Below are 57,671 nucleotides of genomic sequence, written 5' to 3'. Positions count from 1 at the left end.
TTAAGCCAATACAGATAATACTTAACCAAAGGTGTAGTGCTAAGTTTGCTCCCAATAAAAAACCCGGCAATGAAATTACCGGGTTTTTTAAGACCTTATCGAGTCGAGAACATCACCTGCTATAGCCTAGCGCTGGTCTCGGCTTCGACAGCCTTCTTCTTCTCTCGCTTGCTGAACATACGCTCGACAACCACGAAGAAGATTGGGATGAAGAATATTCCCATAAAGGTCGCACTCATCATGCCGCCAAGTACACCTGTACCTATGGCGTTCTGACTACCTGAGCCTACACCAGTACTGATGGCTAGAGGCACTACACCCAGACCGAAGGCCAGAGAGGTCATCAAGATCGGACGCAGACGCACGCGCACCGCATGTAGCGTAGCATCCACTAAGTTAGCACCGTTCTCGTAATATTCCTTGGCAAATTCAACAATCAGAATGGCGTTCTTCGTCGCCAGCCCCACTGTCGTTAACAGTGCCACCTGGAAGAATACGTCATTAGGTAAGCCGCGAGCATTCATGGCGATAAGCGAGCCAATAATACCCAAAGGCACCACTAATATGACCGAGAAAGGCACAGACCAACTCTCATAGAGGGCTGCTAAGACTAGGAATACCACAATAATAGACAGGGCATATAGAGCCGGTGCCTGGTTGCCCGAGAGACGTTCCTCATAGGATAAACCGTTCCACTCAACACCGAATCCTGATGGCAATTTTTTCACCATCTCTTCGATATCGACCATGGCAGCACCAGTACTATAGCCAGGTGCTGTTCCGCCCTGGATATTCATCGCAGGCAGACCGTTAAATCGCTCCAAACGAGGCGATGCATATTCCCAGCTACCGGTTGCGAAGGCCGAGAAAGCCACCATCTCCCCTTTGGTATTACGTACATACCAGGAATCGAGATCTTCCGGCTGCATTCGGTATTTGGCTTCACCTTGTACATAGACCTTCTTAACCCGACCACGATCGATGAAGTCATTCACGTATGAACCACCCCAAGCCGTACCCAGCACGCTATTCACCGAGTTGATATCTACACCTAAGGCTCTGATCTTAGCCTGATCTATATGTATCTGATACATAGGTGCATCTTCCTGACCATTGGGGCGGACGCCCACCAGATTAGGATTTTCTCTCGCCATGCCCAGTAACATGTTTCTCGCTTCTACAAGTTTTTCATGACCTTGGCCATTCCTGTCCTGTAGATAGAAGTCGAAACCGTTCGCCGTACCCAGCTCAATCACAGCAGGAGGCACGAAGGCAAACACGAAGGCCTCCTTCATCTGCATAAACTTACCCATGGCACGAGCCGCAACCGACTTAACATCCTGTCCAGCGCCTTTACGCTCGGTCCAATCTTTCAGGCTGACGAAAGCGATACCCATATTCTGACCACTACCCGCGAAGCTGAAACCTGAGACGCTGAATACTGATTCAACGTTTTCACTTTCCTCATTGAGATAGAAGTCGGTGACTTTCTCCATCACCTTCTGGGTGCTTTCCTGAGTCGAGTTCACCGGCAAGATAGCCTGAGTAAACATGATGCCCTGATCTTCATCGGGCAGGAAGGCGGTAGGCATACGCATAAAGATCCAACCCACAGCGACGACTAATGCCAGATAGATCAACATCACACGGCCGGTGCGTTTAATCATGGCAGCAACACTGTCTGTGTAACGAGATGTCAGTTTGTCGAAGCTACGGTTAAACCAACCGAAGAAGCCAGTATTAATATGTGTCTGGCCCTTCTTCATCGGCTTAAGCATAGTTGCACATAGAGCCGGTGTCAGAATCAAGGCTACCATCACCGAGAGTCCCATAGCCGCTACAATCGTGACCGAGAATTGGCGATAGATCACGCCGGTCGAACCCGACATAAATGCCATGGGCACGAATACCGCCGACAGAGTCAGGCCGATTCCCACTAAGGCTCCGGTAATCTGATCCATGGATTTCTTGGTGGCCTCGACTGGGCTAAGCCCCTCCTCCTGCATCACACGTTCAACATTTTCCACCACCACAATGGCGTCATCCACCAGCAGACCTATGGCCAGTACCATGGCAAACATGGTCAAGGTGTTGATGGAGAAACCCACCGCCGACAGAATGGCGAAGGTACCCAATAACACCACAGGCACAGCTATGGTCGGAATTAATGTCGCGCGTAAGTTCTGCAGGAACAGATACATGATCAAGAAAACTAAGATCACCGCCTCAAACAAGGTATGCACCACGCCTTCGATAGATTGCTCTACGAATGGCGTAGTATCATAGGGATAAACCACTTCTATTCCTTGGGGAAAGAAAGGTTTCATCTCTTCAATCTTGGCTCGAACCGCGTTAGCCGTCGCCAGAGCATTAGCCCCAGTTGCCAGCTTAACCGCCAATCCTGCCGCGGGCTTACCATTGTAGAAAGACTCTACCGCATAGCTTTCTGCACCAAGCTCAATCTTAGCCACATCCTTAAGATAGACATTCGCACCGCTAGAATCCGACTTGATGATGATCTGCTCGAACTGTTCTGGTGTCTGCAATCGACTCTGGGCCGATACAGTTGCGTTAAGCTCTTGGCCACCGACTGATGGAGACCCTCCCAACTGACCCGCTGATATTTGCGCATTTTGCTCACGTATAGATGCCATGATATCTATGCTGGTCAGCTTATACTGAGTCAACTTGAGGGGATCTAGCCAGATACGCATAGCGTACTGAGCACCAAACAGTTGAATCTCACCTATACCTGTCACCCGGCTCATGGGGTCCTGTATGTTAGAAGCTACATAATCCGCGATATCATTCTTATCTAAGGAGCCATCTTTAGATACGAAACCTAGGACCATCAAGAAGCCAGAACTCGACTTGTTAACCTTGACGCCCTGAGCCTGAACTTCCTGGGGCAGCAGCGGCATTGCCAGCTGTAACTTATTCTGCACCTGTACCTGGGCGATATCTGGATCCGCCTCAGCGTTAAAGGTTAAGGTGATCTGTGCATTACCGAAACTATCACTGGTGGAAGAGATGTAACGCAGGTTATCGATACCTGTCATACGCTGCTCAATGACCTGGGTCACCGAATCTTCCATGGTTTTAGCTGAAGCACCTGGATAACTAGCACTGATCACTACGGTTGGTGGTGCGATACTCGGATACTGAGATACGGGCAATCCAAAGATCGACAAGACCCCGGCCAGCATCACAATAATGGCGATCACCCAAGCAAAAATAGGGCGATCGATAAAGAAACGTGCCATAACTCTACCTTAACCTTATTTTTGGTTAGCCGACTGACTGGCTGATGTACTTGAGGCGGCAGCTACGGGTTTAACTGCAGCGCCAGGACGAATTTTCTGTAATCCTTCGACAATGAGAGTATCGCCGACAGCCAGACCATCTATGATCCGCCATTGGTGATCGATCACCTCGGCAGTAGTCACGACACGAGATTCAACCTTGTTATCGCTATTGACTAACATAGCTACGGCTTGGCCCTTACTATTACGGGTGATCGCTTTCTGAGGCACTAGAATCGCTTGCGGATCTGTACCTGCATTAAGCACAGCACGGACATACATGCCAGGCAATAACAAACCTTCAGGATTAGGGAACTCGGCTCTCAAGGTTACCGAACCAGTATTCTCATCGACACTCACCTCGGCAAAGCGCAATACACCCGCATGGGCATAAGTAGTGCCGTCTTCGAGAATAAGCTGCACATCTGCGTTATCTGTTGCCTGTAATTTACCTTGTCTCAGCTTAGCCTTTAGGCGCAATAGCTGTGCACTGGACTGAGCGATATCCACATTGATAGGATCAAGTTGCTGAATCTTTGCCAAGATTTGTGTCTGGTTAGCTGTCACCAGCGCACCAGCCGTAACACTAGACTTACCAATCCTGCCCGAGATAGGCGCCTTAACTTCCGTATAGACCAAGTTGATTTTGGCGGTATTTATGGCAGCGTTAGCCACAGCTACCTTAGCTAGCGCTTCTTTATACTGAGCATCCGCTTCTTCAAAATCTTGCTGACTGATGGCATTTATCTTGATCAACTCGTTAAAACGCAATGCTTTCGCTTTGGCCGACACTAAACCAGCCTTAGCACTAGCCAGATCGGCTTCTGTGCTGAGCAGTCTTGCTTTATAGGTGGCTGAATCAATCAAATACAGAGACTGACCCTTGTGAACATCACTGCCTTCGACAAAACTACGTTCGGTGATAATACCCGATGCCTGAGGCCTGACTTCAGCTTCGAGAAAGGCCTTACTCCTTCCCGGCAATTCAATACGAATATCCTGAGACAGGGTTGTAACTTTAATGACGCCAACTTCCGTGCTTCCTGGCTTGTGGCCTGGCTTAACATCGCCATTTTGTCCACAAGCAGTAATCCATAACGCCACACTTAAAAAAGAGGCAATTTTCACTATTTGCCGCATGAGAACTCCTATCAAAGCAACCGACCCAGATATGCTATCCCGAACAATAGAAACGACTATTACAGGTATATTTGGACACATAAATTATTGTATAAGATTCGAACGTGCCTTTTATCTCATAATGGAACAAGGTCAACAAGTAGAACCGACAGTAAAATTGTAAGTTAATGCAAATTTAAGCTGAGAATCATACGCTTATGTTACGAGTAGGTTAATGAGAATCCAGTTTTATGGCCTTAGTAGCTATCTCAATTCAAGCAAAAATAATAATCTAGGAGGTCAGAGTTATTACAGACTAGCTAAGTCGGCTAACTCATTCATATATCTTCATATCTTTTCGCTTTTGATTCATCCCAGCAAGCAATTCTATTCACATATCCCCCTTATGATGCAACTGCGCTAACAAATTCTATCTATGTGAGATTACGAACATGACAGTCAAGATGAAACTACACTACAGCTTACTGCTAAGTGGATTATTACTTTCAGCCTCTTCCTTTGCTCAGGCAGCAGAATCAAACTCAAGCTCAGAAGTGCTAGGCGGCACCATCACAGGTAACCTGACCTTTGCCTCGGACTACGTATTTCGCGGCGAATCTGAAACCATGGACGGTGACGTTCCTGTGGTACAGGGCACCTTAGGCTGGGGCAATAATGATGGTTGGTATGCCGGTGTATTCGCATCAAACATCAAGTTTGCCGATCCAAATCTGGAAATAGTCACCGCCCCTTTCATCGGCAAGGCTGGCGAGTTCGGTGACAGCGGCTTCACCTACGATGTCATGGTGTTCTCTTATCTGTATCCAGGTGCTTCATATTCGAACTACACAGAATTATGGCTTAAAGTCGGCAAACAATTCGGCCGAGCTAACATTCAACTTGAAGTCACCCCAACAATCGATGATTGGTTTGGTGTCAACGGCTGGCAAGGGGTTAACTACGCCATTCACCCGAGTTATGCATTCAGCAACGGCGTGAACGTTTCCGGTTCTGTGGGTTATCAAGACTTAGACGGTGAAGGTGCTGAAGGTTGGGGACACTGGAATCTAGGCCTAAGTAAGGTCTATTTAGGGCTTAAGTTCGACTTGAGATACCACGGCAGCACAGTCGATGAGACCCACAAGGTCTATGGCACACAAACTGAAATTTTTGATGACCGATTAGTTATTGGTATCAATAAAAGTTTCTAAGTTAGAAGTTAGAAGTTAGAAACAGTTTTACCCAGCTAGATAGCCCAATACATATCACTACTTATTGCTCAGTCTTTGGCAAACTTTCGCCAGCCCATTCCAGGCTGGCTTTTTTTATGGGGTAAGCTTAAACCCTATTATCCCCTACGCCATAAGCTAGAATACGGCTGATATCGGCAAAGCTGCGACCCGACTCTTGTTGCCAGCCATTGAATACGGCTTGTACTTGCTTGAGCCCACTCTTAGAGCTGAAACCAAAGTCCACCAGCTTGTGTGCTTTCATATAAGCTTGCACATCGCCGGTTAGCAGGAAGGTATCTTTGCCCATGGCCCGCAGAAAGTAGGGGCCAGTGTTACCGCCGAGTCGAGTGCCTCTGCGCTTAAGCTGGGCCCATAAACCGGTAATATCCTCACCTGGCCAGTTGGCAATAAATTCGGCTAAGCTGCCATGCTCTCTGGCAATGTCCTGAATCATCAGCGCATTATCATAGATGGCCATGGTCTTTTTCATATGCCTGATAAGCGTCGCGTCGCTAGCTCGATCATGTAACTGCTCGGGCGATAGCATTAGCACCTTCATAGGCTCAAAATTGAAGAAAGCTTTCTCGTAGGCTGGCCATTTGTTCTCGACAATGCGCCAGACAAACCCTGACTGGAATACCTTCTTACTCATCTCAGACAGTAGCTGAGCATCGCTATACTGACCTATATCATCGAGACTTAAATTAGAATTACTATTAGGTAGCAGGCTCTCTAGACCTTCATCGCCGCCTTTACGGTCACTGGCTCTTTGATAAACGGCAGAGAAAGATTCTTGTCGACTCATATTGGAATATCGATTCCTAACTAAATAATCTGTACATAGTAAGAAATCTAATACAGAAAGCAACAAGATAGTCCGAGACTAGTGGACAAAAACCAAACAAACATCTAGCTTTAATAGCCTGTCACTCAGTAAACAATCAATATTTATATCAGAGTTTGGTTAGTATTATTTAAGTATCGCTTGTTTAGTTACGGGGATAATTTATGGACGCAGGGCAACTGTACCGAATGCTAGTCTTTGCAAACGTCGTCGAGCAGGGCTCACTCACTGCTGCGGCTGAAGAGCTTGGCATCAGCCGCTCTATGGTCAGTCAACACCTGAAAAAGTTAGAGCTTAGATGTGAGACACAACTGATCCAAAGAACCACAAGAAAAATGGGACTCACCCAAGATGGTCAGAATTTCTATTATTATTGTGCCGAACTGCTGCAGCTAGCCAAGCAAGCCGAAAACTCGACTCGTCCTGATAATATTGAACTCCATGGCAACATTAGAATTTTAGCTCCGGTTTGCTTCGGCGAACACGATCTCCTCCAACATATGGGAGAATTCCATCGCCTGTATCCTAAGATCCGTATTTCGATACAGCTGGAAGATAGCCCCATGGACCTGAAAGATAATAAGATCGATATCGCCATTCAGACTGGTGCCCGTATGGATCCGCGAATAGATGCCATCAAACTGGCCCAATTCGATGAATACCTTGTCGCCAGCCCCGAATACTTAGAACAACATGGCTCGCCACTGCATCCGGATATGTTACAGATGCATCTATGGGTGTTGCAGGCATCTAATCAGTTGCCGAAGCGATATCAAATCCAAAATAGTTATGGTGATAACTTCAAACTCAATATCAATCCATCTACCACCTGTAATAGTAACTTAGGAGTCATGAGCTTAGTTAAACAGGGACTCGGTATCGGCATTTTACCAAGCTATTTAGCTCAGCCTCAGATAGCCAGTAAACACTTGGTGCATATCTTGTCCGATTATCATCTACAAGAAGGACTCATCTACGCGACTCACCCTTTCAATGATGTGATACCACCTAAAGTGCAGGCTTTTATCGACTTTATTAAAGAGCGCCTAATGGCTTAACTAAAGAATGGCTCAAAGCTTAATTCAACTAGGTGTCTAGTCAGGGACTCGTCACATATTTTAGCCTGAGACTCCATAGGTTATGGGTTTGCGCTCTAACCTAGAGCGACTAAAATTATCTATAGGACTTACATTGATCTTTGAGGGCGAACACTGATGGAGCTGTTTTATCATCCACTTTCCCGCTACTCACAGAAAGTCCTCATAGCCCTTTACGAAAAACAAGCCAACTTCTACCCAAGAATCATAGAACTTAGCGATCCCTTCTCCCGTAAAGAGTTCTGTCAGGTTTATCCTCCCGGCAAGGTACCACTCCTCAAGACTCGGTCTGGAGACTTGATTCCTGAGTCGAGCATTATCATTGAATATATCGATCATGAGTTCTCCACAGGCACTCGATTACTACCTAGAGAACATAAAATTGCTCTAGATACACGCCTACAAGATCGTCTAATCGATAACGATTTCAGTAATATATTATTTGAACTCGAACATCAAAAAATTGAATCAAAAGAGAAAAACCAAATTAGGATTAAGCATTTAGAAAATAATATTACTCGCTTCCTGCAATACTTAAATACTCAGTTAGAAGATAAGCACTGGTTGTGTGGCGATAGCTTAACCTTGGCAGACTGTGCGCTTTTCCCATGCCTGTACTGCGCACAAGACCACTTTAAGTTATTTGAATTTGATAATTTGGACAGATACTGGCATCAAGCTCAATTAAGAGGCGCATTCCAACAGGTGAAGGAAGAGGTCGAACTAGTAAAAATAGAAGTCCTCTCGGGCAGGAGGCCGATACCTTAGAAGAAGTTCCTAGATTCAGAAACTAGGAACTAGGCACCAAGAACTTTATATATTGCGCTCTTTCTTCAGTTGCAGAAACTGCTTCCACTTAATCACTTCGGGGGTAAGTTCAGGGACCGGACCTTCGAAGTTAACCTCCTTGATCATAGTTTCTATAGGGACTTGCTTACCTCCGCACACAAAAACACAGCGTACATGTACTATGCAATGTAGGGTCGATTCACTAACAAACCTCTGTTCTATATAGACGTATTTTTCATCCCAGCCTACAATCTTGGTCTCTATCTCAAACTTAGTGAAGGGCTTGATATCTCTGATATAGGTGAATTCGGCGGCATTAACGATTGGCATCCACTTCAACTTGATGAATTTTTTCAGGAAGCCCATTTCGGCCATCATATAGGTACGAGCCAGGTCCAGAAATGCCGGATATCTTGAGTTGGTCACATGAAAATTAATATCACAATCAAGAGGCCAAACACGATAGGAGATACGACTGGTGTCGAGGAAACCGATAGAATTACAATGGCGAATTCGCCAGATAAAGAGCCAAATTAGCCTAAAATAGAGATTCATTAACTGTCCTTACAACTAATACTTAAAAAGCGATTCTTAAAACGCGGCCATTAAAAGACGATACTAGAATACAGTCCTTTAAAAAGAGCCCGAAGGCTAACAGAGGTCATACCAGATAACAAGTTGCTGTTCTAGGGAACTAGATAAGCTCGAAGCCAGCCAATAAAAATGCCAATCGGCAAACCGATTGGCATTTTAGTTTTATGCTTACGGCTTACTACTCGCCGCCTATACCACTGTGACGCAGTAGAGCATCTATCTTAGGCTCGCGGCCACGAAAGCGTTTGAACAAGACCATAGGCTCCTCGCTCCCCCCCATCTGCAGGATATTTTCAAGGAAACTACGGCCTGTGCCTAAGTTAAATATCCCCTCCTCTTCGAAGCGTGAGAAAGCATCGGCAGAAAGCACTTCGGCCCACTTGTAGCTGTAATATCCAGCGGCATAACCACCGGCAAAGATATGAGCGAAGCTGTGCTGAAAGCGATTGAAGTCGGCGGCTTTGACCACGGCAACCTGTCTACGCACTTCATCTAACTTGGCTTGAATATGAGCACCCTGCTCAGGGCTATATTCCAGGTGCAGCCTGAAATCGAATAGTGAGAACTCAAGTTGACGCAGCATCACCATGCCTGACTGGAAGTTTTTCGCCGCCAGCATCTTGTCTAACATGGCTTTCGGCAACGGCTCACCAGTTTCATGATGTCCAGAGATCTCGGCTAACGCCTCCTCCTCAAAGCACCAGTTTTCCATAAACTGACTCGGCAGCTCAACCGCATCCCAAGGCACACCATTGATACCTGAAACCCCGGCAACATCTATCTTAGTCAGCATATGATGGATACCATGACCAAACTCATGGAACAGGGTTGTCACTTCATCGTGAGTAAACAAGGCTGGCTTACCGTCCACTGGACCGCTGAAATTACAGGTCAAATAAGCCACTGGATCTTGCAAGCCATTTGGCGTCTGACGACGGCCACGACAATCATCCATCCAGGCACCACCACGCTTACCTTCACGGGCATAGAGGTCTAGATAGAAACTGCCTCTATGTACACCATCACTATCGCTAATGTGGAAGAAGCGCACATCTTTATGCCAAGTATCAAACTCTTTTTGCTCTGTGATACTCAGGCCAAACAGGCGAGAAACCGTATAGAACAAACCCGAGAGCACCTTGTCTTCGGGGAAGTATGGGCGCAGTAACTCTTGAGAAATTTCGTATCTATGGTGCTTGAGCTTCTCGGCATAGAAGCTTAGATCCCAGGGCTGAAGATCACTTGCATCGAACTCTTGCTTGGCAAATTCAGTCAACTCCGCCAGCTCGGTGGCTCCCTGTTCTTGAGAGCGGCTCGCAAGTTCACTAAGAAATTCTAGCACTTGCTTGGGACTTTCGGCCATCTTAGTAGCCAGTGACTTATGGGCGAAGCTTTCAAAACCTAGCAGTTGAGCTAGCTCATGGCGCAGAGCAAGAATCTCATCCATCAAGGGACCATTGTCATACTTACCGGCGAAGGGTCCTTGATCTGAGGCTCGAGTCACGAAAGCGCGGTAGCACTCTTCACGTAAGTCACGATTGTCACTGTAAGTCATTACTGGCAGATAGGATGGAATATCTAAGGTAAATAACCAGCCTTCTTGCTCTTTGGCCTTAGCCATGGCTTTCGCTGCGGCTATTGCAGACTCAGGAAGACCCGCTAGCTCACCTTCATCGGTAATCAGTTTACTCCAGGCCTGTGTGGCATCCAGTAGTTGGTTGGAGAAGCTGCTCGTCAGCTCAGACATACGCTTTACCAGCTCACCATATCTTAGTTTATCTTGATCACTAAGACCGATACCAGATAGCTCGAAGTCTCGTAGACTGTGTTCGATAACTTGTTTCTTGGCCTGGCTCATCTGCTCAAATTCACTGGAAGCCCGCAATGATTTGTAGGCTTGATAAAGTGGCTGATGCTGACCGACAAAGGTGCCGTACTCAGACAACAGAGGCAAACAGGCATCATGGGCCTCGCGCCACTCTTCACTACTAACAACAGAATTCATGTGAGAAACCGGTGACCAGATCTTGCCGAGTTCATCATCCACCTCTTCGAGAGGGGCAACTAAATTATCCCAGCTAAAGGAAACCGACTGGGCTAGCACTTGATCTATTTTACTGCGGCAGTTAGCGATACCTTGCTCTACAGCCAGCTGAATATGTTCAGGTTTGATCTTGGAAAATTGGGGTAACTTGGTGCTGGTAAGCAAAGGGTTGCTCATATTGATTCCTCAGCAAATTAACGAGTCTAGCTATGAGATATGGGCGAAGTGAGTCATATTCAAGAAAAATTGCTAAATCTCTATATAAAATACTTACCTAGCAGTCAAATCCATAGCAAACATTGACCTAGTTCAAAATATTGGCCCGCTCATAAAGCACACTTTAACTATTGATAACTAGCTCTCAAATGAAACACGTTATCATTTACATAGCCATAGTGAGGAATATTATCGGCGCCATAGACATCCTTAGGCCTGAATCAGTTTAATTATGCACAAATCCATTAAGTATATGCTAGTTGCCAGTCTCGTCATTGCAAGTATCTCAGTACAAGCCAATAAGGATTTTTATCTAGATGACTCTCATAACATCAATAATTTGCCAGCAAACCAACCTAATGAAACTCAGTTAATTGTAGACCTAGGCTGGGACTCTAAATACGTATCTGAAGGCCGTAATAATCTCGATCTAGGTGGTATAACTTGGGGAACTCTTGCCGTTCAACAGGGCAATCTCAATATGTATGCAACTGGCGGCCGCGCCGATAGCCAGGACTACACAGAGTGGAACTTAGGTGTGGAATACAGCATCTCACTTTCAGACACAGTCGAAGCCAATTTAGGTTACCAGAGACTCGAATTTTATGGTGATGAGCGCTGCAGTGATAATGAGTTGTTTGGCGACCTAGCTTACCAGGCGCAAACCTGGTTAATCCCTACTCTTAGCTACACCTACTCAACCCAAGCAGGCGGCTATTTCCTTGAGGTCAGCATACATAGCCCTTGGCAATTGAGCCAAGGACTCACAGTTACTCCCTATGTTAGTCAGGCATTTGACTTCCAATATGCCTCCGAAGAACATAATGGGGTTAACCATTTTCAGCTGGGGATAGAAGCCGAATGCCTCATTAGTGACCGACTCGCCCTATCGGGACATTTTAGTCGTACCTTAGCCCAGGAGGATATCAAACTAGAGGCCAGAGCCGATGGCAATGAGGCGAGTCTGGATCAGACCTATGCAGGCATTCATCTGATCTGGAGCTTATAAAATAGCAATAACTAAGCCCTAGGGAGTAAAGAGAGAATTGGTTAAACCTCTCTTTGTCGTCTAAATTTAGCCTTAGCATATTATTAGTAAGTTAAGCCTTGATAGGCTATCACTAGCATAAGCACTAGCATCTGTACTAATGCCGGAGAAGACCTGAAAAATCTATATTTGAAGCATCAGCCCAACATAGATCCAAAATAGACCCTAAATAAAAGTACAGCATAAAGAGGAACAAGGAATGTCACTCTTCAATATAAATAGCCATGTTACGCATAACAATTTTCTAATTAAGCCTATATGGCTACTGCTTATCTTGCTGCTTAACTCCCCTTGCCAAGCTAACGATAAAACCTTACTCACCAATGCCGATGCGCCCCATCCAGGAATAGGTGTAGCCTTAGACAGTGAAGGTAAGCCGATTGCTATTCCCACCAAGGGCAGTGCCATGGAGTACCAGCCGCCACAGGCTTATCCATCTAAAAAAAACAAGAGCAAAAAAACCAAGAGTAAAAAACGTAAAACCACTAAAGGGTCCAAGAGAAAAAGCACTAAAACCCTGTCGAGAAAGCAGACATTGGCCAGTAGAATCCAGGTCGCCAACGACCCTGGGTGTCGCTGGCTCGACAAGCGTATGGATAAATTAGAGAAGAGCCTGTCTTATGCAGGCAACCAAACCAGCTATGGCTTTCATCGAGACGAATTAAAAATAAGGCATAAGGAGTGGCTGTGCATGAAGTGTGGTGCTGAAGGGCCAAAGCAGAGAGATCACGACGCTTGCCAGTATCGGCGTTAATCACAACGTTCAAACTCAGGCATAGCATTGCTATTTGTCTCTGTATTTCGCCTCAGAAGATAGAGCACTGGTTCAAGGCATAAATACCCTCTACAATGAGGCATGCTTTTTTCGAGCAACCTTTTAAAGACTTTTTGGAGATAAAGATGGCCCAACATTTTGACTATATCTGTCTTGGTGCAGGTAGTGGTGGTATTGCATCGGCAAACCGTGCAGCTATGCGCGGCGCTAAAGTACTTCTAATCGAGGCCAAGGCTCTCGGCGGAACCTGTGTCAATGTGGGCTGTGTACCTAAGAAGGTCATGTGGTATGGCGCACAAGTCGCCGAAGCACTGCATCTATACGCTAAAGATTATGGCTTCGATGTCACGGTCAATAAGTTTGACTGGAGTACCTTAGTCGACAGCCGTGAGGCCTATATCGACCGCATTCACGGCGCCTATGACCGTGGTCTGGAAAACAACAAGGTTACTTTAGTCCGCGGCTATGGTCGCTTCGTCGACCAGGGCACTATCGAAGTCGATGGCGAGCATTACACTGCCGATAATATTCTTATCGCAACCGGTGGCTCACCAACAATCCCCAATATTCCTGGCGCAGAACACGGTATAGATTCCGATGGTTTCTTCGCACTAAGAGAGCAGCCTAAGCGTGTCGCCGTTATCGGTGCCGGTTATATCGCCGTCGAGCTAGCCGGTGTATTGCACTCTTTAGGTAGTGAAACCCATCTATTCGTGCGTAAACACGCACCACTGCGTAGCTTCGACCCTATGTTAAGTGAAGCCTTGATGGAGTCTATGGCTACTGATGGCCCTAGCTTGCACATCAACAGCACACCTCAAGCGGTAGAGAAGAATGCCGATGGCAGCCTGACCCTTAAGCTTGAAAATGGTGAAAGCTATGAAGTCGATACCCTCATCTGGGCTATCGGCCGCAAGCCTTCTACCGGCAATATTGGCCTAGAGAACACTCAGGTTAAGCTTAACGATAAAGGCTATGTCATAGTCGACGAGCAGCAAAACACTACCAATCCTGGTATTTACTGTGTCGGTGATATCATTCAAGGCGGCGTCGAACTAACACCAGTCGCAGTTAAGGCTGGCCGTCTATTATCTGAGCGTCTGTTCAACGGCATGACCGATGCAAAGATGGATTACAAACTTATTCCAACAGTAGTATTCAGTCATCCTGCGATTGGCACCATGGGGCTCAGCGAGCCTGACGCCATTGCCGAATATGGCAAAGACAATGTTACCGTCTATGTGTCAGGCTTTACCTCCATGTACACGGCAATCACGGCTCATCGTCAAGCCTGTAAGATGAAGCTAGTCTGTGCTGGCCCAGAGGAAACAGTTGTGGGTATACATGGCCTAGGCTACGGCATGGATGAGATCCTACAGGGCTTCGGCGTAGCCATGAAGATGGGCGCGACCAAGAAAGACTTCGATTCAGTTGTGGCTATCCACCCCACTGGCGCGGAAGAATTCGTTACCATGAGATAATCCTCAAGCAAAGCCATTCTGATACCTAGTTAATTCTAGAAAATATCAATTATCGGTCATATTTTATATGGCCGAATTTTTATCCGGTATCAGAAATATTGCCACATTAAATTTACTACCCTAGATCACCCATAAAGAATCGGCCTCATTTGTCGATTTCTCACTATTTAGTCGATAAAACTCCATGATGAACTCGCCTGGGTTCGAACTAATAGGCTTGATTTAAATAGCCCCAGACTCTGAAACCACAATAAGTAGCCTTCACCAGATCCTTCCCAGCTAACCCTGCCAGTATTTTCACACCTAGAGTAAAAACAAAATACCAAGAATAGATAACTGATTTTGGCTGATTGACGGGGATATTTCGAATCACAAAATCTAGAGTAGAGCCTTTATATTGCTAGCAACTAGCTTGCTAATAGAAAATTAATATTTGAGGAAACACTTAAATCACTCATGGGGGGAGCAGGTGACCCACTCCCCTTTTAAGCTTAATCCGTCGGGTATTCACTCCATGTACTGCCATCGAGTGAAATATAGTGTTTATCTTTCACCTCCATCACAGTAGTGCCGGAGTTTTGTGCCACCATTTTTGTCTTGGGTAAATTAGTGGTTAATACTTTCGGATCGAATGTATTGGTCTTATAAATATTGCTATCTAAGATATTAGACACTAGCTGAGATACGGCCAGATAACTTGATGGGTCTGTGATATGCACCGTATCACCGACACGTTTCATATTGTCACCAAACACCTTTAGCCCTACGTGAGTATGTACAATTGATGCCGCTGGGATCTCACGCATACCGGGAATTTGCATGCGGTCGCCACGCATGCCTGCACCGTGTTCAGGTACTAACATGACGACAATATTGCGTTTTGAGGCTTTTAATTCCTGGAAAAATCCATATAGATCATCTAATAGATTCTTGAGTCGACGCTTATAGCTAATCAAATTCGTAGGAGATTCGCCCCCGATCACTCGATTACCGTCGTGGAGGGAAATGGTATTATATAGGGCAACAACTTGATTATTATCATTGCGAATTCGTTGCTGCCACCAATGATCGAGTACATCTTTATCGCGATAGATATCATCACCATCGAAGGCTTTTTCATAAGGTTTAAAACCATCTAATGGCATCAAAGCAGCATTCAGCTTGCCCTTCTGTTGCAGCAATTCCAAGAAATTGTCGAAGACTCCATCATGGTTCATCAATAAATTTTCTTTGAAGCCTAATTTTGCCAAATTCTCGAACAAGTAACACTTATTCGAAGCCGGAGCATCGAAGAGTTCACCATGGGTTTCTTGACCACAGTTGGCACGCAGTAATCGAACCAAGGCTGGACCACTATAAGAGGTTGCAGCATTGAAACGGTCAAACATGATATCGAACTCTTTAAATATAGGATGATCACTCAGACCCGAAATTTCAATGTCATCCCATGCCACGGAGCAGATACTCAAAAACAACAAGTCAAAAGGAACATCGTCCTTGGCGGTAGGATTAAAGCTGACAGAGCGTTTGAGTTCATTAGTAAAAAAGTCGTTCTTCAAATTGTTTAGCACATCATCATTAATTACTGTGACTTCCCTGGCCTTAGGCACAGTCTCAGATACTGAGGTCACATTCGCTGTATTTGCCACAGCGGCTCCGGGCTGTGGCGCAATCACAGTCGCTGGTTCAGGCAAACTTATATACACGAGTAGACCCACAACCAAGACGGAAATACGCAGGTATTTACTCAAGATGAAATAGCCGATACACAGGGTGAAAATAGCCAGAAGTGCGCTAGGAGAAACGAAACGGCCAAGTAATTCGATCAAGTAACTGGTTTCGAATTGCATTAACTGACCCATTTGCGACCACAATCGGTTCAAAGGAGGCAGGTAAGAATCGAAGTGCATTAACCATAAGCCGATAGGGACAGCAATCAGGGTTCTAGCTATTGCCAGACGCTTCGATGCTAAAGGAAACAATAAAAGTGCCAAAAAAGCAAAGTTTTCAACAGGATGAAAATCAATACTCCCCTTCAGGTATAGGGCAATTTTAATGATGAAATAAACATTCCACCAACCTAGTCCAGAGAGCATAAATACGTTTGGGGTTATATTTTTATTGGTCATAAAGATTATGTCTTGTTTAAGAGTTTTTTGTTTTTACTTCGACTAAGTGACTAGGCTTCTTCACATAGCGACGATATATACGCTGAGCAACTTGAGCCATATCACGAATGAAATAACCTGTGGCTAGTCCTAGGAGTAGACAGATGATAACGGTGAGCGAAAAATCATTAATATTCATGCAGTAAAGTATCTGTATTGTTTTCTTTTGGCTAAAGAAGGTGAGACTTGATTAACGTTAGCTATATTTGGCTCAAAAATGGCGGTTACCCTGGATAGCTTCTCAACCTCTGTTGAAACCGACATGGCTTGCCCCACAATAGTGGAGAGTTCCTGTTCAATATCATGTAGATTATTTAAGACATCCACAGTACGAAACAGATCCCTGACTGGATATTCGAAGATATTATTTAAGGCCACATCGACATCGCTAATACGAACGGCACTAAATAGCACGTAGATAGCCGTTCTACATACGGTAACAAGATCACCATCACGTCGAATATGACACAGCCTTAAACACTCTTCAGCTTGCATACCGGGCAAAATAGTCAGCTTGATAACGGCAAAACGAATACGAGTTTGTTCGAAGGACTGCATTAAACTGCTGCAATAATCGACAAATATTGTATTGGTTATGTATCCCTTGTACTCGTATATCTGATTATATTTTAATAATCCTTCCAGAGTATTGGGGATAACTCGCGTAAAAACCTGCCCTTGTAACGCTTCCATCTGACTAATGCAGCGGGGGTACGACACGGTAAAAGGCAAGATCAAATTTACCCCGGCCCGCAGTAAAAACTGCTCATCTAGGTAACGTAAACACTGATTCACTTCACGAATTAGTATTTTTAATCGCGAACCAGCTGACTTTCTAAGTTGGTAACAAGCCAGCGCTAAATTTTTAATCTCTTCTTGAGATGCGCAACTAAAAATGACCGTTGATGCACTAGGGCGATCTAATTGCTCAATCAGTGCATGGTTACTATCGGCCACTATGACGTTTGCCGGTAGCTGAATGTTCTCGTCAAGTACAGTTCGGCTGATATAAATACAGTCACTGTCAGCTGAATCTCGAGTCATGACTTGCATCAGGTCATCATATTCTTGCTTTACATAAAATTGGCCACTGGCATTTAATCCCAGTATAAAATTTGCATCTGATTTTACACCATGTGCATTAGACCAAAAATCCACATGATAGTGATAAGTCTCGCCATCGGCCTTCTGTAAGCTTGCCATACCCGAAAGTTTTGTATTATTCGTTAATAACATAGGCTTAATAACCGAAGTGGCTAACGAACCATAAATAAGTAATTTAATAACTAGCTGGCGCTTAGAAGCGTAACATTTAATAGCATTTAAAAAAGCATCCCAGCTCTCACTATTGTAACTAACAAGTAATCGATCTGGAGAGAATATGACTAATGTTGATTTAGGTTTAATATTCAATGACGACAAGTCATTAATTATATCCATTACCGTGCTTTTATTGTTACCACTTACACCTGATGAGAAAAATAGTTTTATAGATTTCTCTACCAGGAGTGAACCTAGGCCAACATGATTATTAGCATCTACTCCTGAATTAAATCTTTCTAGATCAACACATGAAACAAATGAAAACTCATCGTTACTTAAACATAGACTATTTACATAGTGGAGCGCCGAATCATTACTAGTGAACAAGTAAGTGTAAATACAAGAATGCACTGTTTCCTGAGTAATGGGCGTTAACATATTAATCGTTGGCATAGGCACCACGATTATATGACAACCTACTGTCCCCCAAATAAAATACCACTTTGCAAAAACGCATTTTCAGTTCCAAAACATAGAGTTAACTTGAGATACACAGAAGATAAGTAGGTATAACTTTAGCCTGCCGATATTATAAATATACTTAATATTCTTTGGAATATGATTAACCCAAATACTTAAATATGGGTAAACCTAGTTACATATAATAAGCTAATTTGCTCAACCAATAAAGTTTATATAAAATACGACCAAATTGAACAAGTGAGAATTAGTGAAATTGGCGACATCATCTAAGGATATCGAGACGATATATTCATCTTTTAACATTAAAAAACATCACTACATTGAAATAAGTGAGAATGAAAATTATCAAGATGTAAAACAAAAATGGCTATCGTTAAGCACCATGAAAAATACATACACCAGTAACAAAATAGACACCCAAGAACAAGACATAAACAAAACACAAGACAACCACCAGCAACACGCAATTAACAACCCTATACAGGCTTGATATATTAAAACCTGTATTAGGTTAGAATGATATATTACATGTGATAAATGATACATAATGCTTTAAGGAATTAATTAGCCATAGGAAGGTTACCTTGTTCAACGAATCTCAGTCCTCAAACCCAAAGTGTACAAGTCAAAGAAATATTAATAATACGCCTTGGCACATTATGATGTTAAAACTGGGATTCCAAATAAACAAAACCAGATTTAATAATCAATAGTATGGTCATTTCATCATGAAACGATTGATTATTATCAGTCTAAAAAGTGGCACTGGTTCAACCACAGTAACGGCTAATTTGGCACAAATGTTACACCAACTAGGTAAAAATACCTTAGTGGTAGATTGTGTAGCAAGCAATGTGTTGAAACTACATCTGGGATTGCCTTTTAAGGTAGACGATGGCTGGGTAAAACGTTTACTCCAAGCTAGCCCATGGCAAGAAGCCAACTTCGAAAGTCCACTAGGGGTAGATTTTATCCCTTTCGGCCAGATAAATAACCAAGAAGCTTTGGCTTTTCGAGCCAATAAGCCGGACCTCTTCGCCCACTTATTCCAAGAACTCAATAGGGCAACTAGCACATCATCCCAAAATGATTGGCAACTTATCCACTTGTCTATTGATGATCTGACTGACCCCTCAGTGGCCAGATTTTGTGATGCTGCGGATCTTATTTTATGTGTTGTAAGCCCTGAACCGTCCAGTTATTACGTTATGCAAAACACCATAAAACACCATAGGTTTATCCAGCATCACTTGGAGAGATCCAAAAAACTTAAGTTCTTAATCAATCAATTTCAGGCTGAAACTCAGGTGGGACGAGATTTTTTATTGGTGTTTAAAAAAGAATTAGATACTCAACTTATACCAGTCGTCTTACACAAGGATACAGCTCTGGTAGAAAGTATCGCTAACTTAACCACAGTCCAGCACCATGCACCACATAGTCAGGCAGCTAAAGACTACCAGTTACTGGCCTTCTGGTGTATTTCACACTTAGCCGCCCTAGGCACTGATTCGGGTAAGGAGAGCTAGTCCATGTTTTCTTGCCTTAATCTAATTTTTAAAACCTGGATAGTCAGCCAATTCGCAGCACAGAAGACGTTTATTGAAGAAGCCGAAGGCGCTCCTGCATCTTGGCTAGGGGAGCTGGTACTGGCCATATGGTTTACCACAGCCTTTCTATTCTTGAAGCCCACCATTGCCGGCGTACCATCGTGGAAATTACTGTTTATTGGTTATCCGCAAATTAATTTTGCCCGTCCGGTTTTATTCGATCTTATACGTTTTGTCATTCAAACCTCTTGGTTATTATTATTTCAACAACAAACTAAACATGTATTGTCGACACGCATACATCAAGTATTTAATATCACGGTCAAACGTATCAAGAGTGCATTCTACCTACCCTTGAATACCTTATCTTTAGGCGTACAGTGGCTGGAAGCCTGGGCGACGAAACCATCGCGACTGAAATCAAGCACTCAGGCTATGCCATCCAAACCTCAAGTTAAGCGCCCTCATAATCTACTTAATTACACCTTGTTTTTCTTGGTCGCCGTACTAGCCTTCCTGTGTTTCACCGTTCCTTTTAACTTTAATGCACAAATTATTTTTGTCTGTTTATTGTGGGCGTTGGCCATGATGTTTCGGCGTATGCCCGGACGCTTTCCCACCGTGCTCCTGATCATTCTTTCGGTCACAGCATCGTGCCGATATATTTGGTGGCGGTACACATCAACACTAAATTGGGATGATCCTCTCGCCTTATTTCTTGGTGGGATTTTACTGATGGCTGAAACATATGCCTGGATTGTGCTGTTATTGGGGTACTTCCAAAATATATGGCCATTGAATCGTAAACCCGTTGCCTTACCCGTAGATCAGACCACATGGCCTGAAATCGACATTATGATCCCTAGCTACAACGAAGGTTTAGATGTGGTGCGTGCCACAGTATATGCGTCGTTGGGAGTCGATTGGCCAAAAGACAAACTCAATATCTATATTCTTGATGATGGTAAACGTGATGACTTCCGGGATTTCGCCAAAGAAGCTGGGGTTAATTATATTCGTCGTCCCACCAATGAACATGCTAAAGCCGGTAATATCAATTATGCATTAGCCCAAACCAAGAGCGAGTTTGTGGCCATATTTGACTGTGACCATATACCAACACGCGCTTTCTTCCAGCTCGCGATGGGATTTTTCTTAAAAGATCCAAAAATGTCATTAGTGCAAACTCCCCACCATTTCTTTTCTCCGGATCCTTTTGAACGTAACCTTGCCAGCTTCAGGGATATCCCCAACGAAGGCAACCTCTTCTATGGTTTGATTCAAGACGGCAATGATATGTGGGATGCGACTTTCTTCTGTGGTTCTTGTGCCATATTACGCCGTGCACCACTGGAAGAGGTAGGTGGGATCGCGGTTGAAACAGTGACTGAAGATGCCCATACTTCATTGAGATTACACCGCTTGGGTTATCACTCTGCTTATTTAAAACAACCCTTATCGGCAGGCTTAGCCACAGAAACCTTATCGGCCCACATTGGCCAGCGAATCCGTTGGGCCAGGGGCATGGCGCAAATATTTCGACTGGATAACCCTTTGACAGGATCTGGCCTGAAATGGCAACAACGCCTCTGTTATGTTAATGCCATGCTGCACTTTTTATCCGGGATCCCGCGGATTATTTTTTTAATCGCGCCACTCACATTTCTCTTGCTGCATTCCTACGTGATCTCGGCTCCCGCATTTGCAATTATTCTCTACGCTCTGCCACATATGGTCCATGCAAGCGTGACAAACTCTCGGATACAAGGAAAGTACCGTTACTCATTCTGGGGGGAAGTCTATGAAACCGTTTTAGCTTGGTACATAGCAAAACCTACCACAGTGGCATTATTTGCCCCCCACAAGGGTAACTTCAACGTTACCGCAAAAGGAGGCTTAATCGATAAATCTTATTTTGATTGGGTGTTCTCGCTCCCTTACCTCACCTTAGTGATCATGAACATTATTGGACTAGGTTTCGGTGTTTACCGTATAGGCTGGGGGCCCGATGACGAAATTGGTACAGTTATCGTCAATATTCTCTGGACCATTTATAACCTTTTGATCTTAGGCGGTGCTGTTGCTGTCGCAGCCGAGGAAAAGCAGGTTCGTAAAGATCACCGTGTCGCCGTCGCCCTCCCTATGAGCGTACGTTTACATTCAGGTCATTTACTTCGCGCCGTGATGCAAGATTTTTCACTGGGGGGTATTCGAGTAAAACTGGAAGGCTATGATGAACAAAATCATCTATTTTTACCCAATCAAGAGCTAGAGATCATCCTGCATCGTTCGGATCAACAATTTGTTTTCCCAACTATTGTTACCTATGCCCAAGATGGCATCTTAGGCTTACAACTCGCGCCTTTATCGAACCAGCAACAGGTTGATTATGTACAGTGCACCTTTGCCCGTGCAGATACCTGGACAAAGTGGCAACAAAGCTATGAGGCCGATAAACCCTTAGCGAGTCTGAGCAGGGTGTTACGGGTCGGAGCTAGCGGTTATCAGCAATTATTAAGGCACAGTCCAACACCGGTAAAGGCCTGCGTTCGCCCCATTCTGTTTTTTTGTGAGTTTACTTGGTCACTGCGACCCCGTCATATTTCTACTCGAGTCTCTAACCATGCTAATTTCTAGATTAACAATGATTGCAGCTCTAGGGCTTGCGATCTCAGCCAGCGCTTTTGCGCAACAGCCTATAATACCAGTAACAGCGCCAGCGCTATCGGCGCAAGCGTCTAATACTTCCATCCCTATAGTGTCTCAACGGGTGATCTCCTTCTCCCAACTTGGCTATACAGGTTCAATCAAAATACTGGGCAGTGAGAATAGTATTTATGTGGGCTTTGGCTCTCGTCTTGATGAGGTGGTTTCAAAGGCTACGTTACATTTTGATCTCACTCCATCTCCGGCATTATTGGCCTTGGTATCGCATATTAAGGTCTACTTTAATAATGAATTGATGGGCGTTGTATCGATAAGTGACGGGCAACAAGGTAAAAAAAATAGCGTATCTATGCCTCTCGATACGCGATTTTTCAGTAACTTTAATCAGTTACGTTTTGAGTTAATTGGTAATACAAACACAAGCTGTGCGAATCCTAATGACTCCAGCATATGGGCCGAAATTGGTCTGAGCAGCCATATCGATCTTCAAGTTCAAAAAACACTACTGAAGAGCGAACTCAGCCTATTACCGGCGCCATTTTTTGATGAGCGCGACTTTAACAAACTCAAGCTGCCAGTGGTGATGGGAAGCGACTATGATCTTGACGAGATAAAAGCCGCAGGAATTGCTGCTTCATATTTTGGCACCTTGTCCGAATGGCGTAGTACTAGCTTTCCTCTGTCTTTCGATAAGATGCCAGACGAAAACGCCATAGTCTTCATTACAAATAACAATAAACCCGAGTTCCTTAAAGACTTTCCCGATGCGGACGGCCCTTACTTACAAGTAATTAGCCACCCAAGAGATCCTTATGTGAAACTGTTATTGGTCATTGGACGAGATAGCGAAGATCTCAACACTGCCATTAAAGGTCTGGCACTGGGAACCTCATTATTAACCGGTCCAATAGCAAAAATTAATTCGGTTAATCAAATCGTCCCCCGCCAAGCCTATGATGCACCGAATTGGATCAGCACAACACGCCCAACCTCCTTGTCTGAGCTGGTAAAACAGAAATCCGCTTTACAAGTAGAAGGTCGAACACCACCACCTATTCGTGTTGACTTACGTTTACCGCCGGATCTGTTTACATGGCAAAGTCGTGGTATCCCTATGGATCTGAATTATCATTATTCGCCGCCAACGAAAAATGACTCAGGCTCTCGCCTAAGTTTAAGCATCAATAACCAATTTATCGAAGCCTTTAACCTAACCACGGATGGGCAAAGCGGTGAATCTAGCCAATTACGCATACCGCTGATCGATGATAATTTTTTAAGTTCAAGCGACAATATCCCGATTCCAGCCTTTAAGGTGGGAAGTAACAACCATATTAAGTTTGAATTTAGCTTTGCCTCCGTCACAGAAGGCATGTGTCAGGTAACACAACCTAGTAAGCAATATGCGGTTATCGATGGTAATTCCACAATAGATTTCAGTGGGTTTCCACATTATATCGAAATGCCGAATATGCATGCTTTCTCTAATTCCGGTTTCCCATTCTCACGCATGGCGGACTTATCTGAAACCGTCGTTGTGGTGGCAGAAAAACCATCCGCTGCAGCACTACAGAGCTTCTTAAATATAATGGGCGTCATAGGTGCAGATACAGGCTATCCAGGCATCAATGTCCAACTAATCGACCGATGGGACAAACAACTACTGCAAGATAAGGATATCTTGAGTATTGGTGTCGCCCCTTCACTCAATACCGCTGAATACGATACAGATCAAGTGAACCTGACGCTAAATGCAGGCAAGCGACTGATGAAATTTCCAAATAAAAACGAAGAGCTATTGGACCTTAAGCCCAGCAGTTCTAAACAAGACCCGACAGAGATGATATCGGTACAAGCACAGGGGGCCTTTGCCGCAATAACCGGTATAGAATCACCGTTTTCAGCCAAGCGCAGTTTAATCACCATAATGGCCGCTAACCCACAAGATCTATCTCTGGTGGATGAAGCATTAAGCGATAGCGGTAAAGTGGAGCACATGTTTGGCTCTGTTGTGACTATCCGTAACAATGAAGTCGCCAGCTATAATGTCGGTGAGCACTACTACTCAGGTAAGCTGCCTATATGGCAACTTGTGTGGTACCACTTCTCCAATCATCCTATTTTATTAGCCTTTATCGTAGTATTTCTGATGCTTATCGTCACTATCGTGCTCTGGCGTATTCTTCGTCCAATTGCAGCAAAACGCCTTCAAGATAATGAGGATGAATCATGAAAAAATTAGTCTGGCTCACTTGTTTGTCCCTGATGCTTACATCCTTGTCATCTCAGGTTTTTGCGCTTGAGTGTCAATGGCCAGAATGGAATACATTCAAAACAAATTACCTCCAAGATGGCAGAGTGGTGGATGCCAGCGATCCGCGCTTAATTACCACATCGGAAGGACAATCTTATGGGTTGTTTTTCGCCTTAGTAGCCAACGATAAGCAGGCATTTCAACAAATATTAACATGGACAGAGACACATCTTGCCGAAGGTGATCTGACCGCACATTTACCCGCATGGCTATGGGGACAGAAGACGACTGGAACGTACGGGGTACTAGATAATAATTCAGCATCTGATTCTGATTTATGGATAGCATATAGCTTGGCTGAAGCCGGACGACTCTGGGATAACTACTACTATAAATCCCTTAGTCATCTAGTTGCCAGTCGCATACTTAGGGAAGAAACCCTAGAGGTCCCAGGTATTGGTAACGTGCTCCTACCCGGGCCCCAGGGCTTCGATAAACCCGATGGGAGCTACCGCTTAAATCCCAGCTACGTGCCCTTGCAGTTGCTGTCACGAATGGCGACACTCTACCCCAAGTACACATGGCAATCCTTATATAAGACCAGTGCTACTATGTTAACCGACACTGCACAACACGGCTTTAGCCCAGATTGGGTAACACTAAAGTCCGGGGTGTACACCGCCGATGACATCACAGGAAATCTAGGTAGCTATAACGCGATTCGCAGCTATTTATGGATAGGTATGCTTAACGATGCCGATAAAGAAAAATCCACATTATTGCAAACCATGCAAGCTATGGTGGCCGCGACACAGCAACTCTCAGCGCCACCACGGGAAGTGGATACCCTAAACGGCCAATATACAGAGGCGGGCAGCCCAGGTTTCTCTGCCGCATTATTGCCATTTCTTTCAGCTTCGAATCAAGCTGCATTAGTGGAACAACAAGCTGAGCGGGCTCACTCATTATTGCAGCGCAATGATGGCAAACATTACTACGATAATGTTTTGGGTCTGTTTGGTGAAGCTTGGTATCAAGAGAGATTCCGTTTTGGTGAGCACGGAGAGTTACAAACCCAATGTCAAAAGTAACGTCATCAACAAGCTTGAAAGCCATATTGGGTCTCCTTATAACCATGCTCTTATATACATCCCCTGTGATGGCGGTGAAGAGCATTACTGAGTACACACCAGCCCATGGTCCATTAACCCAGCAACAGAAGAAACGCATCTATCAATTAGATCAGCCACTTGAGTTATTTGAGACTCAATTAGCACAAGTGGACTCTGTCGATTGGTTACTGGGCCAATTGAAATTAGCCCAGGCGATGAAGCGTGATGACATAGTCCTCAGCACCCTGGAACGATTATTCGCCATCGAAGGTAACAATGTCAGCGGCTTGTATTATCAAGCCAATATGTACTTGCAAACCAAGCAGCTGGATAAAGCCACCGCAGCGTGGAAAAAGTTGCAGCAATTAGCCCCAAAAAGCCAAAAAACCTTGGCATTAAATAGCATTTTTTCAATTCGCAATGAGAAAAAAAGTGAGTTTCAACGAGCAAGACTACTTGCTCATTCAGGACGTTACCTAGAGTCGTTACTCGCCTATGATTCGGTGTTTCCAAATGGTATACCGACACCAAGTCTTCAGTTGGAATACCTCCAAGTTGAAGGCCATATTGCTTCACGGTGGCAAAGCGTCAAGACTAGCTTAGAAAAACTCAATGCTAACAACCCGGATGTACCCATTTTTCAGCTCGCCTTAACCAAGCATATTGGTAAACGCCATCCAGCGGATCCTTGGGTCTTAGCCAGTTACCGTCGTTTAGCACTAAGGCCGGACATTGGCGAGCAGGCAGCCTTATCTTGGTTGTACGCCTTAGACTCACTGCCAATTTCGACATCGGTAACCGAACAATATGCTATTTTAAGCAGTTATTATCCGTCCAACCGTACGATTCAGCGCGCCAACCAAGAAGGAAAAAAGCGGCTAGCTCGTGAATTAATACTGCAGAAAGATCCAACCTATCGCGCTAAGCGTAAAGGCTTGGCGCTATTGGATGAAGGCAAGAATAACCAGGCTGCCAAACAACTGCGTTATGCCTTAACCACTCGCCCCGATGATCCAGAACTACTTGGTGCCATAGGTACTATCTATCTTCGTGGCGGGAATCAAACCCAAGCTTTGGCCTACTTTAAGAAAGCGCAGGAACTCGATAAAGATCCGGATGCAGCATCAAAATGGCGCTCACTGATTAAAGTGTCGTCATATTGGGCCTACCTGAAACAAGGCGATACTGCATTAAAAGAGAATCGCTATACAGATGCCAAACATCTATATGAAAAATCGATAAAAATCACACCTGCAGCTCCTGATGCATACAACGGCTTGGCTGAATTAGCCCTGATGCAAAAGCAGTATAAACAAGCTGAACGTTATTATCAGCTGGCACTCAATCGTGATCAGAACAATAACTCAGCCCTGAGAGGACGTTTGAATGTAGCACTGGCACAAGGAGAGCTAGGTACCGCTATTAAGTTGGCTGAACATTACACTCCTCAGCAGCAACTCGCCATTAATGGCAAGATACAGTCCCTCAGATCCGATCAGGCTTCACAGGCAATTGAACTGGCATTATCAGCAGGTGATATGGATCAGGCCAAGCGCTCTGTGTCCAGATTACTGGCTTTAAAGCCATCATCACCATGGCTGCGTGCCGACATTGCCGACACACTGAGGATCTTGGGTAACCCCAAGCAAGCCGACGACCTGATGCTAGCTTGGGATCAGGCATCCTCAGATCCTCAAATGCACTTCGCTTACAGCTTATATTTATCACGTAACGACCAAGCTAGAGCCGCAGTGGATGCATTAGCTGCGGTGCCGAAAACACGGCTCACGCCGGCAATGAAGCGAAACTTAGTTCGATTAAGCCTCAACTTGGATTTAGACAATATTCAAGCACGATATCTCTATGCTCATGAGGCGAGTGTAAAGGCCATTTCGAAATTGGCACAAGAGTATCGACACGACCCTCAAGCCATGATGCGTATTACTGAGACTTGGTACAAGCTAGGCGAAGCCACACGAGCGCAAACAAGTTATGCCGCTATCACGCCACAAAAAGACTGGTCATTTTCCACCCAACTAGCCTATGCCAAGTTGATGCTCACTATGCATGCCTTCGAGGACTTTAATGACTGGCAAGCACGTAGCGAGCATCTAAGTAACTTAACATTACTCAGCATATCTGAACGCCAGTCCCTGCATCAATTGGCTACACAGGCTAATATTGCCGAGGCGGAACAAGACTATCAGCAAGAGCTTTACGCTTCTGCATTAGCACGTTATCTTAAGGTGAGTAAACAAGCTGAACCCTATAAAACTCAAGGGCTAATTGGTGTACTGCAATCCAGTATTCCACTAGAGCAGCAAACTCAATATGAATATATCGCGGCAGCCCTCTATAGCAAGCGTGGCCAGCTAACGGCCAGTCAGTTAATGTCGGTCGCCAGAGTCTTCAATCGGCTCGGTCGTCATACTCAAGCAAACCACCTGAATGAATTGCTGCCAGACTCAGCCAGTGCTATGGAATTTCGCGATAGTATGGCCATTGCCATGACGAATAAGCAATGGCATACCGCCGGCATAAGTGGATATAAGGCCCTAAATTCCGATCGTATCGCAAAAAACCGCAACCAAGACAAAGCCAGCCCAGAGAAGCCAAGTTTACACCTGCTTTATGATCAAGCCGATGATTATTGGTTAACCCGCAATGTGAAAAAAGACATAGACACCTTGCATGATCGTCTGGATGGACATGTCATGATTGGCTATGACTTTGGCGCCAGAGATGGCGAAAATAAGATGTCTCAGGTACCTATTGAGGCAAGGATCCCTATACCTTCATTGGATGGGCATCTGATATTAAGGGCTGAGCATGTCAATATAGCATCCGGTGATATCGACTATTTGAATCAACACCAAGATCACCATGAGATTCCCATTGACCAGCAAGCTTCAGGCACAGCCTTAGGTGTTGGCTGGGAGGCTGACAACTGGTCGGCAGATATAGGCACAACACCCCTTGGCTTTACTCATTCTACTTGGGTTGGAGGGATCACAGTCAAAGGCGACCTCGCCGATCTTGGCTGGCGGATTAACGCCTCTAAGCGCCCGGAAACCAGCAGTATCTTGTCCTATGCAGGTTTAAGTGTGCCCCAGGGAAGCATAGATCCACAAGGCACGGAATGGGGCGGTGTGGTTCGTACGGGATTAAAAATCGGCACCAGCTACGATCAGGGAGGGCCTTATGGTATCTGGACGAGTATCCAGTATCATAAACTCACCGGCGATAATGTTGCAGATAATACCCGCTTAGGCCTTCTGGCTGGTAGCTATTACAAACTGATTGCAGATGAGGATCAAGGTTTGAGTGTTGGGACTAACTTTATGTACCTCAACTACAATAAAAACCTTAGTGAATACACATTAGGTCATGGCGGTTATTATAGTCCACAGAGCTATTTTTCGGTCTCTATACCTGTTAATTACTATAAACGTTACCATGATACTTGGTCGTACTTACTCAGTGGTTCAATCTCAAACTCGTGGACACAAGAGGATGGCCCCTACTTAACCGGTGAGGCATCGAGTTCGGGAGGGGGATTTGGGTATACGTTTCAGGCTGCAATTGAAAATCGTATAAGTAAACATTGGTATTTAGGCATGTCCTTAGATTTACAACGTTCTGATTTCTACGAACCTAATCACTTTATACTTTATGCCAAGTATACATTCAGTGATCGTTGGCAATCGATCACTATGCCAGCCAATACCCCAATTCTATACTCTAGTTTCGATTAGATTCATTCATATCGGCAAGTAGAACTAGGCGAGAATAAATAAAATTTAACTCGTAACTAAAATAAATTGAATTTATTGAAGCCTAGTTCATGGATATAATTATGACTCTCGATGACATCTGGTATAACTAAATGCAAATGAAGCTACTGATATTAAAGAAATACCTACCATTTTATGCATTAGCTACTCTCTGCTTATTCCCCTTTATATCATCACCCATAGCCTTAGTTCTCGGATTTACCTTAGCCAGCTTAGGCCTGATCCCCTCTAATCTAGATCTCGCCGCCCTCACTAAGCGTCTATTGTCATATTCGATCATAGGTCTTGGTTTTGGCATTAATCTGAATACGGCTATATCAATCAGCAGAGATAACCTGCCATTGATATTAGGCTCTATTATTTTTACCTTGGTATTAGGCTATCTGCTTACCAGAGCACTCAAGTTCGACTCGAAAACAGGCCAGCTTATATCCGCAGGTACCGCTATCTGTGGCGGTAGCGCCATAGCTGCAGTCTCGCCAGCCATTAATGCCAACAGCGAACAAACGGCTATCGCACTGTCTACAGTATTTATCCTTAACTCAATTGCCCTGTTCCTCTTTCCCGCGCTAGGTCATCTATTTGCCATGAGCCAATATGACTTTGGTGTATGGTGTGCCATCGCGATACACGATACTTCATCGGTCGTCGGTGCGGCCTCGGCCTATGGCGAAGAGGCCCTCACAACAGCAACCACCATCAAACTAGCCCGTGCATTGTGGATCATCCCTATCGCACTCCTCAGTGCCTTGATGTTTGGCGGTGACAAGAAGAAGATAACTATCCCCTATTTTATCGGCTTCTATTGCCTTGCTATCGCTATCGCCCATTGGTTTCCCCAGGGGCAAATCGCCTATCAGGCCATTTTCGAATTATCCAAACGAATATTGGTTCTGTGTCTGTTCTTGATAGGGGGTGGGATCACTGTGGCTAAGATGCGGGCCGCCGGAGCGAAACCCTTGATACTCGGGCTAACACTCTGGTTATCTATCGGCACTGGCTCACTGGTGTACATCTTGTATGTTTAAAAGAAGCCTCTAGCTTTAAGACTCAGGACAGAGCTAAGAAAGCAGGAAGACAATGAAGCAAGCTATAGGGCTATTTATTCTCCCTTAGATTCCTTCACGGGAGCGGGTTTATAACCCAGTACGATCCATAACAAGCACGCGAAGGCACCGAGATCTATTAGGGTCCTAGTCAGCCCGCTGGTGAGTATTGAGGCAATAACAAAGACTGCACAGCATAAGATAATTAACCAGTGTTTCATTTTTCCCCTTGATTGCTCAGTTAATGGAAAGGAAGAAGCTAGACTGGTTATTATTTATCGAATCACTATTTAATCCAAAATACCCGTTTTTACTAACAAATAGCTAGATCGGCTAAGGCACAAGTAAACCAGATATGACCTCAATCCTGCAGGGGTCATTATTGGCATCATATATCGTCTGTAAGTCTAAGATTGAAGATTGAGAATTAGGAATTGAGAGTTGAGAGTTGAGAGTTGAGAGTTGAGAATTTAAGCCATAGCCAAGCGGGCCCACAAGATAAGACGGCATAGAAAGAGAATATGGAGCCAGCGAGACCGCTAACTCCATCACATCTAGACTAGAGAGGCTATTACCTAAGCTCTTGCCTCTATACCTGGCTCGTCAGTGATATGAACTTCACTGGGACGGCCCATCAAATAACCACTGAAAATAGAAAAAACACAATATGCGGCGAAGTAGTAGAAGCCCACATCGAAGCTCGCTGTAGTTTTTAACAGGTCTCCCATTCCTGCGGAGGCATTACCCGCCATATAGCTCACGATCACTGCCACCACGAATACATCGGCCATGGACCATTTAGCTATGATGCCGGTAAACTGGCTGAGTTTTAATTTCGCCTTAAGTGAGATGGGACCTTGCAGTATCAACATACAAATCAGTTTCAATGCAGGAATCACCACACTGAATAGCCCCACCAGCAGAGCCACTAAGATATTGCCAGACTGATATAGCTCCTCGACGGTGCCCCAGATACTACGCGTTTTCTGAAAAACCTCGACCTCACCTTGGAGCGTGTCGAAGCCTAACATGCTCGACATCATAGTTAACATGTCTCTTGCGCTACCACTGCCATCAGCCAGATGGGCAATTCCCGCCTGAGCTAACTCAGATTTCTCTATGCTGCCACTGATACTTAGAATTGGCTGAGTCACGCCTGGGATCAGTAAAGCCAGAGAGAGTAAAATAACGATTACAGGTAATACACGCTTCATGTTGCACTCAAATCAGATAAATCGAATGGCGGATTATACCTGTTATCTAATCGCCAGATCAAAAAGAGCCTAATGTGGAAGGAGAACAGAGACTAATAAAATGGCGCCGGATCGACATCCAGAGCCCTTGGGGAAACACCACGCTCGATATGTAGATCTGACTTAAGTAGATCTACCATGGTCACATTCGTATAGCGTTTATGTTTGATTGAATAGAAACATTTGAGTATGGGATGCAGCGCATCCCTGTCCTTTGCTTCCCAGACTATGCCTATTCGACCGTCCGATAGCTCCACCAATGAACCCACAGGATAGACACCCACACAGCGGATAAATTCATAAACTAATTTATCATCCAGATGAAACGGCGTCAGGCTGAGGAGGATTTTGAAAGCTGCCGCAGGGCTCATAGCCTCTTTATAACAACGCGTGGCTGTAAGGGCGTCGAATATATCCACGATACAACTCATGCGGCCATGAAGGGGTATCTCATCGCCCTTAAGGCCTCTTGGATAACCATTACCATCCAATTTTTCATGATGCATCAGACAGATATCTTTACTGAGGTCCGATAGTCCCTTGGTCTCAGCCATAATCTCGATGGCAAAAACTTGATGTAACTTTATGTGCTCAAACTCTTGGGGGGTTAATTTTCCCGGCTTGTGCAGCACCTTATTATCGACCTTAATTTTGCCGATATCATGTAAGATCCCCCCCACGGCCATCTGCCTAAGGATATCTTTATCCAGCTTGAGGTATTTACCGAAGGTTACCAGCAGAAATGCGACGTTGATTGAGTGTTCTAACAGATAGGCATCTTTAGTTCTCAGGGCCGATACACACTTGAGTGCGTCATCGTCGAGCATGACTGATTCGATCATATTGTCGGCTAAAACTTCGAAAGGTGCGACCTCGATGGCTTTTCCCTCGAAGACCTCTGACAGCACTTTCTGTACCAGATCTTTAGCCTCGAGCAGTAATTTCTTGGCTACTAGTTGCGACTTATCTCTACTTGGCTTGATTTTCTTGACTATAGGTTTAGGTGAAATGGCGCGTTTGAGTCCACAGCTATCGGCCGAACGTTCGATATCAATCCACACATAATTGATACCATTCTTCTTCAGTTTAATAATCGCATTTTGACTACGTATCTGTCCCGCGTTGGCTATGGCAACCTGACCTTGCTGATCTATGGCCGACACAAACATGCCTATGGCCAATTTGGACACAGGATATTTAACCAGTGTCTTAGAATTCATTGTCCCCCCCCATGTACTAGCTCCCAGAAAATGACCTACGGACGTAGATTCAAGATCTCTTATGCGTCTTATTATATGCTTTTATAATTATTCTTGTACGCCGAGTGTTGAATACACATTTTGTTTATAGAATAGCGTTCTAAGCCGCTCATTCTATGCCTTGGGAAGGTAAATCACCACTATAAAACATCTATAACGCACTCGCTCCATTTAGAAATATACAAGTCAGTCAGCAACTAGTTTAGTAACTGCTTAATTTTAATCGGTTAGCCTTATCCTCTTAAGTAACAAATTGACACTTAATAGCTTCTCGATCTTAGATTAGCCAGTCGAACTTCATGTAACTAGGCAGGTATTGATATACCTTAGAGTCGAATTTAAGTTAAAGCTCACAGCTTGAAAGCCTATGACTTGACAGTTTTAAGCTCGCACTTTAGCTTGTGCTAAAGGTTCTTATTAACAATTGCTTTAATAAATTTTACGATGCCTCAACGGCTCTGCCTATTGGTTCATTGTCCTGACCCATTTGGAGTGTGTATTGGCTGTTCTAATGCTGCCACAGGCTATCGAGTACCTTACCGATAAGCTGCAACAATTAAATTTTCAGTCTCACTGCGATCCCATCATTCAAGTGTCTGTCAATATCAAAGCCGTACCCGTTATCGCCTGGCTGGCAGCTCAGCCGATCTACCCAAGGATCTATTGGAAAGGTAGAGATACCGAAGAAGAGGTCGCCGCCATTGGCTGCTGTAAAGACTTCTTCTATGACGAAACCACAGACGATAATCAGCTCGCCATGGAATATCAGGCCCAACGGGCATTAACCAAGAATCAAGACATTCGCTACTATGGCGGTGTCGCCTTCGACAGAAGCACTGAAGCTTGGCCCGAATTTGGTCGAGCCCGTTTCGTGCTTCCCCGAGTAGAGTTAAGACGCAGTGGCACTGAATTTAAGCTAGTGGTTAATTTGAATTGTGACAAGCAAGATACCCAGTCTGAGCGTCGGCATGCAATGGAAAGCTTAGGCAGTTTAGCCCCAGCTAAACCCCTGCCACCGCCAAACAAGGTCAGTCTGTTAGGGCGTAGTGACAGACCGGATCGCCACCATTGGACTGAATTGGTTAATAGGGTCACAGACCCCAAATTTATCCACGAAACCCCTAAGGTAGTGCTATCTCGTTTGACTCAATTGGAAGTCAATGAAGAGATTAATCCTTGGATGTTACTTGCCTGCTGGCAAGGTCGTAACCCAAGTAGTTTTCAATTCGGTTTTCAATTTAGCCCAAATCGTACATTTATCTCTTGTACACCTGAGCGCCTATACAGACGCCGTCACAGAGAGCTATTTACTGAGGCATTGGCAGGCACGACGACACGAGGGTTAAATCAAGAAGAAGATGCCTTACTGGCGACACAACTCCAGGAAGATAGCAAAAATAGCCATGAGAACCAGTTGGTAAGTCAGCATATTGTCGATGTTCTCAGCCCATTAAGTCGCTATGTAGGCGCTGAAGAGTCACCTAAGGTATTCAAGTTAAGCCATATTCAGCACCTTCATCGCTCGATTAGGGCCGAATTAAAACCTGAGGTTGATGATTTTCAGTTATTACTGGCTATGCATCCAACCCCAGCGGTCGGTGGACTGCCTAGAGAGGCGGCTATGGATTTTATTCGTCAGCAAGAAGGTTATGCCAGAGGTTGGTATGCCGGCGCCTGTGGATATTTTAATCACTATGAAAGTGAATTTGCCGTGGCTATTCGCAGCGCCCTCATTGAACCAGGACGAATTAATTTATTTGCCGGGGCTGGCATAGTATCAGGCTCCGAGGCCGATGCTGAATGGGCAGAGCTAGAGAATAAGCTAACCACTATCCTGTCAATTCTCACTGAAGTTTAACCCGGTATTACACGTCTTTCTAACCTTAGCCGATGAAGGTCACTCACTTTAGGCTGAGTCTTGTCGCATCTTCTCCCACATAGTCACGAAACAGCCTATCTAGCTCACCGCTGTCTATGAGTTTTTTTAGCTCTTTATCGAAGTGAATTTTCAGCTGAGATCCCTTGTCCGTATTACTGAATACGAAGTAGACCTCTAATCGGAATACATTATCTATGATAACGAACTGCCTGGGTTGATCTAGCTCTGCCACCTTAGACAAGATGTCAGGCTTATAATCGAGCACCGCGTCTATTTTCCCCTGATTCACCCGGTTGAGCAGATCCAATAAATTAACACTCTCTTCATAGTACATAGGCACAGGGATCAGCTCATCAAAACGATACTCTAACAAGGCTTGGACTTTTTTTTGCGCTAAGCTGTCGACCCCTTGCCACATGGCAGCCAACTCGGGCGTTACGGCGATATCTACCGTATCAATTTCGACTGGAATATCACTGTAAATGGAATTTACTTTATCGTCAGGATAAAATCCCAAAGCCATGTCCACTTTCTGCTGATGGAGCAAGTAGCGAACCCGAGAGAAAGGCACAATTTCAATATCGACTTGCCAATCACCCTGGGGGAAAACGCGTTTTAGAATATCGAAATAATAACCGCTACCGTCTAGATTGGTATAACCGATCCAATTGTCTGTGGCGACACGGATGATAGGAGTCTCGGCTAATGCCTGAACAGGCAAGGTAATCAGTATCATCAGCAAAAACTTATAGATCAAAATTCTCATCGGCTTAATCATATTGGCAACATAATGAATCACATAAATAGCGACAGTTACAGACGTAATAATGACTCACTAGGACCAAAAGTCTTCTGGGAAGATCCCGATAAATCTGACTTAAGTTTAGATGCTAATAGCATTATGTGAATAATACCTCAGATAGGCTTGCTAGGAATTTCTACACCTATATACTGTGCCGCCCCCATAGGGGGAAACAAACTATAAAAGACACACAGAGCCACTATTCATTTAGTCATAGTCACTCATTAAAGTGTTATACACAAACGACGGGTTCCCTCACCCCGTGCCAATGCTTAAACTTAAAAAGGCCACAGATGCTATCTTTATCAGCTAGTCAAACTCGCCGAGCGCTGCTCTTACTCGTCGGCTTCCATATATTGATCATATGCGCCAGTAACTATTTGGTGCAGTTACCTTTTCAATTCTTTGGTTATCATACAACCTGGGGAGCTTTTAGCTTTCCATTCGTCTATCTTGCCACGGATCTCACCGTAAGAATTTTTGGCCAGGACTCGGCAAGACGGATCATCTTTAAGGCTATGCTGCCCGCTCTGATTATCTCTTACTTGATGGGTGTGGTATTTCATCAAGCCAGCTTTCAGGGATTTACCGCCCTGACAGAGTTCAATAGCTTAGTATTTCGAATCGCCTTCGCGAGTTTTGCCGCCTATCTGATCGGTCAACTGATGGACATCAAGGTTTTTGCTAAGTTAAGAGACACTAAATCTTGGTGGGTCGCCCCTGCAGCTTCGACCCTAATTGGTAATTTAGTGGATACTCTAGTCTTCTTTGGCCTGGCGTTTTATGCTTCCAGTGACAGTTTCATGGCTGAGCACTGGCCCGAGATAGCTAGCGTCGATTATGGCTTTAAACTTATCGTTAGCTTATGTCTATTCTTACCCGCCTACGGCCTCTTGTTAAGAGTCCTAGAGCAGAAGATAGTCAACTCGGAACAGGAATCTCGCTGTTAACCCTTGATTGATATCAAGCGCACTACCGAGTGATCTAATTTGAGTCTTCACGCCTAGATCAAGCTATGTGGCCAAGGCTCTCTATGCCTTGGCCCTTTATACAAGCCGATTACCGCGAAAGATTATTGAGCTGAAATAGCTGGATGAGAAGGAAAAAGCCCACCGTGAAAGATTAATTTCACTATCTGTGCAAATAAGACTTGCAGACCTTAATGATAATGATTACTATTTGCATGCGTTCCAAGGACTCACTCTACAACTGCTAAAATAAACACTTCATCTCTGTTTATTTAGCTCACTATTTAATTATCTCTGCTCAAGGGTTAACTAGATAGCAAAGTTAAGCGAGTTTCGCAAAGCACGACATTGCTCACACACTCTTATAGCCGGGATATTTTTTATCCCGGTATTTTTTTGCCTGATATTCTCTAACTTAGCCAAAAAGTATCTAGCAACAAATCCACCAGCAGCTTAACGTTATTCTTCCTGGCCTAATATCGAGCGGCATCAATCGACTAAAGCCATAGCGCACCACTCCAGATAATCATTTAGAAAATAAGTCCTTATTTACAATCTATAAATTCATTTAATTACATATGCTTATACTTACGAATCGAAGTAAAACAATATAAATTCAATAATTATACAAATAATACTTGCAGACCTTAATGATAATGATTACTATTTGCATGCGTTCCAAGAACTCACTCTACAACTGCTAATCTAAACACTTCATCTCTGTTTATTTAGCTCACTATTTAATTATCTCTGCTCAGGGCTAGCTAGATAGGAAAGTTAAGCGAGTTTCGCAAAGCACGACATTGCTCACACACTCTTATAGCCGGGATATTATTTATCCCGGTATTTTTTTGCCTCAGATCCCGTGCACTAAAACCTAGCAACACTATTCGACAGACTTATCCAATCGACAAATCTTATCAGCACAGTCTTATCAGCATCATCTTCTTATCACAGTCCAATGCAGCATTTTCCTGTCCGTGAGTTATCCCTATTATCTACTCACGAAACATCGAGCAGAACGAAAGCCAACACAGGCAGATATAAGCCATATACAGCTAAAGCATGCTGATTTGTGAAATAGCACAGGGAACACGGAGTAGTAGTTTGTAAATAGCAAGTCAGACAACATACTTTAAGCGGTTGATTTTAAGGCTTAATAAACTAACTCCAGCTCTTTTTATTACAAAGTAGGAACAAAACACTTGCACAACCAAATGATAATGATTATTATTTGCATGCGTTCCAAGGACCCACACTTACTTATGTGATTCAGCCTATGATTCACGTCATAGGTCATGATTAGGCGGGGTTATCAAGCACGACATTGCTCACACACTCTTTATAACCTGGATTATATTTTCCAGGTTTTTTTTTGCCTGTTTTACACTTATACCGATTGGTATAACACCTTATCTATAGCCTCTGCCCCAGCATGATCACCGAGTTCAAGCTCCTCCATAACCTAAGATAATCAATGGCGGAATGCTACTCTTCTATGGGGATCCGGAGGTCTGCTTGCTACATGACTCAGCTCCACCGCCCAAGCTTACTCGCGGTAAGACACTTGCACAGGCATTTGCTAAAATAGCCAGATCGGCTAACGGCTTTATCTCTGGTGGTTTATGCAAGCGCTAACACAGATAATGGCTCACTATGCTCAGTAAACGGCATAAAGCTGCTATAGGCGTGTCGATAAACTTAGATAGACTAATTGCATAGAAAAAAGCTCCAATACACATACAGGATTTTAATATGTCATTGCAAATTGATGCCGTGATCTTAGCCGGCGGGATGGCTAGGCGCATGGGTGGAAACGATAAAGGCTTAGTAGAGCTAAATTCTCAACCCATGATAAAACATACGATCGATCGGATTAAACCTCAAGTTAAGCAGATCCTGATCAACGCAAATCGTAATCAAACCCGTTATGCTGAGTTTGGCTTTCCAGTCATCAGTGATGAAGACACTGGCTACTTAGGCCCTCTGGCTGGGATGATCACCGCCATGGCAAATACCCAGGCAGATTACTTGCTGGTAGTGCCTTGTGACTGCCCCTTACTACCAAGTGACCTTGTGCCGCGCATGTTGGCCCAAGTTGAGCACCAAGGGGCCGATCTTGCGGTCGCCAGTGACGGAAAAAGAGAGCAGCCCGTGGTCTTGTTGCTCAAGCCAAGCCTAAGAGATTCGATGAAAGCCTTCTTAGATGCTGGCGAACGAAAAGTAGAACTTTGGTACACCAAACATGACCGTGTTGTCACTGATTTTTCAGATCAAGCCAATGCCTTCGTTAACGTAAACACGCCAGAACAAAAACAACAAGTTGCTAAGGCTATTGCCAAGTAAATTTCGAGGTATAAATGAGCATTCCTTTTACCAATCCGCTGTCTATCCCAATACTCGGATTTTGTGCCTATAGTGGCACAGGAAAAACCACCCTACTCAAGAAGCTGATACCTGAGTTAAATAGTCGCTCAGTTCGCTTGGCGGTGATTAAACACGCCCACCATAACTTCGATGTGGATGTTCCGGGAAAGGACAGCTTCGAAATGCGCAAAGCCGGTGCCCGTCAGGTCTTGGTTGCCTCCCATGTACGCTGGGCCTTAATGACCGAACATGCAGTCGAAGGAGATCCACAACTGCCACATCTGCTGCAACAGATAGAGCAAGACAAGGTGGATATTGTTTTAGTCGAAGGCTTCAAGAAACTTGAGCTGCCAAAAATCGAGCTACACAGGGCCGCCCATGGCAAACCCTTACTTCACACTCAGGATGAGAATATCCAAGCTATTGCCTGTTGTGATGACACTCAAGTTCCAAATGGATTACATCGCCTGGATATCAACGATGTCTCGCAGATAGCCGACTTTGTCATCAAATATATCGATAAGTGGCAAGTATCCCCAGCCACCTTGCCCCTAGCACCTTCTACAGGCTGTGAATTCGGTAGCAGTAAAACGCTTTCAGTCACACAGGGCGTAGATCATATTTTATCCTTGGTAGATCCAATCACAGCCAGCGAACATTTACTACTGGATGAACTGAGCGGGCGAGTGCTAGCCGAAGATGCAATTTCTCCCCTAAATGTACCGCAAAATACCAATTCGGCTATGGATGGCTATGCATTCAAGTTCTCCGAGCCTAGGCTAAATCGCTACACCATAGTCGCCGACGTGATGGCCGGGCATCAATATGAAGGTAGATTACAAGACAATGAGGCCGTGCGCATCATGACTGGCGCTCCGATCCCCCCCGGTGCCGACACAGTACAGATGAAGGAACTTGCTATTGAACAAGGGTCAGCTGTCAGCTTCCAGGGTGACATAGTCTTAGGCCAACATGTGCGTTTAGCCGGAGAAGATATTGCTAAAGGCAAGACTGCACTGGCCGCCCATAAGCGTATGCAGGCTCCGGAGCAAGGGATGCTGGCGTCCTTAGGTTTCGGCCAGCTGCCGGTATTTAGACGTCCTAAGGTGGCCGTATTTTCCACCGGTGATGAAGTTTGCCAACCAGGCGAGCCATTAAAACCTAACTGTATCTACGACTCGAACCGTTTCACCATCAAGTCTATGGTACGTAAACTAGGCTGTGAGGTGATCGATTTAGGCATAATTCATGACTCTGAAGATGCCCTCGCCGAGGCCTTGCAACAGGCCGCCATAGATGCAGATGTGGTTATAAGCTCAGGTGGCGTATCGGTCGGCGATGCCGACTTCATCAAGCTTGCCTTGGAACGAGTAGGTAAGATTAACTTTTGGCGTATCAATATGCGTCCGGGTCGACCGCTGGCCTTCGGTCAGATAGGCGATAGTTTATTCTTCGGTTTACCGGGTAATCCAGTTGCTGTCATGGTCTCCTTTATTCAATTCGTTCAACCGGCACTGCGTAAGCTCGCCGGTGAGAAAGACTGGCAAGCTAGCCTAGTTCCCGCTATTGCCGATTGTACAATGCGCAGCCGCGAGGGACGCACTGAATTTACCCGGGGTATCTACCGCTTAGCTCAGGATGGCAAGCTACACGTAACCACAACAGGCGCACAGGGCTCCGGGATGTTGACCTCTATGGTTAAAGCCAACTGTCTTATCATCATAGGCGAGCCGGATGAGCAGTTAAATTCTGGTGATATTGTTTATATTCAACCTTTTGCCGATCTACTGTAGGGATTAGTATCTATGCCTTCATAGCAGATATATTTACTGTGAAGGCGAAGTTCAAAGAACTGAATATCATGGACTGGGTAGCATGAATATACCGAGGGATAAGCGGTATTAGCCGCTGGTTTTATGCCATGCTAAACTGCGCTTATCTCTTATGGTCACCTTAAGACTGAAACAGGACATCATGGCGCTATCACGGAAAAAGTGGAACAATATCATTATTATCGCATCGATCATGATGATATCAATCCTCACACTATTAAATACTAAAACCGCTAAACTCCCCGATGATGCTCTACCACTGTTCGACGACAAGTCTCCCTTAGTCCAACTACAACTCGATGATCTCTGGCTCAACAAGGGCAGTACAGACTGGCAATGCCACTCTGACATACTCAACTGCCAAGCTTGGGCTAAGGCATGGAGTGGAATTCATTTATCGGCCCTAGACCAAGGCATTGATATTCTTGCGGTGATTAATGAGGATATAGCTAAAAACACTGCGCATACCCTAGTGATCCAGATAGCCGATAAACAGCAGCCTCAGTTATGGCAGTTTTACCCTAGACAGGGGCTACTCGAGTCGCCAGCCAAAAACTGGTACCTGATCCCACCCAGTCAGCGTGAAGCCCTATCACCCATTATCAAGGCCAAAGCGTTAATCGACAATTAGTCGGCTAATCACAATATCTTTTTCCAGAGAACTCATTATGCCCGAACTGCCCGAAGTTGAAGTAACCCGCCAAGGAATCAGCCCACATCTAGTCGGCCAGCAAGTCATCGGCTTAGTGGTACGCAATGCCAGTCTGCGCTGGCCAGTGCCTCAAATAGCCCAGCAGATAGTCGGCCAGGTGATACGCAATGTACGGCGCCGGGCGAAATACTTGCTTATCGACACCGATGCCGGCACTACCATAGTGCACTTAGGCATGTCAGGCAGTTTACGCATAGTGCCCCGCAGCACTCAAGTAGAGAAGCATGACCATATAGATCTCGAACTTGCCAGCGGTAAGATATTGAGGTTTAACGACCCTCGCCGTTTCGGGGCCTGGCTCTGGTGTGAACTGCCGGAAGAAGCTCATCCTCTGTTATCAAAATTAGGACCTGAGCCACTCAAAGATAACTTTACTCCCAAGTATTTATTTGACTCCCTAAGGAACAAGAAGAAAGCCATAAAGCTCTGCCTGATGGATAATCATATCGTGGTTGGTGTGGGTAATATTTACGCTAATGAGGCGCTATTTGCAGCGGGGATCCATCCTCAGACCGAAGCAGGAAGACTGGATATCGAACGCTTGACCATCTTAGTAACCCAAGTTAAACAGATACTAGCCAGTGCCATCAAGCAAGGTGGTACTACCTTGAAAGACTTCACTAATGCCGATGGTAAACCAGGTTATTTCGCTCAGAAACTGCATGTCTATGGCCGCGGTGGCGACACTTGTACTCAATGTGGCAATCTACTCAGCGAGATAAAGCTGGGACAAAGAGCTACGGTATTTTGTGGCATATGCCAGACGAGATAGAAGGCTGAAAATCGCCTTCGAGAACGCCACTGGCAACGAGGACGTTCGCAGGCTCACTGCAAGAGCGCAGCGAGCTGCTTGTGGAAAATTCAAGACGAGGTGCGAACATTTCCCCTCGCACCTAGTCCCTCCTATCTAGCACCTTGTTTTAGAATCTATACTCATAAGTGCCAAATAAACTGGCATCGGACTCGCTCTCTTGAGTTTCAAACTCGGAGCGTGACACAGTACCACCGACACTCATCATGCCTTTCAAAAGAGGCATACGATAGCTAAGCTCCAACATCAGCAGGTCTTCTTGGGCCCTTTGTGCCACCCACTCAGTAGCAGGGCTAGAGCCATCTTTATTTAATTGGGCATATCTGAGAATCGAGGTGATCCCCTTACTATCTTTAAACTGACCAATTAAGCCCAAAGCATAAACTGTTGCATCGCTTTCATAGGTACTGCCATAGGTTTTACCGTAATAGCGCGAGCCTGATTTATAAGTGGTTGCATGCTCATACATACAGTTGAAGGCATTATCATCCTCGCCGCAGGCAACCAGGGTATCTGTATATTCGAAGAATAACTTAAACTGAGCAGCATCGAAGTTAAAACGAGTATCTAGCCCACCCAAATGACTACAGTCGACGATATCCCAAGGCGCTGAACCTTTGGCATCTTCACAGGTTTTTTCATAATAGACACCGAATGGGATATTCAACCAGGTATCGCTGAAACGAACATCATAGCCCGCCATCTGGTTACCATAGTTTGTACATCCCTCCACACCAGCACCACGACAATCTCGCTGACCGGTTATCGATTTCAGCGCGCTCTTCCAGGAACACTCCTCACCTTCACCACAAAATTGAGTCGACCAGGAGAAGCCTACCTCTAACTGACGAAAGGGACGAACCGAGCTGCGGAAATTCCACAATAACGGATTAGCTACGGCGCGATCTTCCTCTAGTCGACTGATACCTGCGGTAAGCGTCCATGGACCCAACCAAGACAACCAAGGGGTCTCAAAAGCGGCGGAATTATTCCTGCTAATCAAAACTGACGGCAAGGGGCGAGCGTTATTAGATCTATGCAGGGCCGAGTCAAATCCAGGTCCCCACCATTGTTCCACCGCCCCGGCGGTGAGCATCCAATTACCCAGAGCCATAGCCAAGTAAGAATCATCTAAACGAAATTCTTCCTCGTCCAAGGGATCGTAATGAGCCGACGCCGACACCTTGAAGGCAAATCGCTCACCCACATACTCGTGGGTGACTTGAACATCACCTTGCTCACGATAATCAGAACCAAAATGACGGAAGCGAGCCGCATCGGTTGCCGCCGCAGCCTTGATGCGGGTATTACCCCGGTTATCGACGGCGCTACGATAATAATAGTTCACCCTTGCATAGGCCTCGGCCAAGGCAGGAGTCAGAATTGAGGGCTCTGTTTTAGCGAGATCTACACCAATACCTGACCACATCAGCGGGTAGGTATTGACAGGAACGGTAATCACTCCTTCATCGGCAAGAGCTTGAATATCTGCGCGCAAATAGATATCGGAGACATCGACCCAAGGCGCAGCCAGAAGCGAAGATGAAAAAATCAGACTAAAAATCAATCCAAGTTTGGCGAGATAAGATTTAACTACTTTGATCATGACTTACTACTTAACCTGTTTTAACAAAGCTTTAGAAACTTCAGGGTGGACGAATTGACTGACATCACCACCATGGTAAGCCACCTCTTTCACTAAGGTTGACGAAATAAATGAGTTCTCTTCTGCTGGTGTCAGGAACACACTCTCCAGATCTGCACTGAGACGACGGTTCATGTTAGCTAGCTGAAATTCATACTCAAAATCTGATACAGCCCTCAAACCCCGAACCAATACACTGGCTTGTTGTTCCTTTGCAAAATCCACCAACAAGCCTGTAAAGCCTACTACCTCAACATTATCCAAATGTGCAGTGACCAGTTTAATCAGCTCCACACGCTCCTCTAATGTAAATTTAGGTTGCTTGGAAGGATTAGCCGCGATACCGATCACCACATGCTTAAATAACTTAGCCGCGCGCTCGATGAGATCCGTATGACCATTAGTCACGGGATCGAATGTCCCTGGGTAAATAGCTTTTGTATGCATAGCTAGCCTTCAACACTATAATTTCAGTTAAATATCAAGTATATCGATTTAAGTTACCGGCTTATGCTCTAGCTGATATCCCGACACACGTTTCTACTGCGATGATCTTAGGGGTCACTGAGACGCCATAATATTTTCGATGATCTTAGTGGTAGATATACCATCTTCAAAGCAGAGCACTTTCACCACACCACCGGCAGCCATTACTTCTTTACCACCAGCTATGTCCTCGATTTTATAATCCCCGCCCTTGACTAACATGTCGGGTAACAGGTGAGAGATGATTCGCTGGGGAGTATCTTCGCTAAAAGGCACCACCCAATCCACAGAAGCCAGACCGGCAAGCACAGCCATACGCCTATCGAGAGGATTAACCGGTCTGCCATCACCCTTTAAGCGCTTTACAGAATCGTCATTATTGACCGCGACTATAAGCCTATCTCCCAAAGCCCTTGCTTCCTGGAGGTAGCTAACATGACCGGCATGGAGAATATCGAAGCAGCCATTGGTCATCACAACACGTTCACCGCGCAATTTTGCCTGTTCCAGTGCGTATACTAGTTGATCCTCAGCAACAACACCGACTCCAACTTCACCACGACTGAGGGAAAGAGCCTCTATCAACTCAATTCGACTAACCGTAGAGGTACCAAGTTTAGCCACCACGATACCAGCAGCCGTGTTGGCAATAGCACAAGCCTCAGCAAGTGAGCTACCCGCAGCAATAGCGGTAGCCAGTGCTGAAATCACGGTATCACCGGCACCCGTCACATCATGAACTTCTCGGGCAACTGTAGGTATGTGCAGCTCGAGTTCATCTGAGGTGATCAGTGTCATGCCTTTCTCAGAACGTGTAACCAGTATGGCCTCGAGTTCAAACTGTTTAAGCAGTTTATGGGCCTTCTCGATAAGATCGGCTTCACAGCTTACTTCGCCAGCAACCATTTCAAATTCACTCAGGTTTGGCGTAAGCAGAGTCGCTCCACGATAGCGGGAGAAATCACTGCCTTTAGGATCGATTAAGACTTTAACCCCTTGTGCTCTAGCTTGCTGAATGAAGGGCTGAGGATCGACGAGAGCACCTTTGCCATAATCGGATAATACCACTACCTCGACGCTAGCCAGTTGCTCGATCGCACCATTTAGTAAGGCTTGACTCTCTACAGCAGAATACGCCTCTTCAAAATCGAGGCGGATCAATTGCTGACTACGGGACATCACCCTAAGCTTAGTGATAGTTGGTTTACCAGCAACAATATGCCATTTAGGTTCAACTCCCAGAGCTTGTACGCCTGTGGTCAATGCATCGGCGGTTTCATCTTGACCGACAATACCAGCTAAAGAGACTTGACCACCCAGAGCCGCAATGTTGAGTGCCACGTTAGCCGCTCCACCAGGGCGATCCTCGATATGATTGATTCGAACCACAGGTACAGGTGCTTCAGGAGAAATACGCTCTGTAGGCCCTATCCAGTATCGATCTAGCATGACATCACCGACGACTAAGACCTTAGCTTTTTCAAATGCTGGCAGAGAAACCTTCATAACACTCTTATCTTTTGCAAAATTAGACCTAGATTGTACCTAATTTTTCTTGGCTCTGTTAGCTTTCAGTCAATTTCTATTTGAGCTAGCTCAGCACAGAGCAAGACAAGTAAACATAGCGTCCCCCACTCTTTACTAACATGTAACAACACAAATCTAAGACGATATTCACATTAATATTTCTGAACTAAATTTAATCTGCAAATCCATTTATCTATGGCCAAGCGCACAGTTTAGGCCATATGAAACTGTTATTATTTACGATAACTCTTATCGTTTTCAGATTAGATGTTTATCGGGGATGCAGATAATGGCTACATATTGCATTTGATGAATAATTTTAAAAACTTGGTTACTTTCATATGATCGAAAGAGTTTTAGTTATCCGACATGACAAGATTGGCGATTTTGTGCTTTCTTGGCCGGCATTATTCCTATTAAAGAAGGCTATGCCCAAAGCCAGTATCGAGGTGTTCGTCGCACCAGCGGTACAGGCACTAGCAGCAACCTGCCCATATGTAGACCATGTCATTGTTGATACTGGTGATGACAAAGCCATTACCGAAAAATTTATTGCTCGAAACTACGATGCTGTGCTCGTCTCCTGCTCACAGTTTAGAATCTATAAGATGATACGACATCTAGATACCGCCTATAAATTGGCACCAAAACTCAACTGGTATCAATACCTATACCAACATAGGGTAGACGCGAAATACAAGAAGGGAGAGCCTTGTTGGCGTGGTGGGTGCATGATGGTAGAGCACTTTCTAACACACCACGGATATACCATTCCAACACTACCTCAGCAATATTGGGACATGAGTGCCGAACGAGAAAAATGGCAAAATTATTATGGTCGTCAGCAAGATGAAAAACTCATTTTTGTGCATCCTGGGACAGGAGGCTCATCGGGTAGTGTAGCGCCAGCAGATTTTTCCAGCCTATTAATTAACATTGATAGTCGAACTCAAGCCAACTGTAAATTTGTTCTTACCTATAATGGCAATGAAGAGCTATTAGCACGAGATATTTTCGATAGTCTTAGTGCCAAATCAATCAAGGTTATCATGGCAAAGCCACTGTCGAGTCTGGCTGATTTTGCAAAATCTATCGTTGCTGCAGATATGTTTATGGCGGGATCAACGGGTCCACTCCATATCGCAGGCTTACATAATGTGCCAACCGTGGGCTTTTATGCCGGCAGACATTCGGCACCTATAGTGCGCTGGCAGACCCTATCACATAGTCATAAACGCTTGTCTTATGCTCCCCCAGTCGGTAAGAGCACGGGTCGAAACATGGCTCTAATCAATTTTGACGCCGTCGAAAAAGACATGGTGGCCTACTTAGATGCTAATTATGCTTAATTCAAGCAAATAGTTAATTATTATCATGATTTGAGCTCAGCTCAACTCGCCAAAAAATTGGAAGATGAATATGATTGTAGTCACAGGTGCCGCAGGATTTATTGGCAGTAACTTAGTCAAAGCACTCAACGATATGGGCCGCTGTGACATCATTGCCGTTGACGATCTCAGCGACGGCACACAAATGTTTAATTTAGCCGACTGTGAAATCGCCGACTATCTTGATAAAGATGATTTTCTTGCCAAGATCAAAGCGGGTGACTTTAATGGTCAACTTGAAGTGATTTTCCATCAAGGCGCATGCTCATCGACCACTGAGTGGGATGGCAAGTTCATGATGGCGAACAATTATGAATACTCGAAGAGTATGCTCCATTATTGTCAGATGAATAAATGTCAGTTTATTTATGCCTCTTCGGCCTCTGTTTATGGTGGCAGCGATAAATTCGTTGAACAACGGCAATTCGAGAAGCCATTGAATGTTTATGCCTACTCCAAGTTTCTATTCGATCAATATGTTAGGCAGCAGAAATTAACCACTCAAGTTGCAGGTTTACGTTACTTCAATGTTTACGGCCCCCGAGAACAGCATAAAGCAGGCATGGCCAGCGTTGCATTCCATTTCAATAATCAAATTAAAGCGACAGGAGTCTGTCGACTCTTCGAAGGCGTTGAAGGCTATCAGGATGGTCAACAGTTACGTGACTTTGTTTACGTAAAAGATGTCGTTAAGGTGAATTTGTGGTTATGGCAGAACCCTGAGATATCCGGCGTATTTAACTGTGGTACCGGTGAAGCCCAGAGCTTTAACGATGTGGCGAATGCCGTCATAAACTATCATGATGAAGGTAAGATTGAGTACATCCCCTTTCCGGAAAAATTAAAGGGGGCTTACCAACATTACACCCAAGCCGACTTAACTAGGCTTCGTCAAGCGGGTTACACTCAGGCATTTAAAACGGTAGAGCAAGCAGTACCTGAATACTTAGACTGGCTTAAGTCGCAACACTTTATCGGTCAATAATCTGATGTTTGAATTGCCAAATAGTTTATACATTATTTGGCAATCTCTGTTTGCCTATAACTCACTCTCATCAGATAACAGGTAATCGACTATCCGTTGACTAGATAAACCATCGACCTTACCTGCAAGCTCATAAATATATTTTGATCTTTGCATAGCAAACGATTCAGGATTTGCAATCTGCTCATCCACCACGGACTTCAATTCTTTATAGGACGCTGCATGTACAGCAACTCCAGCATACTTGTAGAGGTCTTCATCCATGCGATTATTGAAGCGAAATTTAAAAATGCCCCTATAACTCCAGCGCAGATGATAAAAGTCGCACCATACAACTGGCTTATCCAGTGCTGCAAATTCAAATAAAGCGGAGGATGCATCGCTAATAAGCAGATCTGCACTCGCCATGAAAGGCAATAAGTTTACCTGCTCAACAGGTGCAAGATAGACGTTATCGAATCGTCCCCAATGCTCAAGTAATTGCTTCTGCTTTTTATAATTTGGCTTACTGAGTGAGAAATAATGCGGTTTAAGCAAGATATTATATTCAGAAAATTCTGCTGGCCAATCCCAGCCCATTTTTTCAATGCTACTAGGGTAGAATGTAGGAGCGTAAAGCAGTGTTGGCTTGGCAGGATCTAAACCCAGCGCCCCGATATCCAATCCTTTCTCTACGCCTTGAATAATAGGATCGAGTTTAGCATAGCCAGTATCGACAAACGTTTTACCAGGAAACAGCTGCTGTAAACGTTTGAGTCGATATTGCCCCTCGACAAAACGAACATCCATATCTGATTCTGATACTGTGTAATAACAAGATTTAGGACCGATACCATGTTGCATTAAGGCCCTTCGACTTAGCCCCTTCAGTTTTTCAGCATAATCAAAAGTATTACCAAATATGACCCATTTAGGCTTATTTTTTAAGTAAAAAGCTAGTGCTTGCTCGGTGTCATCCACCCAATGAACATTTAACTGATGCTCTGACACTAAGGCATCTAATGCCGTTTGCTGCTCAAGATTACGATATACAATGAAATATACAGACTCTCCACGCTTATTTAACTCATCCTTAACGGGTAAGTACTGTGGGAGATAATAGGGATGTAAAACATCAAAACAGATCACTGTGAACCTTCTTAAAAATGCTTCGAAAACGAGACCATAGAGTAAATCTAGACAATGGTTACTCGTTAGAGTTCATACAAAATAATGATGACGATTGTAACACATAGCCTTAAGACTAGTGACTATTCATCATTCCCCTTAAAGACCCTACTCATAGCTGAACTGTGATACCAATAAAACGAGAGTAACTAAAGTTCGTCTTCATATCGTGGTTTCTCAACAAGTGTGTTTGCTTTATCATAGCGATTCCTCTCCCGTAGACCAAAATATGTTTACGGTTTAACCTTAGCTCTGTGGTGTTACATGTCTAAAAAAGTGTTAGTTGTCGGTGTATTTGATCTTTTTCATCGAGGTCATGTTGAATTTCTTCAGAAAGCTGCAGAATTTGGTGATGAACTCATTATTTTAATTAATGGCGATGAGATGACAGAAAAATATAAACGTCGTCCCATTTACAATGAAGATGATAGGGCTGCAATCCTGAATTCGTTAGCTTGCGTTTCCCAAGTTGAAGTGACGAATAGTTTTGATATTAAACCCATTATCGAAAAGTATGGCATTGACATAATTGCTCATGGTGATGACTGGGAGCATGAATCGTATCTAGCGCAAATTCGTTGTACGCCAGCTTATCTCGACGAGCAAGGTGTAAGCTTAGCTTATACTCAATACCATAAATCAGTCAGTACCAGCGCAATACTAAAACAAATAAAGGAATCATAATTGTCAAACACTACGAGGAAGTTCAGCACTCGGCATTTAGAGTTTCCTGCTCAATTGCTTGTTGAAAAAGACGCGATAGCCAATACACAATTGTTATCGAATCTACAATCCCCAAAGAGGGTCTTGCTCGCGATTGATGAAGGCGTGAAACACTTGGCTAAACACGCTTTGTCTGATATTTGGTTTAGTGAAACTAGTACCGTACATATTATCGAGAGAGCAGATTTTTCTAACGTCTCTCAGGTTGATGCCATTTGTGCTAAAAAACAAATCCAGACCGTTGTGGCTTTCGGTGGAGGAAAAGTTCTCGATGTATGTAAACGACTAGCAAGCCTACGCCACATAGAACTAATTGTTATCCCTACAGCACTTTCAAGCGATTGTATTTCATCACCTATAGCTGTAATTTTTGATGATTCAGGGAAAAAGCTCAGTCTTCCTGCAGCCATTCCGAATGTCATCATAGTCGATACCGAACTTTGCTCACAGGCACCGACACGATTAACACAAGCAGGAATTGGCGATCTACTTTCTAACTATTCTGCATTACTTGATATGAACTACGCCAAAGACAGGGCTCATGTTGATGGATTTTCTTATCTTCTAGCAAAATCAGCAGCAAATGAAATTTTAGGCGTCCAGCATCTAGCCGTTAACGACCAAGCAGTGATAACACAACTTGCCGAAGGGCTTATTTTGTCAGGTTTAGCTATGGGTTTTTCGGGAGATTCTCGTCCCTGTTCAGGAGCTGAACATTTAATAAGCCATGCCCTCGATTTTTTAAACTTAGGCAATGGTTTGCATGGTGAACAAGTCGCACTAGGCATGAAGTTTTGCCATCACTTAAGATTACTCTTGAACTTACCAGGTCTAAATCATGCGGTATTATCTTGTATTGATAACTTCAAAATTCGAAGCACACCTGAAACTTTGAATATAAGTAAAAGTGAATTTTTTGAAGCCTTATCAATCAGTCCTGACATGCGACAAGGCCGAGTCACCTTTTTAGAATCATTAGACTCGATACCTAAAGTCCATCTTGAAAAAGCATACCTAAATGCCTTTGTACCTGTTTGACCTAAGCATTAATACAGATGAGAGTTTTCAGGGAACTTAAACAACTGTATCCTATGCCTAACTCAGCATTATCATGGCTCTCTTCAATGTCAATAATCTCATCTACTCAACTAGAAAGCGCCAAACGCTTGCTCTTTATTTCTCCTGTAGCCTTAGGAGACTTTCTATACCTAAAGACCTTTCTTATTGCATTAAAGAAACAAAATTCACATATTGAGATTGATATTTGGCTCGATGATAACCGCAATAATTCAGATGCTTGGCGTCTTTCTCGCAGCAAGATAATGCAGCAATGGATAGAAGCCGAACCCGCCTTTACAAGAAGCTACGGATGCTGTTCATCAGAGAAACAACAAAGAGCACAGATTTTCGACGCACAGGCAATCAATTACGATCTTATAATCACCCACTCAGGAAGTAAGAGTGAGCAATTTTCTAATGTTGCCAGAGAGATAGGTCCAGATGCATTTATTGTCTCAAGCATAGGTAAATCCAAGTATTTCGGACTAATTGACAGTTTTCTGTTTAGACATAGCGATCGATTATTCAAGCTCGAAGAAAATAATTTACCAGCCAAGCATCATATCACCGACAGGTACTATCAATTACTGAATAGAATTGTGGGTATTAAGCTGGATAAAAATGATTTTATGCCAAGCTTAACCATACCTAATGAGATCGCCATAATCACTCAAAACTGGTTAAAGACCCAATTTACCGATAGCGGTCGACAGGGCCCATTGATATTCCTTAATCACCTTTCCACTAATAGCAAACGAGACTGGCAAGAATCTCAACTATTTGAGTTAATTAAATTAATTGGAAACAAAAGCCCCGATAGTCGCTTTGTCGTAAACGTCACGAAAGAAAATTATAAAAAAGTATCTGATGCGATAAAAAATAATATTAATTTAGCCAGTCTGCAAGTATCTGTATTCACCGTTAATGAGCACTTTTTTGAATTACCCTCTATGATTGCAAGTGCCGATCTGGTCATAACCGTAGAGACAGCGATAATGCACTTTGCCACCGCATCGAATAGGCCCCTTATTGCAATGATGCGACAAAAGAAGCCTTACTGGGCACCACCAAGCAGCCAGACTTCTAGAGTACTGTACGCAAGCAAGGGCAAAGGATACGTGAGCGACATCAGTGTCAATCAAGTACTAGATACCTACGTTGAAATGACCCGATAAAAATTACCATCTTTACGAATTCAACCTTATAACTTTCACCAAGGTTTTATCATGAAAAAAGCGATATTTACGCTCGCGATTGGCGACAATCCTATGTATAGAGCAGCAATTGAAAGCTTCCGGATCTATGCAGACAAAGTCGGTGCTGATCTTATTGTTTCAGAGGAGCTTCACTACCAAGTAGATATAAAAAATCCTAAATACGATGCCAACCCAGCTTGGAGTGAAAAGTTATACATAGGTGAACTACTAAAGAAGTATGATCGCGTTCTCTATCTAGATGCAGACTTTATTATCACTCCAGAAGCAGAAAATGTTTTTGATACACTAGATGACCTTAATTCTATATACATGTTCAATGAGGGTCGATATCGTGATAGAACTCCAGTAATAAAAGAAGCCTGCGACCTGCTTGGCGATGTACCTAATTGGGACTCAGTGTCCAATCTACCCGTTTATTTCAACATGGGAATGTTGTTAATCTCTAAGGAGTGCCCACTTTTCGAACACCTGTCAGTCGAAAAACTCCAATCTGTATGTAATAAGATCAAATTTTACGAACAGACACTAACTAACTACATGATCCAAAAACATAAAATAAGTTATAAATGTGTAGAATCTAAATTTAATCGTATGGATCTTTTAGGGTTAGATAATTACCGTCAGGCCGACTTTATCCATTATGCAGGCCGAGGATTCCGAGATAAATGCCCACTACGAGAAGTTAGATATATTGCTGATTATTGTGAAATGTTTCATGATCAAGTGTCAGAAAGCCAGAGAAAACAGCTGAAAAAAGATGCTTGGAACCTATACATAGCTAAGCTTCAGAGAAAAACAAAACTACCTTATAGTTTACTTAACACCGTTGTTACCCCTCTTATTGGCAAAAAATGGTTATAGGCATTCAATCGATGAAGACCATCCACTCTTCAAAAGATGGTTTTCATTTGGAAGATTAGCAAATATTGATAAATATACAGTTAGATAATCACCTTACAGCCTATTTTTAACTCTCACTGCATCCTAGCAGGCGAGCAATCTCTGACATGCCAATATCCAAGCCATTGATGTCATTCAAAACGGCCATTTTTTCTTGTAAGTTCTTGAGATATTCCACTTCAAGCAACTGACGTGTTTTAGTCAGTATATCTAGCTGTTCACTTCCACAGGCTAAGATCAAGTTAGCTGCAACACAGCTATTGATACGACCAGGCTGATCTTTAGAGATAGCCACTGCGAGTGTCGGTATTTTTAGGGCTATGGATTGCAACATGGTATCGCCACCACTCAAAATAGCAGCCTTGGCACCAGCCAGTAGGTTAATAAATTCACAGGTATTAAGATGAGGGATTGCAATTACCCCTTCCAGATCTGGTAGAGATTTCGGGTAGTTTGGCCCAAAAACCATTAAACTCGGTATGCCAGTTTCTCGGAAAATAGTCTTAGCCACTTGAGCAAAAAGGTCGGCTGCCAATCCATTTTTTAAGCTGTGACCGCCAGAACCTGCACTATATAGCAGGTATTCACCTTGCTTAATATCATATTGATCAAAGAGAGCTTTCTGCTGCTCACTGGTTGGCGATGTGAAGATACTTCCCGTATATATCGGATGTTTTCGCTTAATCAGCCCTAGCAGAAACTTATCGAATCGACTGATATCTCCAATAACAAACTTGGGCTGCACGACCCAATGACTGTCTGTCACCCGAGCTCGAGCAATCTTCATTCCACGGGATCGCTTTCTACGGTGCTGGCTAATAAAAATAACCTTGGCCCCCATGTTATGGGCGTGCTTAAGTTGGGCTTTACGACCCGCAGCATCGAAAATAACCAGATCTGGCTTAAGTTCAGTTATTAGCTGATTAACTTCACGAATTTTTTTAGTTGGCGTATCATCGACTAGGTGAGTTGAATATGGACAATCACCAATATAAGAAACATGTCGATTTAGAACGAAATCAATTTTCGCTTTTGGCCAGCGATTCATCACCTCATCGGCGATGATTTTAGAGCGCATAAACTCACCAATTCCTTCGGTGGTAGATACTGGTACAAACAAAATTTTCGGTGCCAACAACATCAAATACTTCCTTCCAGCTTAGCCAGCTAAGCCCCTATTCATCCTTGAAAATAGACTGCAGACACCGCTAGCTTCAGCATGGCCACACAAAAACGAATTGCATTATACCACTAGTCAGCCAGCCCATGCGATAGTAAGTCAAAGCGTGATATAACCAAATCTATAGATATCAGATTCATTAGTTCCTCGCCCTTGGCTCTAGTTCCCCATGCCACCTTTCCCTCTGCCTGACTCGCGATAACATCATGGTACACACTCACTACATTTTCCAGACTTGCGTATGGACCAGTACGCCCAGGGTTTGAATGTGCGTATAGCCCAATGACCTGGGTGCCTTGAGTCACAGCCATATGTGCAGGTCCAGTATCGGGGGCTAGTACAATTGCGGCTTGCTTTAATACAGCTAATAATTGAGTCAACGAGGTTTTGCCGACCTGGTTCTCCAGGGGAACGGCACAGGAGAGTTCAATATTCTTGGCTAACTCAAGCTCTAAAGCGGCAGGCCCACCACACAAGATGACCCGGAAGCCTTTAGATATCGCATGCTCTGCCACCGCGGCGTAGCGCTCAGGCAGCCAGTTGCGTTCAGCCTTACTGGCGGCGGCGCAGATAACTAAGGTTTTATCGCCATCGGGGAGCATCTTCTTAGCAAATTCGGTATCTGCGACAGGAACAGGGATATCCCACTTAGGGGTGAGGTCTGTCACCCCTAATACCTTAGCGAAGCCCATAAAGCCTTCAAGCACATGGGGAGTGGCAAGAGGCTCGACACTCTGATTAGTCACCAGCCATTGCCCCTCTTTCGCTCGTGCGCGATCGAAGCCGATCCGAACCTTGGCAGATATAGCCAGTGAAGCTATTGTCGCTCTTAAGGCCACCTGCATATGCAGCAGCACATCAAATTTTTTCCCCGCCAAATCCCCGCGTAACTTGAAGTAGCTACGCCAGCCCTGTGACTTGTCAAAAATGACAAAATCAACACCATTAAGATGCTTAAGCAACTGATATTCTATCTTACCGATAACCCAAGTTATCTTAAGCTTAGGATATTGCCTCTGTATCGCCTGCACCATAGCCACGGCATGACACACATCGCCGATTGCAGACAAGCGTAACAAACACAGAGAATTGATATTAGCTAGATTTAAGCTCATAGGGCCAGAGAGTTAGAGATGAAGCCACAGAGTTTAATTGAAATTGGAGTGAACTAACAAGACTTCCTTGAGCTAAGCCTATCTGATAAAGAAATCCACATAATTCGCGATGCCAATCAATTCCAATACCAAGGTAATAGAATCAAATTTATATTTATGTCTCAAGATATTCACCAGCTCGACAGTTTCATTTCAAAAGGCTTAACAGGTATAATTCACTTGCAGTAGAGTATGATCGAAATTCGCACCAGGACCCTAATAGATGACAGTATCTTTAATTATTACGACTTATAATTGGCCTAAAGCACTAGATAGGGTCTTAAAAAGCACGTTAATACAATCAATTCAACCAGATGAAATCATCATTGCCGATGACGGTTCGAGTGAAGCGACCAAGCATGTTATAGATAAGCATAGAGCTAAAACTAATATTTCAATTATCCACAGTTGGCAAGAAGATAAGGGGTTTAGACTCTCACGCAGTAGAAATAACGCAATATCTAAATCAAGCATGGATTATATTATTCTAATCGATGGAGATATGGTGCTTGAACGACACTTTATCGCCGACCATATAAAGCATTCAGAACGCGGATTTTTTGCCGTTGGAAAACGCGTCAGATTATCGGAAAGCATGACCAGTAAACAATTATCCCTCCCAGGTGAAATATCGCCATTTAGCAAAGGCATTTCCAGAGGTAGGGAACATTCGATACGATTGCCATTACTGTCTAAGCTATTCAGCAAGACTCAAATGAATTCAGTGAGCAGTATACAAAGCTGCAATATCGCCTTTTGGAAACTTGATGCCATCAGTATTAATGGTTTTAACAATGACTTTGTTGGTTGGGGCCCAGAGGATAAAGAATTTTCATTACGATTGCTAAATAATGGTATTTTAAGAAAAAACATAAAGTTTAGTGCCATTGCATTCCATCTCTATCACAAGGAAAATTCTAAGGGAATGCTAAAAGTAAATACTGATATTTTGGCTCTGTGTCTGGCTCAAAAATCCAACTGGTGTAGCAATGGACTAAACGAGTTCTCTAAAACCAAGCCGGCATTGTAGATAAATACAGTGATACTCAGCTCAGAACATAATGGCCCTATGAACATCACTGACACGCCGATAGCAGATTTAAAACTACTTTCTCCTCGCGTCCATGAAGACGAGCGGGGCTGTTTCTGCGAAACTTTCCGTGACTCCTGGTTTAGGCAGCAGATAGCCGATGTCACTTTCGTGCAGGAGAACCATAGCCGCTCGATTAAAGGCTGCTTAAGAGGCTTACATTTTCAATCACCACGCAGCCAAGGCAAGTTAATACGTGTGGTCGTTGGTGAGATATTCGATGTTGCGGTCGATCTACGCAAACACAGTCCTAGCTTAGGTCAATGGTTCGGTACATATCTATCGGCAAAAAATCGTCAGCAGATGTGGCTTCCAGCAGGCTTTGCCCACGGCTTTTATGTTACTTCAGATTCTGCGGAGATAATCTACAAGTGTACCGATTATTATGC

At 44.3% G+C, this 57,671-nt stretch carries 44 protein-coding genes (1 of these 44 only partly in view); 26 read left to right on the top strand and 18 right to left on the bottom strand.

The window, feature by feature from the left end:
* Window positions 1-119: 119 nt before the first annotated feature.
* The gene (locus SVI_RS00675) at window positions 120-3,263 is read right to left on the bottom strand and encodes an efflux RND transporter permease subunit (protein ID WP_013049432.1); all 3,144 of its coding nucleotides are present in this window, start codon (window positions 3,261-3,263) and stop codon (window positions 120-122) included.
* A 15-nt stretch (window positions 3,264-3,278) separates the two neighbouring features.
* Window positions 3,279-4,442 carry an efflux RND transporter periplasmic adaptor subunit gene (locus SVI_RS00670; RefSeq protein ID WP_041419541.1) on the bottom strand — a complete coding sequence of 388 codons (1,164 nt, stop codon included), beginning with the start codon at window positions 4,440-4,442 and terminating at the stop codon, window positions 3,279-3,281.
* A gap of 431 nt (window positions 4,443-4,873) precedes the next feature.
* Between SVI_RS00670 and SVI_RS00665 the strand changes: the two genes are divergently transcribed.
* The gene (locus tag SVI_RS00665) at window positions 4,874-5,632 is read left to right on the top strand and encodes a TorF family putative porin (RefSeq protein ID WP_013049430.1); all 759 of its coding nucleotides are present in this window, start codon (window positions 4,874-4,876) and stop codon (window positions 5,630-5,632) included.
* A gap of 127 nt (window positions 5,633-5,759) precedes the next feature.
* Here SVI_RS00665 and SVI_RS00660 read toward each other — a convergent pair whose 3' ends face one another.
* Window positions 5,760-6,458 (bottom strand): DNA-3-methyladenine glycosylase I, encoded by a 699-nt coding sequence (locus SVI_RS00660; protein ID WP_013049429.1) that lies wholly within the window; start codon window positions 6,456-6,458, stop codon window positions 5,760-5,762.
* A gap of 203 nt (window positions 6,459-6,661) precedes the next feature.
* Between SVI_RS00660 and SVI_RS00655 the strand changes: the two genes are divergently transcribed.
* Window positions 6,662-7,555: a LysR family transcriptional regulator gene (locus SVI_RS00655; protein WP_013049428.1), complete on the top strand. Its 894-nt coding sequence runs from the start codon at window positions 6,662-6,664 to the stop codon at window positions 7,553-7,555.
* 156 nt (window positions 7,556-7,711) lie between these two features.
* Entirely contained in the window at window positions 7,712-8,362 is a 651-nt protein-coding gene (locus tag SVI_RS00650) for a glutathione S-transferase family protein (protein ID WP_013049427.1), read from the top strand.
* Window positions 8,363-8,407: 45 nt separating this feature from the next.
* On the opposite strand, the gene SVI_RS00645 is transcribed toward SVI_RS00650, so the two are convergent.
* Window positions 8,408-8,938 (bottom strand): thioesterase family protein, encoded by a 531-nt coding sequence (locus SVI_RS00645; RefSeq protein WP_013049426.1) that lies wholly within the window; start codon window positions 8,936-8,938, stop codon window positions 8,408-8,410.
* A 217-nt stretch (window positions 8,939-9,155) separates the two neighbouring features.
* Window positions 9,156-11,198 carry an oligopeptidase A gene (gene prlC, locus SVI_RS00640; protein ID WP_013049425.1) on the bottom strand — a complete coding sequence of 681 codons (2,043 nt, stop codon included), beginning with the start codon at window positions 11,196-11,198 and terminating at the stop codon, window positions 9,156-9,158.
* A gap of 271 nt (window positions 11,199-11,469) precedes the next feature.
* Here prlC and SVI_RS00635 point away from each other — a divergent pair, with 271 nt between their 5' ends.
* The 3 genes from SVI_RS00635 to gorA all read left to right on the top strand — a co-directional run bounded on the left by SVI_RS00635 (window position 11,470) and on the right by gorA (window position 14,541).
* Window positions 11,470-12,246 carry a hypothetical protein gene (locus SVI_RS00635; RefSeq protein WP_041419540.1) on the top strand — a complete coding sequence of 259 codons (777 nt, stop codon included), beginning with the start codon at window positions 11,470-11,472 and terminating at the stop codon, window positions 12,244-12,246.
* A gap of 238 nt (window positions 12,247-12,484) precedes the next feature.
* On the top strand, window positions 12,485-13,039 hold the full coding sequence (locus SVI_RS00630; RefSeq protein WP_013049423.1) for a hypothetical protein: 555 nt from the start codon (window positions 12,485-12,487) through the stop codon (window positions 13,037-13,039).
* Between the two features lie 146 nt (window positions 13,040-13,185).
* Entirely contained in the window at window positions 13,186-14,541 is a 1,356-nt protein-coding gene (gorA, locus tag SVI_RS00625) for a glutathione-disulfide reductase (protein ID WP_041420151.1), read from the top strand.
* Between the two features lie 491 nt (window positions 14,542-15,032).
* Here the strand turns inward: gorA and bcsG are convergent, their stop codons facing one another.
* The 3 genes from bcsG to bcsE are packed head-to-tail and all read right to left on the bottom strand — an operon-like array spanning window position 15,033 to window position 18,410.
* The gene (bcsG, locus tag SVI_RS00620) at window positions 15,033-16,670 is read right to left on the bottom strand and encodes a cellulose biosynthesis protein BcsG (protein ID WP_013049420.1); all 1,638 of its coding nucleotides are present in this window, start codon (window positions 16,668-16,670) and stop codon (window positions 15,033-15,035) included.
* Window positions 16,671-16,686: 16 nt separating this feature from the next.
* Window positions 16,687-16,848: a hypothetical protein gene (locus tag SVI_RS21665; protein WP_013049419.1), complete on the bottom strand. Its 162-nt coding sequence runs from the start codon at window positions 16,846-16,848 to the stop codon at window positions 16,687-16,689.
* Window positions 16,845-18,410, bottom strand: a complete 1,566-nt coding sequence (gene bcsE / locus SVI_RS00615) for a cellulose biosynthesis protein BcsE (protein WP_013049418.1) — start codon at window positions 18,408-18,410, stop codon at window positions 16,845-16,847. The genes SVI_RS21665 and bcsE overlap by 4 nt, the downstream gene beginning before the upstream one ends.
* A 773-nt stretch (window positions 18,411-19,183) precedes the next feature.
* On the opposite strand from bcsE, the gene bcsQ reads away from it, so the two are divergent.
* From bcsQ to SVI_RS00580, 6 genes are all read left to right on the top strand, one after another.
* Entirely contained in the window at window positions 19,184-19,984 is an 801-nt protein-coding gene (gene bcsQ / locus SVI_RS00605) for a cellulose biosynthesis protein BcsQ (protein ID WP_013049416.1), read from the top strand.
* Between the two features lie 3 nt (window positions 19,985-19,987).
* Window positions 19,988-22,642, top strand: a complete 2,655-nt coding sequence (gene bcsA / locus SVI_RS00600; protein WP_013049415.1) for a UDP-forming cellulose synthase catalytic subunit — start codon at window positions 19,988-19,990, stop codon at window positions 22,640-22,642.
* A 7-nt stretch (window positions 22,643-22,649) separates the two neighbouring features.
* Entirely contained in the window at window positions 22,650-24,905 is a 2,256-nt protein-coding gene (gene bcsB, locus SVI_RS00595) for a cellulose biosynthesis cyclic di-GMP-binding regulatory protein BcsB (protein WP_197532050.1), read from the top strand.
* Window positions 24,902-26,017 (top strand): cellulose synthase complex periplasmic endoglucanase BcsZ, encoded by a 1,116-nt coding sequence (gene bcsZ / locus SVI_RS00590; protein WP_013049413.1) that lies wholly within the window; start codon window positions 24,902-24,904, stop codon window positions 26,015-26,017. The genes bcsB and bcsZ overlap by 4 nt, the downstream gene beginning before the upstream one ends.
* Before the next feature lie 44 nt (window positions 26,018-26,061).
* Window positions 26,062-29,793, top strand: a complete 3,732-nt coding sequence (locus SVI_RS00585; protein ID WP_197532049.1) for a cellulose synthase subunit BcsC-related outer membrane protein — start codon at window positions 26,062-26,064, stop codon at window positions 29,791-29,793.
* Window positions 29,794-29,924: 131 nt separating this feature from the next.
* A complete protein-coding gene (locus SVI_RS00580) occupies window positions 29,925-30,860 on the top strand; it encodes a YeiH family protein (RefSeq protein WP_013049411.1) in 936 nt (311 codons plus the stop codon).
* 593 nt (window positions 30,861-31,453) lie between these two features.
* On the opposite strand, the gene SVI_RS00570 is transcribed toward SVI_RS00580, so the two are convergent.
* Both SVI_RS00570 and SVI_RS00565 read right to left on the bottom strand, forming a co-directional pair.
* Window positions 31,454-32,092 (bottom strand): paraquat-inducible protein A, encoded by a 639-nt coding sequence (locus SVI_RS00570; protein ID WP_013049408.1) that lies wholly within the window; start codon window positions 32,090-32,092, stop codon window positions 31,454-31,456.
* A 92-nt stretch (window positions 32,093-32,184) separates the two neighbouring features.
* Entirely contained in the window at window positions 32,185-33,351 is a 1,167-nt protein-coding gene (locus SVI_RS00565; RefSeq protein WP_013049407.1) for an HD-GYP domain-containing protein, read from the bottom strand.
* 538 nt (window positions 33,352-33,889) lie between these two features.
* Here SVI_RS00565 and SVI_RS00560 point away from each other — a divergent pair.
* Window positions 33,890-35,248, top strand: coding sequence for an isochorismate synthase (locus SVI_RS00560; RefSeq protein WP_041419537.1), 1,359 nt, complete (start codon window positions 33,890-33,892; stop codon window positions 35,246-35,248).
* A 43-nt stretch (window positions 35,249-35,291) separates the two neighbouring features.
* Here SVI_RS00560 and SVI_RS00555 read toward each other — a convergent pair whose 3' ends face one another.
* Entirely contained in the window at window positions 35,292-36,005 is a 714-nt protein-coding gene (locus SVI_RS00555) for a substrate-binding periplasmic protein (protein WP_231847755.1), read from the bottom strand.
* Between the two features lie 359 nt (window positions 36,006-36,364).
* On the opposite strand from SVI_RS00555, the gene SVI_RS00550 reads away from it, so the two are divergent.
* The 3 genes from SVI_RS00550 to SVI_RS00540 all read left to right on the top strand — a co-directional run bounded on the left by SVI_RS00550 (window position 36,365) and on the right by SVI_RS00540 (window position 41,199).
* Window positions 36,365-37,021, top strand: a complete 657-nt coding sequence (locus tag SVI_RS00550; RefSeq protein WP_013049404.1) for a 7-cyano-7-deazaguanine/7-aminomethyl-7-deazaguanine transporter — start codon at window positions 36,365-36,367, stop codon at window positions 37,019-37,021.
* A gap of 1,773 nt (window positions 37,022-38,794) precedes the next feature.
* Window positions 38,795-39,385: a molybdenum cofactor guanylyltransferase MobA gene (gene mobA / locus SVI_RS00545; RefSeq protein ID WP_013049402.1), complete on the top strand. Its 591-nt coding sequence runs from the start codon at window positions 38,795-38,797 to the stop codon at window positions 39,383-39,385.
* A 14-nt stretch (window positions 39,386-39,399) separates the two neighbouring features.
* On the top strand, window positions 39,400-41,199 hold the full coding sequence (locus SVI_RS00540; RefSeq protein ID WP_013049401.1) for a bifunctional molybdopterin-guanine dinucleotide biosynthesis adaptor protein MobB/molybdopterin molybdotransferase MoeA: 1,800 nt from the start codon (window positions 39,400-39,402) through the stop codon (window positions 41,197-41,199).
* 108 nt (window positions 41,200-41,307) lie between these two features.
* Here SVI_RS00540 and SVI_RS21960 read toward each other — a convergent pair whose 3' ends face one another.
* The gene (locus tag SVI_RS21960; protein ID WP_269453346.1) at window positions 41,308-41,433 is read right to left on the bottom strand and encodes a hypothetical protein; all 126 of its coding nucleotides are present in this window, start codon (window positions 41,431-41,433) and stop codon (window positions 41,308-41,310) included.
* On the opposite strand from SVI_RS21960, the gene SVI_RS00535 reads away from it, so the two are divergent.
* Window positions 41,381-41,869, top strand: coding sequence for a hypothetical protein (locus SVI_RS00535; RefSeq protein WP_013049400.1), 489 nt, complete (start codon window positions 41,381-41,383; stop codon window positions 41,867-41,869). The two genes, SVI_RS21960 and SVI_RS00535, sit on opposite strands and share 53 nt — an antisense overlap.
* A 37-nt stretch (window positions 41,870-41,906) precedes the next feature.
* Complete coding sequence (mutM, locus tag SVI_RS00530) at window positions 41,907-42,722, top strand: bifunctional DNA-formamidopyrimidine glycosylase/DNA-(apurinic or apyrimidinic site) lyase (RefSeq protein ID WP_013049399.1); 816 nt, start codon at window positions 41,907-41,909, stop codon at window positions 42,720-42,722.
* Between the two features lie 148 nt (window positions 42,723-42,870).
* Here mutM and SVI_RS00525 read toward each other — a convergent pair whose 3' ends face one another.
* From SVI_RS00525 to hldE, 3 genes are all read right to left on the bottom strand, one after another.
* On the bottom strand, window positions 42,871-44,367 hold the full coding sequence (locus tag SVI_RS00525) for a capsule assembly Wzi family protein (RefSeq protein ID WP_013049398.1): 1,497 nt from the start codon (window positions 44,365-44,367) through the stop codon (window positions 42,871-42,873).
* A 6-nt stretch (window positions 44,368-44,373) separates the two neighbouring features.
* Entirely contained in the window at window positions 44,374-44,853 is a 480-nt protein-coding gene (gene coaD / locus SVI_RS00520; RefSeq protein ID WP_013049397.1) for a pantetheine-phosphate adenylyltransferase, read from the bottom strand.
* 114 nt (window positions 44,854-44,967) lie between these two features.
* Window positions 44,968-46,398 (bottom strand): bifunctional D-glycero-beta-D-manno-heptose-7-phosphate kinase/D-glycero-beta-D-manno-heptose 1-phosphate adenylyltransferase HldE, encoded by a 1,431-nt coding sequence (gene hldE, locus SVI_RS00515; protein WP_013049396.1) that lies wholly within the window; start codon window positions 46,396-46,398, stop codon window positions 44,968-44,970.
* A gap of 362 nt (window positions 46,399-46,760) precedes the next feature.
* Between hldE and SVI_RS00510 the strand changes: the two genes are divergently transcribed.
* Together SVI_RS00510 and rfaD are read left to right on the top strand one after the other, a co-directional pair.
* Window positions 46,761-47,768: a glycosyltransferase family 9 protein gene (locus SVI_RS00510; protein WP_013049395.1), complete on the top strand. Its 1,008-nt coding sequence runs from the start codon at window positions 46,761-46,763 to the stop codon at window positions 47,766-47,768.
* Between the two features lie 70 nt (window positions 47,769-47,838).
* Complete coding sequence (gene rfaD / locus SVI_RS00505; protein ID WP_013049394.1) at window positions 47,839-48,792, top strand: ADP-glyceromanno-heptose 6-epimerase; 954 nt, start codon at window positions 47,839-47,841, stop codon at window positions 48,790-48,792.
* 54 nt (window positions 48,793-48,846) lie between these two features.
* On the opposite strand, the gene SVI_RS00500 is transcribed toward rfaD, so the two are convergent.
* Window positions 48,847-49,920 (bottom strand): CDP-glycerol glycerophosphotransferase family protein, encoded by a 1,074-nt coding sequence (locus SVI_RS00500; protein WP_013049393.1) that lies wholly within the window; start codon window positions 49,918-49,920, stop codon window positions 48,847-48,849.
* 303 nt (window positions 49,921-50,223) lie between these two features.
* Between SVI_RS00500 and SVI_RS00495 the strand changes: the two genes are divergently transcribed.
* From SVI_RS00495 to SVI_RS00480, 4 genes are all read left to right on the top strand, one after another.
* Window positions 50,224-50,643 (top strand): adenylyltransferase/cytidyltransferase family protein, encoded by a 420-nt coding sequence (locus SVI_RS00495; RefSeq protein WP_013049392.1) that lies wholly within the window; start codon window positions 50,224-50,226, stop codon window positions 50,641-50,643.
* Complete coding sequence (locus SVI_RS00490) at window positions 50,644-51,720, top strand: iron-containing alcohol dehydrogenase (protein WP_013049391.1); 1,077 nt, start codon at window positions 50,644-50,646, stop codon at window positions 51,718-51,720.
* Window positions 51,721-51,806: 86 nt separating this feature from the next.
* The gene (locus SVI_RS00485) at window positions 51,807-52,916 is read left to right on the top strand and encodes a glycosyltransferase family 9 protein (RefSeq protein ID WP_041419536.1); all 1,110 of its coding nucleotides are present in this window, start codon (window positions 51,807-51,809) and stop codon (window positions 52,914-52,916) included.
* 51 nt (window positions 52,917-52,967) lie between these two features.
* On the top strand, window positions 52,968-53,819 hold the full coding sequence (locus tag SVI_RS00480; RefSeq protein WP_013049389.1) for a glycosyltransferase: 852 nt from the start codon (window positions 52,968-52,970) through the stop codon (window positions 53,817-53,819).
* A gap of 106 nt (window positions 53,820-53,925) precedes the next feature.
* On the opposite strand, the gene SVI_RS00475 is transcribed toward SVI_RS00480, so the two are convergent.
* Entirely contained in the window at window positions 53,926-54,999 is a 1,074-nt protein-coding gene (locus tag SVI_RS00475; protein ID WP_041419535.1) for a glycosyltransferase family 9 protein, read from the bottom strand.
* A gap of 110 nt (window positions 55,000-55,109) precedes the next feature.
* Window positions 55,110-56,153 carry a glycosyltransferase family 9 protein gene (locus tag SVI_RS00470; RefSeq protein ID WP_013049387.1) on the bottom strand — a complete coding sequence of 348 codons (1,044 nt, stop codon included), beginning with the start codon at window positions 56,151-56,153 and terminating at the stop codon, window positions 55,110-55,112.
* 262 nt (window positions 56,154-56,415) lie between these two features.
* Here SVI_RS00470 and SVI_RS00465 point away from each other — a divergent pair, with 262 nt between their 5' ends.
* Together SVI_RS00465 and rfbC are read left to right on the top strand one after the other, a co-directional pair.
* Window positions 56,416-57,222: a glycosyltransferase family 2 protein gene (locus SVI_RS00465; RefSeq protein WP_013049386.1), complete on the top strand. Its 807-nt coding sequence runs from the start codon at window positions 56,416-56,418 to the stop codon at window positions 57,220-57,222.
* Window positions 57,223-57,261: 39 nt separating this feature from the next.
* Window positions 57,262-57,671: the 5' portion of a dTDP-4-dehydrorhamnose 3,5-epimerase gene (gene rfbC, locus SVI_RS00460; protein WP_013049385.1), read on the top strand. The gene runs 136 nt beyond the window's last position; 410 of the gene's 546 nt are visible here — the first part of the coding sequence; its start codon is at window positions 57,262-57,264; its stop codon lies beyond the right edge, outside the window.

The organism is Shewanella violacea DSS12 (genome assembly GCF_000091325.1).
GTDB classification, from domain to species: domain Bacteria; phylum Pseudomonadota; class Gammaproteobacteria; order Enterobacterales; family Shewanellaceae; genus Shewanella; species Shewanella violacea.
The sequence above is the reverse complement of the archived record's forward strand: the minus strand, read 5'-3'. Positions and strand labels throughout refer to the sequence as shown.

Excerpts from the sequence above, each read along its gene's own strand:
- bcsG (WP_013049420.1), bottom strand. The coding sequence starts at position 16,670 with ATGACCAATAAAAATATAACCCCAAACGTATTTATGCTCTCTGGACTA.
- SVI_RS00665 (WP_013049430.1), top strand. The coding sequence starts at position 4,874 with ATGACAGTCAAGATGAAACTACACTACAGCTTACTGCTAAGTGGATTA.
- rfaD (WP_013049394.1), top strand. The coding sequence starts at position 47,839 with ATGATTGTAGTCACAGGTGCCGCAGGATTTATTGGCAGTAACTTAGTC.
- gorA (WP_041420151.1), top strand. The coding sequence starts at position 13,186 with ATGGCCCAACATTTTGACTATATCTGTCTTGGTGCAGGTAGTGGTGGT.
- SVI_RS00660 (WP_013049429.1), bottom strand. The coding sequence starts at position 6,458 with ATGAGTCGACAAGAATCTTTCTCTGCCGTTTATCAAAGAGCCAGTGAC.
- SVI_RS00470 (WP_013049387.1), bottom strand. The coding sequence starts at position 56,153 with ATGAGCTTAAATCTAGCTAATATCAATTCTCTGTGTTTGTTACGCTTG.
- bcsA (WP_013049415.1), top strand. The coding sequence starts at position 19,988 with ATGTTTTCTTGCCTTAATCTAATTTTTAAAACCTGGATAGTCAGCCAA.
- SVI_RS00475 (WP_041419535.1), bottom strand. The coding sequence starts at position 54,999 with ATGTTGTTGGCACCGAAAATTTTGTTTGTACCAGTATCTACCACCGAA.
- mobA (WP_013049402.1), top strand. The coding sequence starts at position 38,795 with ATGTCATTGCAAATTGATGCCGTGATCTTAGCCGGCGGGATGGCTAGG.
- SVI_RS21665 (WP_013049419.1), bottom strand. The coding sequence starts at position 16,848 with ATGAATATTAATGATTTTTCGCTCACCGTTATCATCTGTCTACTCCTA.
- SVI_RS00565 (WP_013049407.1), bottom strand. The coding sequence starts at position 33,351 with ATGAATTCTAAGACACTGGTTAAATATCCTGTGTCCAAATTGGCCATA.
- SVI_RS21960 (WP_269453346.1), bottom strand. The coding sequence starts at position 41,433 with ATGATCGATGCGATAATAATGATATTGTTCCACTTTTTCCGTGATAGC.
- bcsQ (WP_013049416.1), top strand. The coding sequence starts at position 19,184 with ATGAAACGATTGATTATTATCAGTCTAAAAAGTGGCACTGGTTCAACC.
- SVI_RS00645 (WP_013049426.1), bottom strand. The coding sequence starts at position 8,938 with ATGAATCTCTATTTTAGGCTAATTTGGCTCTTTATCTGGCGAATTCGC.
- SVI_RS00650 (WP_013049427.1), top strand. The coding sequence starts at position 7,712 with ATGGAGCTGTTTTATCATCCACTTTCCCGCTACTCACAGAAAGTCCTC.
- SVI_RS00580 (WP_013049411.1), top strand. The coding sequence starts at position 29,925 with ATGCAAATGAAGCTACTGATATTAAAGAAATACCTACCATTTTATGCA.
- SVI_RS00510 (WP_013049395.1), top strand. The coding sequence starts at position 46,761 with ATGATCGAAAGAGTTTTAGTTATCCGACATGACAAGATTGGCGATTTT.
- bcsZ (WP_013049413.1), top strand. The coding sequence starts at position 24,902 with ATGAAAAAATTAGTCTGGCTCACTTGTTTGTCCCTGATGCTTACATCC.
- SVI_RS00630 (WP_013049423.1), top strand. The coding sequence starts at position 12,485 with ATGTCACTCTTCAATATAAATAGCCATGTTACGCATAACAATTTTCTA.
- SVI_RS00655 (WP_013049428.1), top strand. The coding sequence starts at position 6,662 with ATGGACGCAGGGCAACTGTACCGAATGCTAGTCTTTGCAAACGTCGTC.
- SVI_RS00485 (WP_041419536.1), top strand. The coding sequence starts at position 51,807 with ATGTCAATAATCTCATCTACTCAACTAGAAAGCGCCAAACGCTTGCTC.
- hldE (WP_013049396.1), bottom strand. The coding sequence starts at position 46,398 with ATGAAGGTTTCTCTGCCAGCATTTGAAAAAGCTAAGGTCTTAGTCGTC.
- SVI_RS00465 (WP_013049386.1), top strand. The coding sequence starts at position 56,416 with ATGACAGTATCTTTAATTATTACGACTTATAATTGGCCTAAAGCACTA.
- mutM (WP_013049399.1), top strand. The coding sequence starts at position 41,907 with ATGCCCGAACTGCCCGAAGTTGAAGTAACCCGCCAAGGAATCAGCCCA.
- SVI_RS00540 (WP_013049401.1), top strand. The coding sequence starts at position 39,400 with ATGAGCATTCCTTTTACCAATCCGCTGTCTATCCCAATACTCGGATTT.
- SVI_RS00585 (WP_197532049.1), top strand. The coding sequence starts at position 26,062 with ATGCTCTTATATACATCCCCTGTGATGGCGGTGAAGAGCATTACTGAG.
- SVI_RS00670 (WP_041419541.1), bottom strand. The coding sequence starts at position 4,442 with ATGCGGCAAATAGTGAAAATTGCCTCTTTTTTAAGTGTGGCGTTATGG.
- SVI_RS00635 (WP_041419540.1), top strand. The coding sequence starts at position 11,470 with ATGCACAAATCCATTAAGTATATGCTAGTTGCCAGTCTCGTCATTGCA.
- SVI_RS00525 (WP_013049398.1), bottom strand. The coding sequence starts at position 44,367 with ATGATCAAAGTAGTTAAATCTTATCTCGCCAAACTTGGATTGATTTTT.
- bcsE (WP_013049418.1), bottom strand. The coding sequence starts at position 18,410 with ATGTTAACGCCCATTACTCAGGAAACAGTGCATTCTTGTATTTACACT.
- SVI_RS00550 (WP_013049404.1), top strand. The coding sequence starts at position 36,365 with ATGCTATCTTTATCAGCTAGTCAAACTCGCCGAGCGCTGCTCTTACTC.
- SVI_RS00555 (WP_231847755.1), bottom strand. The coding sequence starts at position 36,005 with ATGATACTGATTACCTTGCCTGTTCAGGCATTAGCCGAGACTCCTATC.
- SVI_RS00535 (WP_013049400.1), top strand. The coding sequence starts at position 41,381 with ATGGCGCTATCACGGAAAAAGTGGAACAATATCATTATTATCGCATCG.
- coaD (WP_013049397.1), bottom strand. The coding sequence starts at position 44,853 with ATGCATACAAAAGCTATTTACCCAGGGACATTCGATCCCGTGACTAAT.
- bcsB (WP_197532050.1), top strand. The coding sequence starts at position 22,650 with ATGATTGCAGCTCTAGGGCTTGCGATCTCAGCCAGCGCTTTTGCGCAA.
- SVI_RS00495 (WP_013049392.1), top strand. The coding sequence starts at position 50,224 with ATGTCTAAAAAAGTGTTAGTTGTCGGTGTATTTGATCTTTTTCATCGA.
- SVI_RS00570 (WP_013049408.1), bottom strand. The coding sequence starts at position 32,092 with ATGAAGCGTGTATTACCTGTAATCGTTATTTTACTCTCTCTGGCTTTA.
- SVI_RS00675 (WP_013049432.1), bottom strand. The coding sequence starts at position 3,263 with ATGGCACGTTTCTTTATCGATCGCCCTATTTTTGCTTGGGTGATCGCC.
- SVI_RS00480 (WP_013049389.1), top strand. The coding sequence starts at position 52,968 with ATGAAAAAAGCGATATTTACGCTCGCGATTGGCGACAATCCTATGTAT.
- prlC (WP_013049425.1), bottom strand. The coding sequence starts at position 11,198 with ATGAGCAACCCTTTGCTTACCAGCACCAAGTTACCCCAATTTTCCAAG.